This window comes from Streptomyces sp. NPDC008317 (assembly GCF_042955955.1).
Taxonomy (GTDB): Bacteria; Actinomycetota; Actinomycetes; order Streptomycetales; family Streptomycetaceae; genus Actinacidiphila.
Window position 1 is genome coordinate 1 of the sequence record NZ_JBIBFQ010000003.1, and the last position, 57671, is coordinate 57671.

The 57671-nt window shown below is 71.4% G+C and carries 38 protein-coding genes (1 of these 38 running past the window's edge); 23 read left to right on the forward strand and 15 right to left on the reverse strand.

All coding sequences use genetic code 11. The annotated features are described in order from the left end of the window. Positions 1–390: 390 nt before the first annotated feature. Positions 391–1110: a chaplin family protein gene (locus tag ACFY9V_RS10020; protein ID WP_391050741.1), complete on the forward strand. Its 720-nt coding sequence runs from the start codon at positions 391–393 to the stop codon at positions 1108–1110. Here the strand turns inward: ACFY9V_RS10020 and ACFY9V_RS10025 are convergent. Next, positions 1080–2078 (reverse strand): YihY/virulence factor BrkB family protein, encoded by a 999-nt coding sequence (locus ACFY9V_RS10025; RefSeq protein WP_355347663.1) that lies wholly within the window; start codon positions 2076–2078, stop codon positions 1080–1082. The genes ACFY9V_RS10020 and ACFY9V_RS10025 overlap by 31 nt on opposite strands. Before the next feature lie 176 nt (positions 2079–2254). On the opposite strand from ACFY9V_RS10025, the gene ACFY9V_RS10030 reads away from it, so the two are divergent. Together ACFY9V_RS10030 and ACFY9V_RS10035 are read left to right on the forward strand one after the other, a co-directional pair. Then, a complete protein-coding gene (locus ACFY9V_RS10030) occupies positions 2255–3340 on the forward strand; it encodes an S-(hydroxymethyl)mycothiol dehydrogenase (protein ID WP_355347666.1) in 1086 nt (361 codons plus the stop codon). A gap of 85 nt (positions 3341–3425) precedes the next feature. Beyond that, positions 3426–5192 carry an ATP-binding cassette domain-containing protein gene (locus ACFY9V_RS10035; RefSeq protein WP_391050739.1) on the forward strand — a complete coding sequence of 589 codons (1767 nt, stop codon included), beginning with the start codon at positions 3426–3428 and terminating at the stop codon, positions 5190–5192. A gap of 91 nt (positions 5193–5283) precedes the next feature. Here ACFY9V_RS10035 and pgm read toward each other — a convergent pair whose 3' ends face one another. Continuing rightward, positions 5284–6924, reverse strand: coding sequence for a phosphoglucomutase (alpha-D-glucose-1,6-bisphosphate-dependent) (pgm, locus tag ACFY9V_RS10040; protein ID WP_391160639.1), 1641 nt, complete (start codon positions 6922–6924; stop codon positions 5284–5286). Between the two features lie 245 nt (positions 6925–7169). Between pgm and ACFY9V_RS10045 the strand changes: the two genes are divergently transcribed. Then, positions 7170–8702: an MFS transporter gene (locus tag ACFY9V_RS10045; protein WP_355347675.1), complete on the forward strand. Its 1533-nt coding sequence runs from the start codon at positions 7170–7172 to the stop codon at positions 8700–8702. A gap of 56 nt (positions 8703–8758) precedes the next feature. On the opposite strand, the gene ACFY9V_RS10050 is transcribed toward ACFY9V_RS10045, so the two are convergent. The 7 genes from ACFY9V_RS10050 to ACFY9V_RS10080 form a co-directional block, all read right to left on the reverse strand. Further along, complete coding sequence (locus tag ACFY9V_RS10050; RefSeq protein WP_391160640.1) at positions 8759–9211, reverse strand: MarR family transcriptional regulator; 453 nt, start codon at positions 9209–9211, stop codon at positions 8759–8761. Between the two features lie 29 nt (positions 9212–9240). Then, positions 9241–10860 (reverse strand): MFS transporter, encoded by a 1620-nt coding sequence (locus tag ACFY9V_RS10055; RefSeq protein ID WP_391161365.1) that lies wholly within the window; start codon positions 10858–10860, stop codon positions 9241–9243. 202 nt (positions 10861–11062) lie between these two features. After that, positions 11063–11575, reverse strand: coding sequence for a DUF664 domain-containing protein (locus ACFY9V_RS10060; protein ID WP_355347681.1), 513 nt, complete (start codon positions 11573–11575; stop codon positions 11063–11065). Positions 11576–11828: 253 nt separating this feature from the next. Continuing rightward, the gene (locus ACFY9V_RS10065) at positions 11829–13262 is read right to left on the reverse strand and encodes a ricin-type beta-trefoil lectin domain protein (protein ID WP_355347684.1); all 1434 of its coding nucleotides are present in this window, start codon (positions 13260–13262) and stop codon (positions 11829–11831) included. A 267-nt stretch (positions 13263–13529) separates the two neighbouring features. Then, positions 13530–17813 (reverse strand): discoidin domain-containing protein, encoded by a 4284-nt coding sequence (locus ACFY9V_RS10070; protein WP_391160642.1) that lies wholly within the window; start codon positions 17811–17813, stop codon positions 13530–13532. A gap of 373 nt (positions 17814–18186) precedes the next feature. Continuing rightward, positions 18187–18558: an STAS domain-containing protein gene (locus ACFY9V_RS10075; RefSeq protein WP_355347690.1), complete on the reverse strand. Its 372-nt coding sequence runs from the start codon at positions 18556–18558 to the stop codon at positions 18187–18189. 235 nt (positions 18559–18793) lie between these two features. Continuing rightward, positions 18794–19300 carry a MarR family transcriptional regulator gene (locus ACFY9V_RS10080; RefSeq protein ID WP_355347693.1) on the reverse strand — a complete coding sequence of 169 codons (507 nt, stop codon included), beginning with the start codon at positions 19298–19300 and terminating at the stop codon, positions 18794–18796. 202 nt (positions 19301–19502) lie between these two features. Here ACFY9V_RS10080 and ACFY9V_RS10085 point away from each other — a divergent pair, with 202 nt between their 5' ends. After that, positions 19503–20681 carry a SpoIIE family protein phosphatase gene (locus ACFY9V_RS10085; RefSeq protein ID WP_391160644.1) on the forward strand — a complete coding sequence of 393 codons (1179 nt, stop codon included), beginning with the start codon at positions 19503–19505 and terminating at the stop codon, positions 20679–20681. Positions 20682–20748: 67 nt separating this feature from the next. Here the strand turns inward: ACFY9V_RS10085 and ACFY9V_RS10090 are convergent, their stop codons facing one another. Next, complete coding sequence (locus tag ACFY9V_RS10090; RefSeq protein ID WP_355347699.1) at positions 20749–21963, reverse strand: aromatic acid exporter family protein; 1215 nt, start codon at positions 21961–21963, stop codon at positions 20749–20751. Positions 21964–22194: 231 nt separating this feature from the next. Between ACFY9V_RS10090 and ACFY9V_RS10095 the strand changes: the two genes are divergently transcribed. The 3 genes from ACFY9V_RS10095 to ACFY9V_RS10105 all read left to right on the forward strand — a co-directional run bounded on the left by ACFY9V_RS10095 (position 22195) and on the right by ACFY9V_RS10105 (position 28669). Beyond that, positions 22195–24360: an NPCBM/NEW2 domain-containing protein gene (locus ACFY9V_RS10095; RefSeq protein ID WP_391160646.1), complete on the forward strand. Its 2166-nt coding sequence runs from the start codon at positions 22195–22197 to the stop codon at positions 24358–24360. Positions 24361–24692: 332 nt separating this feature from the next. Beyond that, positions 24693–26813 (forward strand): discoidin domain-containing protein, encoded by a 2121-nt coding sequence (locus ACFY9V_RS10100; RefSeq protein ID WP_391161366.1) that lies wholly within the window; start codon positions 24693–24695, stop codon positions 26811–26813. A gap of 359 nt (positions 26814–27172) precedes the next feature. Continuing rightward, positions 27173–28669 carry a hydrolase gene (locus ACFY9V_RS10105; protein ID WP_391160648.1) on the forward strand — a complete coding sequence of 499 codons (1497 nt, stop codon included), beginning with the start codon at positions 27173–27175 and terminating at the stop codon, positions 28667–28669. 42 nt (positions 28670–28711) lie between these two features. Here the strand turns inward: ACFY9V_RS10105 and ACFY9V_RS10110 are convergent, their stop codons facing one another. The 3 genes from ACFY9V_RS10110 to ACFY9V_RS10120 all read right to left on the reverse strand — a co-directional run bounded on the left by ACFY9V_RS10110 (position 28712) and on the right by ACFY9V_RS10120 (position 32610). Then, on the reverse strand, positions 28712–30853 hold the full coding sequence (locus ACFY9V_RS10110) for a SpoIIE family protein phosphatase (protein WP_391050727.1): 2142 nt from the start codon (positions 30851–30853) through the stop codon (positions 28712–28714). 261 nt (positions 30854–31114) lie between these two features. Beyond that, positions 31115–31648 (reverse strand): hypothetical protein, encoded by a 534-nt coding sequence (locus ACFY9V_RS10115; protein ID WP_391160650.1) that lies wholly within the window; start codon positions 31646–31648, stop codon positions 31115–31117. A 773-nt stretch (positions 31649–32421) separates the two neighbouring features. Next, the gene (locus ACFY9V_RS10120) at positions 32422–32610 is read right to left on the reverse strand and encodes a hypothetical protein (RefSeq protein ID WP_355347712.1); all 189 of its coding nucleotides are present in this window, start codon (positions 32608–32610) and stop codon (positions 32422–32424) included. An 838-nt stretch (positions 32611–33448) separates the two neighbouring features. On the opposite strand from ACFY9V_RS10120, the gene ACFY9V_RS10125 reads away from it, so the two are divergent. From ACFY9V_RS10125 to ACFY9V_RS10165, 9 genes are all read left to right on the forward strand, one after another. Then, positions 33449–34156, forward strand: a complete 708-nt coding sequence (locus ACFY9V_RS10125) for a peptidoglycan-binding protein (protein ID WP_391160652.1) — start codon at positions 33449–33451, stop codon at positions 34154–34156. 414 nt (positions 34157–34570) lie between these two features. After that, entirely contained in the window at positions 34571–36751 is a 2181-nt protein-coding gene (locus ACFY9V_RS10130; RefSeq protein ID WP_391160654.1) for a hypothetical protein, read from the forward strand. A gap of 159 nt (positions 36752–36910) precedes the next feature. Then, on the forward strand, positions 36911–38512 hold the full coding sequence (gene pelF, locus ACFY9V_RS10135) for a GT4 family glycosyltransferase PelF (protein WP_391160657.1): 1602 nt from the start codon (positions 36911–36913) through the stop codon (positions 38510–38512). Further along, positions 38509–40296 (forward strand): hypothetical protein, encoded by a 1788-nt coding sequence (locus ACFY9V_RS10140; RefSeq protein ID WP_391160659.1) that lies wholly within the window; start codon positions 38509–38511, stop codon positions 40294–40296. Before pelF ends, ACFY9V_RS10140 begins: the two co-directional genes overlap by 4 nt. Before the next feature lie 91 nt (positions 40297–40387). Next, positions 40388–41389 (forward strand): GDP-mannose 4,6-dehydratase, encoded by a 1002-nt coding sequence (locus ACFY9V_RS10145; RefSeq protein ID WP_391160661.1) that lies wholly within the window; start codon positions 40388–40390, stop codon positions 41387–41389. 89 nt (positions 41390–41478) lie between these two features. Beyond that, entirely contained in the window at positions 41479–42192 is a 714-nt protein-coding gene (locus ACFY9V_RS10150) for a sugar phosphate nucleotidyltransferase (protein ID WP_355347729.1), read from the forward strand. A gap of 6 nt (positions 42193–42198) precedes the next feature. Continuing rightward, positions 42199–43161: an NAD-dependent epimerase/dehydratase family protein gene (locus ACFY9V_RS10155; RefSeq protein ID WP_391160663.1), complete on the forward strand. Its 963-nt coding sequence runs from the start codon at positions 42199–42201 to the stop codon at positions 43159–43161. Then, positions 43158–43844 carry a spherulation-specific family 4 protein gene (locus ACFY9V_RS10160; protein ID WP_355347735.1) on the forward strand — a complete coding sequence of 229 codons (687 nt, stop codon included), beginning with the start codon at positions 43158–43160 and terminating at the stop codon, positions 43842–43844. Before ACFY9V_RS10155 ends, ACFY9V_RS10160 begins: the two co-directional genes overlap by 4 nt. Then, positions 43841–44809, forward strand: coding sequence for an endo alpha-1,4 polygalactosaminidase (locus ACFY9V_RS10165; protein WP_391160664.1), 969 nt, complete (start codon positions 43841–43843; stop codon positions 44807–44809). The genes ACFY9V_RS10160 and ACFY9V_RS10165 overlap by 4 nt, the downstream gene beginning before the upstream one ends. 18 nt (positions 44810–44827) lie before the next feature. Here the strand turns inward: ACFY9V_RS10165 and ACFY9V_RS10170 are convergent, their stop codons facing one another. Together ACFY9V_RS10170 and ACFY9V_RS10175 are read right to left on the reverse strand one after the other, a co-directional pair. Continuing rightward, positions 44828–47458, reverse strand: a complete 2631-nt coding sequence (locus tag ACFY9V_RS10170; protein ID WP_391160667.1) for a glutaminase domain-containing protein — start codon at positions 47456–47458, stop codon at positions 44828–44830. A gap of 62 nt (positions 47459–47520) precedes the next feature. Continuing rightward, entirely contained in the window at positions 47521–49965 is a 2445-nt protein-coding gene (locus ACFY9V_RS10175; RefSeq protein WP_391160669.1) for an RICIN domain-containing protein, read from the reverse strand. Positions 49966–50396: 431 nt separating this feature from the next. On the opposite strand from ACFY9V_RS10175, the gene ACFY9V_RS10180 reads away from it, so the two are divergent. The 6 genes from ACFY9V_RS10180 to ACFY9V_RS10205 form a co-directional block, all read left to right on the forward strand. Further along, positions 50397–51488, forward strand: coding sequence for an ABC transporter substrate-binding protein (locus tag ACFY9V_RS10180; RefSeq protein ID WP_355347747.1), 1092 nt, complete (start codon positions 50397–50399; stop codon positions 51486–51488). Positions 51489–51816: 328 nt separating this feature from the next. Further along, positions 51817–53535, forward strand: a complete 1719-nt coding sequence (locus tag ACFY9V_RS10185) for an ATP-binding cassette domain-containing protein (RefSeq protein WP_391160671.1) — start codon at positions 51817–51819, stop codon at positions 53533–53535. Then, complete coding sequence (locus ACFY9V_RS10190) at positions 53532–54500, forward strand: ABC transporter permease (RefSeq protein ID WP_391160674.1); 969 nt, start codon at positions 53532–53534, stop codon at positions 54498–54500. Before ACFY9V_RS10185 ends, ACFY9V_RS10190 begins: the two co-directional genes overlap by 4 nt. Next, the gene (locus ACFY9V_RS10195; protein WP_188285164.1) at positions 54497–55543 is read left to right on the forward strand and encodes an ABC transporter permease; all 1047 of its coding nucleotides are present in this window, start codon (positions 54497–54499) and stop codon (positions 55541–55543) included. The genes ACFY9V_RS10190 and ACFY9V_RS10195 overlap by 4 nt, the downstream gene beginning before the upstream one ends. Before the next feature lie 101 nt (positions 55544–55644). Then, positions 55645–56661, forward strand: coding sequence for a LacI family DNA-binding transcriptional regulator (locus tag ACFY9V_RS10200; RefSeq protein ID WP_355347756.1), 1017 nt, complete (start codon positions 55645–55647; stop codon positions 56659–56661). A gap of 226 nt (positions 56662–56887) precedes the next feature. Further along, positions 56888–57671: the 5' portion of a galactose-1-epimerase gene (locus ACFY9V_RS10205; protein WP_391160676.1), read on the forward strand. Its footprint extends 341 nt past the window's final position; only the first 784 of its 1125 coding nucleotides appear in the window; the start codon lies at positions 56888–56890; the stop codon falls past the right edge of the window.

The following is a 57671-nucleotide window of genomic DNA, read 5'->3' on the forward strand; positions in this document are numbered from 1 at the left end:
GCCCGGCCCCCCGCGTCCCCAGGCCCCCCAGCTTTTTCAGGCCCGGGCCCCCGCCCCCCCGGCGGGGGGGGGGGGGCGGCCCCCGCCCCCCCCCCCCCCCCCCCCCGGGCCGCCCCCCCCCCCGGGGGCCCCCGCCGCTGTCGTGTCGGGACAATCCGTTACCACGTTCCATCGGCCGCTCATGGGTAATTCATAGGAATAGCGGAACCGATAGCCGGAATACCGGGAAAAGTGCTGGCCGCACGTCCTGTCGGCCCGTCAGGGACGAGGCCGCGACACGGTCACTCGTTGGGGTGATTTATCCGTCGGCCATGACCTGATTGGCCCTGAGCGCGTTGTCTCCGGTGCGGGCATGCGGCCCGTGAGGATTTCCGGAAGGCAGGAAAGCGTATGAACAGGGTTGCCCAGAAGGGACTCGTCACCGCCATGGTCGCCGGCGGTCTGTTGGCGGGCGCCGGGTATGCCCAGGCCGATTCGGCCGCCCAGGGTGACACCACCGGATCGCCCGGTGTCCTGTCGGGCAATTCGGTGGAAGTGCCCGTCTCCATTCCGGTGAATGTATGCGGAAATACGATCAATGTGATCGGTTTGCTGAATCCGGTGACGGGCAACGCGTGCGCCAACACCTCGGCTCCGGCCGCCACGCACTCCTCCCCCGGTGCCAGGCCGGGTCGGCACGCGGGCGCACCGGCCGATGAGCGCGCCGTCCCCGCCGGGACGAACTCGGGCTCGGGCGGCGGCGCACACGCGGCGGGCGGCACCCGTAACTCGCCCGGCCTGCTGTCGGGCAACAGCATCCGGCTGCCGATCGACGTGCCCGTCAACATCACCGGCAACAGCGTCAATGTCGTCGGGATCGGCAACCCCTCCACCGGCAACACCTCGACGAACGGCTCGACTCCGCCGGTCGTCAAGCCCACTCCGGTGCCGACCACCCCGCCCGCCCCGGCCCACACTCCGGTTCCCGCGCCGCCGAACGTCGAGGACCCCGCGGCCCCGACGCTGGCGCACACCGGTGCGGACGGCCTGCCGTACACCGCCGGTGGCAGCGCCGCCCTGCTGCTCGGCGGCGTCGTGCTCTACCGCCGTTTCCGGCCCGGCCGCGGCTGAACCGGCAGCGGTGCGACGTCCGGGGCCGCTTCCGGCGTCTTGGACGCCGCCGGGGCCTCCGGCGGCGGCGCGGCCTTGCCGTCCAGTGCCCGCTGGGCGTTGAAGTGGGCGCCGACCAGCAGGGCCAGGTTGGAGAACCACAGCCACACCAGGAAGACCACGGTGCCGGCCAGCGGGCCGTAGAGCCGGTTGTACGTGCCCGCGCGGGCGGTGTACGCGGCGAATCCGACCGAGGTCAGCAGCCACAGCAGGACGGCGAGGGCGCCGCCGGGGGCCATCGCGCGCAGGCCGCGGGTGCCGCGGGGACCTGAGCGGAAGAGCACCAGGACCAGCGCGGCGGCCAGCACCAGCAGCAAGGGCCAGCGCAACACCCGCCAGGCGGTGATCACGGGGGTGTTCATGTGCGGCAGCTCCCCTATCCGGTGGGCGACCTCGCCGCTGACCACCAGGCTGCTGGCGCTGCACACCAGCAGGACGAGCAGCGCCACCGAGGTGATCACGATGCGCGGCGCGGTGCGCCAGGCGGGGCGGTGGTCGGTCACCCGGTACATCGAGTGCAGGGCGCGCCGGAAGACGCTGGAGTAGCTGCACGCCGACCAGACGGCGCCCGCGCTGCCGATGATCACCAGGGAGAGGGTCGCGGACCGGTCGTCGGCCATGTCCTGGAGCGCGGAGGCGACGATCGGCCGGGACGCGGTCGGGAGCAGGGAGGTGACCTCGGAGGCCAGCTGGTTCTCCGAGGCACCGCCCGCCAGGCCCAGCACCGACACGGTGACCAGCAGCGCGGGGAAGAGCGCGAGCACCGCGTAGTACGTGAGGGCCGCCGCCCGCTCCGTGGCGTCCTCCTCCCATGCCGCCCCTATGGCGCGGCCGAGGGCCCGGATGGCGCGGAAGGTCGCGACGGTCTTCGGCAGCCGTCTTCTGTCAGCCGGCCGCGTGCCGCGGACCGCGCTGTCCTCAGTGGTCAAAAGTGCCCCTCACAGCGTCGAGCGGTAGGCGACCTGTGGCCCGCAGTGACGTATGCCCGGTGCCGGTCCACCCATGTGCGCCTTTCCGGGTACTGCCCGCCGCGGGGTCGCGGCACCTATCGTCGGCAGCGAACAGTGGCCGAACGCTGGGCACACGACGAAGGGAAGGACCGGACATGGCACAGGAAGTCCGCGCAGTGATCGCACCGGGCAAGGGCGAGCCGGTACGGGTGGACACGGTGGTGGTGCCGGATCCGGGGCCGGGCGAGGCGGTGGTGCGGATCCAGGCGTGCGGGGTCTGCCACACCGACCTGCACTACCGGGAGGGCGCGATCAACGACGACTTCCCGTTCCTGCTCGGGCACGAGGCCGCCGGCGTGGTCGAGACCGTCGGCGACGGCGTCACCGAGGTCGCGCCGGGCGACTTCGTGATCCTCAACTGGCGGGCCGTGTGCGGCCGGTGCCGCGCGTGTCTGCGCGGGCGCCCCTGGTACTGCTTCGACACCCACAACGCGAAGCAGAAGATGACGCTCAAGGACGGCACCGAGCTGTCGCCCGCGCTGGGCATCGGCGCCTTCGCGGAGAAGACGCTGGTCGCGGCCGGGCAGTGCACGAAGGTCGACCCGGCGGTGTCGGCGTCGGTGGCCGGGCTGCTCGGCTGCGGGGTGATGGCCGGGATCGGCGCGGCGCTCAACACCGGGAACGTGGGCCGCGGCGACTCGGTCGCGGTCATCGGCTGCGGCGGCGTCGGCGACGCGGCCGTGGTGGGATCGCGGCTGGCCGGTGCGGCCAGGATCATCGCCGTCGACATCGACGACCGCAAGCTCGCCACGGCGTCCGCGATGGGCGCCACGCACACCGTCAACTCCCGCGACCGTGACGCCGTGGAGGCGATCCGCGAGCTGACCGGCGGGAACGGCGCCGACGTCGTGATCGACGCGGTCGGCCGCCCGGAGACGTACAAGCAGGCGTTCTACGCGCGCGATCTGGCCGGGACGGTGGTCCTGGTGGGGGTGCCGAGTCCGGAGATGACGCTGGAGCTGCCGCTGTTGGACGTGTTCGGCCGCGGCGGCGCGCTGAAGTCGTCGTGGTACGGCGACTGCCTGCCGTCGCGGGACTTCCCGATGCTGATCGACCTGCATCTCCAGGGGCGCCTGGACCTGGGCGCGTTCGTCACGGAGACCATCGCGCTGGACGAGGTGGAGGCGGCGTTCGCGCGGATGTCCGAGGGCGACGTATTGCGTTCGGTCGTGGTGCTGTAGCGGCTCTAAGGTGAAGGCGGGCGCATGCGCGATGAGGCGCATGCGCGCACCTGTACTGCGAAGACGTCATTTCGAGGAGCCTTCAATGGCGCTGCCGCAAGGCACGCTCAGCCACCGCTACCGCGGCGAACACCCCGTCCGTACCCTCCTCTACCTCTTCGAACCCGACCGTCGCCGGGTCGGGTTCGCCGTACTCGCCTTTTTCGCCAAGCACACCCCCGTCTGGCTGCTGCCGCTCATCACGGCCAACGTGGTCGACGTCGTCGTGCAGCACCGGCCGATATCGGTGCTGTGGTGGAACTCGGCCGTCCTGCTGGTGATCCTCAGCCTCAACCTCCCGCTGCACCTGGCGTACGTGCGCTGCATGCAGGGCTCGATCCGCAGGACCGGCACCCGGCTGCGCACCGCGATCTGCCAGCGGATGCAGCAGCTCTCCATCGGCTACCACTCCCGTGTCAGCGCCGGCGTGCTCCAGGCCAAGGTGATCAGGGATGTCGAGACCATCGAGACGGCGGCGCAGCAGACCGCCGACAACGGTCTGGCCGCGATCGCCACCCTGAGCGGCGGCCTGGTGGTGATCGGCATCCAGGCGCCCGCCTTCCTGCCGGTCTATCTGATCGTGGTGCCCGCCTCCGCGATGCTGGTGGTGCGGCTGCGCCGCCGGTTGCGGCACGACAACGAGTCCTTCCGCCAGCAGGTGGAGCAACTGTCCTCGCGGGTCAGCGAGATGACGACCCTGATCCCCATCACCCGTGCGCACGGCCTGGAGAACACCGCGCTGCACCGGGTGGACCGCACGCTGGGCGAGGTGCTGCACGCGGGGCTGCGGCTCGACCGGCTCAACGGCTGGTTCGGCTCGCTGGCCTGGATCCTGCTCAACGCGATCGGTGTGGCCTGCCTGGCGGGCTCGGCGCTGGTCGCCTACTACGGCTGGCTGAACGTTTCGGCGGGCACCGTGGTGATGCTCAGCGCGTACTTCTCCAGCCTCACCGGGTCGGTGACCACGCTGCTGACGCTGACCCCGCAGATCGGCAAGGGCCTGGAGTCGGTCCGCTCGATCGGCGAGGTGCTCCAGGCGCCCGACCTGGAGCAGAACGACGGCAAGGCCGAAGTGAAGGGCGTGGTGGGGCACTTCGAGTTCCGCGGGGTCGGCCACACCTATCCCGAGAGCGACCGGCCCTCGCTGGTCGACTTCGATCTGGACGTGCGGCCGGGCGAGACCGTCGCCCTGGTGGGCGGTTCCGGCGCGGGCAAGTCGACCGTGCTCAATCTGGTGATCGGCTTCCTGCGGCCGACGCATGGGCGGATTCTGCTCGACGGCGTCGACATGGAGGATCTGGACCTGCGCGACTACCGGACCTGGCTGTCGGTGGTGCCGCAGGACTCGATCCTGTTCGAGGGCACCGTCCGCGACAACGTCACCTACGGCATGACCGATGTGCCGGAGGAGAGAGTCAGGGCGGCGCTGCGGGACGCCAACGCGCTGGAGTTCATCGACCGGATGACGCACGGTCTCGACACCGTCGTCGGTGAGCGGGGCGCCCGGCTCTCCGGCGGGCAGAAGCAGCGGCTGGCCATCGCCCGCGCGCTGATCCGCGACCCGCGCGTGCTGGTCCTGGACGAGGCGACGTCCGCGCTCGACTCCCGCTCGGAGGCGCTGGTCCAGCAGGCGCTGACCCGGCTGGTGCGCGGCCGTACGGTCTTCGTGGTGGCCCACCGGCTGTCCACGATCCGCAACGCCGACCGTATCGTCGTCCTGGACGAGGGCCGTATCGCGGAAGTCGGACCGCACGCCGAGCTGGTGCGCGGCGGCGGCGCGTACGCGGGTCTCCAGGCCGCCCAACTGGCCTGAGCCGCCCGCGCGTCGAAGGGCCTGTCGTCCCTCACCCGACGGAGCGGAGCACGCGCTCCGGGGTCGCTCCGTCGGGTGGAGGGCTCGGCCGTCAGCCGTTCAGGGCACGGGCGACGATGGCCTGTGCCTCCTCCTGGACGGTGGCGAGGTGGTCGTCGCCGAGGAAGGACTCGGCGTAGACCTTGTAGACGTCCTCCGTCCCCGAAGGCCGCGCGGCGAACCAGGCGTTGTCGGTGCTGACCTTGATGCCGCCCAGGGCCGCGTTGTTGCCGGGGGCGTGGGTGAGCACGGAGGTGACGGGGTCTCCGGCGAGTTCGGCGGCGGGCACCTGCTTGGGCGAGAGCTCGGCGAGTACGGTCTTCTCCTCGCGGGTCGCGGGCGCGTCGATCCGCGCGTAGGAGGGGGCGCCGAAGCGCTCCGTGAGGTCCGCGTAGTGCTCGGACGGGGTGCGGCCGGTGACGGCGGTGATCTCGGCGGCCAGCAGTGCCAGCAGGATGCCGTCCTTGTCGGTGGTCCACACCGAGCCGTCGCGCCGCAGGAAGGACGCGCCCGCCGACTCCTCGCCGCCGAAGGCCAGGGTGCCGCCGAGCAGCCCGTCCACGAACCACTTGAAGCCGACCGGGACTTCGGTCAGCGGACGGCCGAGGTCGGCCACCACCTTGTCGATCATCGAGGACGACACCAGCGTCTTGCCGATCGCCAGGTCGGGCCGCCACTGCTCGCGGTGCCGCGACAGATAGGAGATGGCGACGGCCAGGTAGTGGTTGGGGTTCATCAGGCCGCCGTCGGGCGTGACGATGCCGTGCCGGTCGGCGTCCGCGTCGTTGCCGGTGGCGATGCGGTACTCGTCCTTGCGGGCGATCAGCGACGCCATCGCGTACGGCGACGAGCAGTCCATCCGGATCTTGCCGTCCCAGTCGAGCGTCATGAAGCGCCAGGTGGGGTCGGCGACCGGGTTCACCACGGTCAGGTCGAGGCCGTGCCATTCGGCGATCCGGCCCCAGTACTGGACCGACGCGCCGCCCAGCGGGTCCGCGCCGATCGTGACGCCCTCGCGCCGTACGGTCTCCAGGTCGAGCACCGACGGCAGGTCGTCCACGTAGCGGCCGAGGAAGTCGTAGCGCCCGGTGGTGTCGGCGGCGAGCGCCCGGGTGTACGGGACGCGGCGCACGCCCTTGAGGCCGTCGGCGATCAGCTCGTTGGCCCGGTCCTGGATCCAGCCGGTGGCGTCGGAGGCGGCGGGGCCGCCGCTCGGCGGGTTGTACTTGAAGCCGCCGTCCGCGGGCGGGTTGTGCGAGGGGGTGACGACCACGCCGTCGGCGAGGTGGGTGGTACGGCCCCTGTTGTACGACAGGATCGCGTGCGAAACGGCCGGGGTGGGCGTCCAGCCGTCGCTCTCGTCGATCAGCACCGAGACCTCGTTGGCGGCGAAGACCTCGAGCGCGGTGACCCGCGCGGGCTCGGACAGCGCGTGCGTGTCGGCGCCGAGGAAGAGCGGTCCCGTGGTGCCCTGCGCGGTGCGGTAGTCGCAGATCGCCTGGCTGGTGGCGGCGATGTGGTCCTCGTTGAACGCGGTGTTCAGCGACGAGCCGCGGTGCCCCGAGGTGCCGAACGCCACCCGCTGGCCGGTCTCGCCGGGGTCCGGGTGCAGCGCGTAGTAGGCCGTGATCAGGCGGGGTACGTCCACCAGGTCGTCCGGCCGTGCCGGTGTTCCGGCGCGCTCGTGCGGCATCCGCGTCTCCTTCGCTGCGTCATCGGTCGGGCCTGCCCTGACCATTCTTACCCCCGATGCGCGCCGGTGATCAGCGGGCGCGGTCGCGGTCGCGTGGCGGGCACGGTCGGGAATGCGCGGCGGGCGTGGTCGGGGTCGCTTGGCGGGCACGGTCGGGGGTGGGCGGCGGGCGTGGTTTTCACGGTTGCCGCGGCGCGGGGCCGCGACACTCACGCCTCGGCTCCCGGCGCTCTATGGTGACGGTCATGAGTAATCCGGAGCCGCCCGCCGAGGGTGTGCGGCTCTCCTCGGCGACCGGGCGCTGGGTGCTGGCCTGCTCGGTGCTCGGCTCGGGCATGGCGATGCTGGACGGCACCATCGTCAACATCGCGCTCCCCCGGATCGGGGAGGGCCTCGGCGCGACCCTGGCGGCGCTCCAGTGGACCGTCAACGGCTATCTGCTGACGCTCGCCGGGCTGATCCTGCTCGGCGGCGGCCTCGGTGACCGGTACGGGCGCAGGAAGGTCTTCGTCATCGGCGTCGTCTGGTTCGCGCTGGCGTCCGCGCTGTGCGGCGCGGCACCCGACAGCGGCGTGCTGATCGCGGCGCGGGCGCTCCAGGGCGTGGGCGGGGCGCTGCTGACGCCCGGTTCGCTCGCCCTGGTGCAGTCCACGTACCGCCCGCAGGACCGCGCGAAGGCGGTCGGCGCCTGGTCGGGCCTCGGCGGCGTGGCGGGCGCGATCGGCCCGTTCCTCGGCGGCTATCTGGTGGACGGTCCCGGCTGGCGGTGGATCTTCCTGATCAATCTGCCGCTGGCGGCGGTCGTGGTGGCCATCGCCGTCCGGCACGTGCCGGAGAGCCGCGACCGTACGGCGAGCGGGAGCTTCGACATCCTGGGCGCGGTACTGGCCGCGCTCTGCCTCGCGGGCGTCACCTACGCCCTGATCAGCGCGTCCGGTCACCCCTCCCCCGTCGCGGTCGCCGTGCCCGCGGCGGCGGGTCTGGCGTGCGGCTGGGCCTTCCTGCGCACCGAGCGGCGCCGCCCGTCCCCGATGCTGCCGCTGTCGGTCTTCGCCTCGAAGCTGTTCACCTCGATGAATCTGGTGACGCTCTGTCTGTACGCGGCCATCGGCGGGGTGTTCTTCGTGCTGCCGGTGCAGCTCCAGATCGCCGCCGGGTACAGCGCGCTGCGTGCCGGTCTCGCGACGCTGCCGGTGACCGTCCTGATGCTGCTGCTGTCCGCGCCCGCGGGCGCGCTCGCCCAGCGGATCGGGCCGCGCTGGCCGCTGACGGTCGGTCCGCTGGTCACCGCGTGCGGCCTGCTGCTGCTCACCCGCGTGTCGCCGGACACCTCCTCGTACGTCGTCGACGTGCTGCCCGCCGTCGTCGTCCAGGGGCTCGGCATGTGCCTGTTCGTGGCGCCGCTCACCGCGACCGTGCTGGCCTCGGTGGAGGTCGATCACGCGGGGGTGGCCAGCGGGGTGAACAACGCGGCGGCCCGCGTGGCGCAACTGCTGATCGTCGCGGCCCTCCCCCTGGCCGTCGGCCTGTCCGACCACGCCTACCGGTCGCCGCACGCGGTGAACTCGGCGTTCGGGAAGGCGATGCTGATCTGTGCGGGCCTGTGCGCCGTCGCCGCGGTGCTGGCCGCGGTGCTGGTGCCGTCGGGTGCGCTGCGCGAGGACGGGGCGAAGGGGCCGCTCGCGCAGCCGGAGTGCGCGCCGCACTGCGGTGTGCTGGCGCCCCCGGTCGAGCCGGGCCGGCCCGAGCGGCCCGGACAGCCGGAGCAGCCCGCCTGAGAGGCGAGGGCAGCCGAGGAGGCAGTCCGTAAGGGCCGGAGGCCAGTCCGCCGGGGTCAGTCCGGCAGGGTCCGTTCGGTGAGGAGCAGTTCCAGGACGGGGAGCGCCGCGTCCAGCGTCGCGCGCTGCTCGTCGGTGAGCCACGCCATCCTCCGGGCGAGCAGTGCCGCCCGCTCGCGGCGGATGCGCTCCAGCAGGGCGCGCCCTTCCGGGGTGATGCTGACGAGCCAGGAGCGGCCGTCGGAGGGGTCGGCCTCCTTGCCGATCAGCCCGGCCTCCGACAGCGGCCTGACCGTACGGGTCAGGGAGGGGGCGGCGACCTGTTCGCGGGCGGCGAGTTCACCGAGCCGGATGGGGCCGAACTGCCCGATCCTGGCGAGCGCGGAGAGCTGCGCGTACGTCAGGTTGAGGTCGTCGGCGGACGCCTGGGCGAGCTGGCGGTAGAGCCGGGCCACGATCAGCGCGACCGCGGCCGGAGTGGCGCCCCCGCGCCCGTCGGTGTGGTCCATGGCGGGGGGCGCCTCCTCGGTCGGTTCGGTTACTCCTGCGGGGCGTGGGCCGCGCGGACGGCGCGGCTGCGGATCAGTGACGCGCCCGCCGCGACCAAGGACATCACGATGGCCAGGGCGAACACCACCACGAGGCCGTCGTGGAACGGCCCGGAAATCAGGTGCGGGAAGAATTCACGGCCGGTGAGCGTGTGCTGGTTGGCCGCCGGGAGCTTGCCGAGCAGGTCGGGGCCGAGCAGGTGCTGGATCGGGTTGTAGCCGAGGAAGGCCGCGAAGAGCGTGCCGACCGGCGGCAGATTGGCGATCTCGTGCGCGTTGGCCCCCGGCACGCCCTGGGCGACCAGGCCGCTGCTGAGGGTGCCGGGCAGCGAGCGGGCGAGTCCGGCGACCATGAGCGAGAAGAACACGCCGATGGAGAGCACCATGCCCGCGTTCTGGAAGGTGGCGCGCATGCCGGAGGCGGCGCCGCGGGCCTCGGCGGGCACGCTCGCCATGATGATCGAGGTGTTCGGCGCCGCGAACAGACCGCCGCCGACCCCGTTGAGGAAGATCAGGAACGCGAAGGCCAGATAGTTGAAGTCGGTGGGGAGCAGCAGCAGTCCCGCGAAGGACGCGGCCATCACCACGAATCCGGCGGCGGCGAAGAGCCTGGCGCCGTACCGGTCGGAGAAGTAGCCCGCGATGGGCCCGGAGACCAGGAAGCCGACGGTGAGCGGCAGCAGGAAGATACCGGCCCACAGCGGGGTGTCGACGTAGTCGTAGCCGTGCAGGGGCAGCCAGATGCCCTGGAGCCAGATGATCAGCATGAACTGGAGGCCGCCGCGGGCGATGGAGCCGAGCAGGGTGGCCGCGTTGCCGCCCGCGAAGGCCACGTTGCGGAACAGGCCGAGCGGGAACATCGGCTCGCGCACCTTGGCCTCGACGAGGCAGAAGACGGCGAGCATCGCGACGCCGCCGATCAGGCCCGCGAGTACCCAGGGGTTGGTCCAGCCCATGGTGTGGCCGCCGTAGGGCTGGATGCCGTAGGTGATGCCCGCGAGCAGCGCGGTCAGGCCGACGGCGAAGGTGACGTTGCCCCACCAGTCGACTCTGGCCTTGCGGCGGACGCCGGTCTCGTGGAGCGAGCGGTAGGCCCAGACGGTGCCGATCAGGCCGATCGGGACGTTGACCCAGAAGATCGAGCGCCAGTCCCACTCGGAGAGCAGGCCGCCGAGGACCAGGCCGATGAAGGATCCGGCGATTCCCGCGACCATGTTCACGCCGAGCGCCATGCCGCGCTGGCGGGCCGGGAAGGCGTCGGTGATGATCGCGGCCGAGTTGGCCATCAGCATCGAGCCGCCGACGGCCTGGGCGACGCGCCAGCCGATCAGCCAGAGCGCGCCGCCGCCGCCCTGCATCGGGTCCAGGGAGAGGATCACCGAGGTGACGGTGAAGATCAGGAAGCCGGAGTTGTAGATCTTGACCCGGCCGAGGATGTCCCCGAGCCGGCCGAGGGTGACCACGAGGACCGCCGTGACCAGCATGTATCCCATCAGCATCCAGAGCAGATAGCTGACGTTGCCGGGCTGGAGGGGGTCGAGGTGGATACCGGTGAAGATCGCGGGGAGCGAGATCAGCACGATCGAGGAGTTGATCGTGGCGATCAGCATGCCGAGCGTGGTGTTCGACAGTGCCACCCATTTGTAGCGCGGATGGTCGGCCGCTATGCGCGGTGGCCTCCGTTGTATTCGTGCCGCTGGCTCTTCGGCCGTCTTCTCGCTCGCCAACCCTCACACCCCACAGGTCGCGCAGGTACTTAACTTAGGTTAAGTAACTCTAACACCGAAGGGTGAACGGCCGACGCCGACGCCGTCACCGCCTGCGCATCAGCAGCCCCCGCAGATACGCCGCCTGCCCGGCGTGCTGCAGGTCGTCGGAGACGACGCTGATCAGGCGTACGCCCAGGGTCACCGGCGGATTCCAGCGCTTGTCCACGACGCGGTCGAGGTCGTCGTCGGTCAGCTCCCGCACATGGCGGACGGTGTTCTCGTATACGGCGTCGTGGTAGCCGGTGAGCAGGTCGGCGGAGCTCACCCGGACGGCGGCGACGTCGTCCGGACCGTCGCCGTAGCCGATCGCCCCGGCGGGGAAGGGCAGGTCGAAGCGGGCGTCCCAGCCCTGCGCGGTCCAGGCCTGCTCGGTGCCCGCGACCTCGGCGACATGGTCGTCCTGGACGCGGGTCAGGTGCCAGATCAGCCAGCCGACGCTGTTGGCGCCCTCGTCCACGCGGAAGGCCAGCTCTTCGGGGGTGAGGCCGTCCACGGCGTCGTGGACCACTTCCTGGATCCGGCCGAAGGCGTCGGCCAGCAGTTCCGTGCTGTTCATCGGGGCTCCTCGTTAAGGATCGACAGCGGGCCACCGATGACAAGCGGCGGCGCCCCCTACTCCTTCCCGCCCCGCGCACATACTCCGCAATATCTCCGTACCGCAGATTTTTTACGTATCCACGTCGATTGTTTGCGAGGAGCCCGTAAGATCACTGCGGTACAGCGCACCGGTCCCGGGCGGGTGACATCGTCCCCGCCCGGGACCGGTCGATTCGCCTGTCCGCTCAGCTAGCGCTCAGCGGACGCGCGGGTCACGAAGGCAGCGTCCACTGCTGGTTCGCACCGCCCGCGCAGGTCCAGATCTGGAGCCGGGTGCCGTTGGCGGAGCTGGGCCCGGTCGCGTCCAGGCACTTGCCCGAGCCGGTGTTGACCAGGGTGCTGCCGCTGCGGGTCCACTTCTGGGCGGCCGTGCCGTTGCAGTCGTAGAGCTGCACCTGGCTGCCGTTGGCGGTGCCCGCCGCGGCCACGTCCATGCACTTGCCGAGCGCCTGGAGCGAGTTGTCGCTGCCGACCGTCCAGTTCTGCGCGGTGGTGCCGTTGCAGTCGTAGAGCTGGACCGCCGCGCCGTTGGCGCTGCTCGCGGAGGCCACGTCCACGCACTTGTTGGCGTAACCGGACCGGATCGGCCCGGTGGCGCCGCCGGTGGGCGGCGGAGTGGTGCCGCCGCCGGTGATGGCGTTGAAGATGCTGGAGAACTGGTACTGCGACTGGGGTGTGCCGCTGCACGAGTCCGACAACTGGCCGTTGGTGGCGCATGCCTTGTCACGGCCGAGCGACCAGAAGGACAGCTCCTGGATGCCGTTGTTCTTCGCGAAGGTCTCCAACGACTGCGCGTTGGCGGTCGAGAAGACCTCGTTGGTCGAGTCGTTCACCCCGATCATGGGGGTGTTGCCCTCCATCGCCCAGAGCTGCGCGGAGGTCTTGGTGTTCCAGATGGCGCCGAGCTGGCTGTGCAGCGCGGTGGCCGCGCTGATGGCCGCCTGGCCCATGTCCATCGACGGCCCGTAGTCCATCGTCATGATGTTGACGAGGTTGACGTTGAGGCCGTTGCTCTTGGCGTTGTTCAGCAGGCTGAGCGAGTTGGACTCCAGGCCCGTGGGGTTGACCGGGAGCGTGTAGTCGATGTCGAGCTTCTTGCCGGCCGCCGCGTACTCCTGCTGGAGCTGCGCGAGGGCCTGGTTGCGCCGGTCGTTGGCGGTGGTGTTGTTGAGCGCGCCGCCCTCGATGTCGAAGTCGAGGCGGGTCAGGTTGAGTCCGTCGATCACGCGCTTGTACTGGGTCTTGAGCGCGGCGACCGACGTACAGGAGATGCCGATCTCGGTGCCGCCCGCGCCGCCGAAGGAGGCGATGACATCGCCGCCGCCGGACCGCAGGGTGTTGATGGCCGACGTCCAGCTCGCGTCGGTGACCGAGGTACTGCCGTTGAAGGTGGCGTTGCAGCCGCCGCCGTCGATGACGAACGCGAGGGTGAAGTACTTCAGCCCGGTGGCGTTCTTCACCGCCGCCAGCGCCGACGGGGAGTTCCAGACCTCGGCGTAGGGCGCCGCGTACTGCGCGGGGAAGCCGGGGCCCGGATTGGCCGCGGCCTGCGCCGGAGCGCCCGCGGCCAGCAGCAGTCCCGCCGCGAGTGCGGGGACGGCGGCGAGTGCGGTCAGCGCCTTGAGCCGAATGCGCGGTCTGTTCATGGGGGGAGACCTTCCGGTAGCGGACAGCCGGACCCGCGCACCCGGATCGGTTCTGATCCGTGAACGGCGGACTCCGACATGACTGAGGGCGCATCGGCGAAGGTAGGACTAGACCAATGCCACGTCAAGCCCTCACGTTCACCAACTGAAGACAACCGCACGCCTTTTGCTCTCCAACCCCGCCCGCGAACGCATGCGGGAGGTGCCCGCGTTCGAGAGCCGAACGCGGACACCTCCCAGCTGACGGCCGCTCCTCAGCGGCTGCCCTTAGTTGTTGACCTTGATGGTGAAGGTCGAGGTGGTGTTCTTGATGTCCTGGAAGTTGTCGCTCAGGTGCAGACCGTTGAAGGTGACGGAACCAACGGCCGGTCCCTGGCCGGCCTCCGGCAGCTCATTGGCCCACAGACCGAATCCCGACTTCGCGTCGTACGCGTCACCGCTCTTGTGGGCACCGGTGATCGAGATGTTGGTCAAGATGGTGTCCGTGATCGGGAACTGCGGCTGACCGCCCACGTAGTTGGTCTGGAACATGATGCCGCTGTACGTCGGATCGGTGATGTCCACATCGCTGATGCGGATTCCCTGGAACACCTTCGAGGCCGAGAACAGCCAGATGGCGGGGAAGGTCTGGCCGTTCCAGAAGTGACCGCCCGTTCTGGCGAGCGACACGTTCTGGATGTTGGTCGGCACGGTTCCGAAGCCGTTCATCGCGTAACCGAAGTCCAGCGAGCTGACGGTGATTCCGGAGTAGACCAGGGTGTCCGCGATGTAGATGTTCCGGAAGGTGTTGTTGTACCCGCCGTACACCGCGACGCCCGCCGCGCGCCAGGTCAGCAGCGACGTCAGGTTCTCGAACACGTTGTTCTTCTCGTCCGCGCCGCCGGCGTCGATGGCGGAGAACAGCGCGAAGCTGTCGTCACCGGTCGCCCGCGACTCGTTGTTGAAGACGTGGTTGTCCGTGGAGCCGTTCGTCATGTTGACGCCGTCGGCGAACGTGTCACGGATACGGGAGTTGCTGATCACCATGTTGTCGGTGTTGGCACCCCAGTACATGCAGACCGTGTGCTCGACCCAGATGTTGTCGATGGTCATGTTGGCCACGTTGGAGAGGTCGAAGACCTTTCCGGGACCGTCGATGCGCGAGGTGTAGTTGCCGAAGAACGCGAATCCGGAGAACGTCGTCCCGTTGGCGGTGGCGTCCGCGCGGAATCCGGCGTCGGTGTTCGACTGGTCGGCCGGAGTGCGGAAGCGGGTGAACCACGGACCGGCGCCGATCACCTTGATCGACCGGCCGTAGACCTGGAACTTCTGGGCGGTCGAGTAGTCACCGGTCGGCAGGTAGACGCCGAGCTTGGTGGTGTCCTGTCGCGCCGCGTCCAGGGCGTTCTGCACGTCCTGCTGGGTGAAGCCGGCCGGCACGACGTACTTCGTCGGGTCCGGGTTCGGGATCACCGTGGCCTGCTCGGTGTTGATGAAGTCGATCGCGTACGTGCTGGTGTTCGCGGCGTCCTTCTGGAGCTTGATCGTGCTGCCCGCCGGGACGGTCGTCCCGAGCAGCAGGTTGGCCTCGTCGTAGATGTGACGGGGGCCGCCCGCACCCGGGCTGTTGCCGGGGCCGGTCTCGTTGCCGTACAGCCAGGCGTACTTGGACGTCAGGTCGATGGCCTTGAGGAACGTGCCGTTGACGTAGACGTTCAGGTTGGAGTTGATGCCGTCGCCGCCCGCGGCGTCCGGGATGGAGTAGCGGACCACCAGCGTGTTGGTGCTGGCGCGGGTGGTGAAGGACACCGACTGCCCGGTGGAGTTGAGCGTCACCGCCTTGCGGCCGGACGCCTCGCCCGCGATGTCGCCGACGGTCCGGTTGGGACCGACGACCTGGGCGCCGCCGCCGAGCACGCCGTCCTCGGCCTCGTACGAGTCGTACGGCATGTTGGCGCCGCGACCGACGAAGAAGGACAGGGTGCTGGTGTTGTTGGCCTGCTTGGTCGCCACCTCGTTGGCGTCGACGGCGATCACCGTCTTCACGGTGTACTTGCCGTTGACCGCGGTCCAGCTACCCAGGTTGATCGGGCTGGTGGTCGCTCCGGCCGCGATGGCGCCGCTGTAGGAGCCGGTCAGCGTCTTGATGACACTGCCGGTGGTGGCGTCGGCCAGGGTGAGCGTGACGTTGTGCGCGCCGCTCGCCGAGGCCACGGTGCCCTGGTTCTTGATGGCCACCGAGAAGTTGACGTTGTTGCCCGCCGACGGGTTGCCCGGCGACCAGGCGACCGGCGAGGCCACCAGGTCGGAGGTGTCGACCGGCTTGACCACCAGGGCGGTGGGGTTGGTGTAGCTGTTGTTGGTCTCGTTCTGCTCGACGACCTTGTTGGACTCGTCGACCTTGGCGGTGAGCTGGTAGCTGCCCGCGTCCTTCGCGCCGATGTTGGCGGTCACGACGCTGCTCGCGCCCGCGGCCAGCGCGCCGACGGTGCCGGTGCCGACCTTGGTGGTGCCGAGGTAGAAGTTGACGTCGGTGGAGGCCGCCGCGTCGGTGCCGATGTTCTTCACCGTCGCGCTGAGCGTGATCGGGTCGGTCTCGATCGGCGAGGCGGGCGAGGCCGTCAGGGAGCTGACGGTCAGATCGGGGTTGGGCCCCGGTACGCCGATGACCTGGAACTCGGCCGCCTGGCCGCCGCCCGCACCGGTGTTGGAGCTGAAGGTGAGGCGCACGTCAGCGACCCGGCCGGAGACCGGGATCGTCACCGAGTTGCCGGTGGACGGGCTGAAGTTGTACGCGGTCGCGGGCGAGAGCTGGGTGAACGTGCTCGCGCTCTGCTCCCGGCCGGAGACCGCGATGGTCTGGGTCCGGTTGCCCCACGAGGCGTCGGGGTTGAGCTTGACCACCACGGAGCTGGTGTCCACGTTGGAGCCCAACGAGACGGTCAGGGTGCTGGTGCCGCTGCCTTCCCAGTACGTCGACAGGCTGTCGTCGTTGGCGTTGGCGGCGACGAAGTTCTGCACGGTGGCGGACGCGACGATCGGCTTGCCGACCGCCAGGTTCGTACCGCCGACACTGGTGCCGTTGCGGGTCACCGTGTTGCTGTTCGCCGACTCGTTCCCGGCCGCGTCCTTGGCCCGTACGAAGTACGAGACGGTCGCGGTGTCGGGCTGGCTGTCGGTGTAGGTCAGCACGTTGGCCGCGGTGGTGGCGATCTGGCTGCCGTTGCGGAAGACCTCGTAGCCGGTGACACCGACGTTGTCGCTCGACGCCGTCCAGGTCAGCTTGATCTGGCCGGAGGCGGGCTGGGTGTACGCCAGGCTGCCCGGTGCGGTCGGCGCCTGCGTGTCACCCGAGGTGCCGGTGCGCGTCACGGTGTTGCTGTGCGCCGACTGGTTGCCCGCCGCGTCCTTGGCGACCACGTAGTACGCCACGGTCGCGGTGTCGGGCTGGCTGTCGGTGTACGTCAGCACGTTCCCGGCCACCGAAGTACGCAGCGCGCCGTTGGCGTACACGTCGTAGCCGGTGACGCCCGTGTCGTCGGTGGAGGCGCTCCAGGTCAGCTTGACCTGGCCGGACGCGGGCTGGGTGTACGCCAGGTTGGCGGGCGCGGTCGGCGCGGTGGTGTCACCGGTCGTCGGCCCGTACACCTCGAACTCGGATATCTGGCCCGCGGGCCAGCCGGTGTTGCCGGTGATGTTCAGCCGGACGTACCGGGTCGTCGTCGAGTTGAAGTTGATGGTCACCGTGTTGGCCGACGACGGGTTGAAGGAGTAACCCGCCGAGGCGACGATGTCGGTGAACGTGGTGCCGTTGGTGCTGCCCTGGACGGCCAGGGTCTGCGTGCGCGTCGACCAGCTCGTGGCCGGCGGCAGCTTCAGCACGACCTGGTTGACCGCCACCGCGGAGCCGAGGTCGACCCGGAGCCACTGCGGGAAGGCGTTGTTGGAGCTCTCCCAGTACGAATTCGCGTCACCGTCAACGGCGTTGCCCGAGCCGTAGACGTCCGCGTGGCTGGACTCCGCGGTCGGCTTGCCCTTGGCGAGGTTGACCGTCGAGGCCGCGGCGGCCTGCGCGGTGATCTCGGAGAGCTGGGCGGAGGACCCGGCGGAGTTCCCGGTCACCTCGGCGCGCACGTAGTGCGCCATGGAGGCCGGGAAGGAGATCTTGACGGTGTTGCCGGTCGACGGGCTGAAGGTGTACTTCGCCGAGCCGACCAGGGTGTTGAAGGTCTCGCCGTCCTCGCTCGCCTGGATCGAGAGCGTCTCCGACCTGGACTTCCACCCCGAGGGGACCTTCAGCCGCACCTGGTCGATGCGGGTGGTGCGGCCCAGGTCGATCTGCGCCCACTGCGGCAGGGACTTGCCCGAACTCTGCCAATAGGTGTTCTGGTCGCCGTCGTTGAGGTGGGCGGCGCTGTTCTTGCCGCTGGTGCTACTGACCGAGACCGCGCTGTCGGTCGCCGGACTTGGCTCTCCCGATGCCATGGCGGGAAGAGCGGACCCGCCCAGGAGCAGCAGGCTCGTCGCGGTCACCCCCGCCATCAGCCGTGGGATGGAGCGCTTCGTTCTCATAGCGTCCCTCTATGTCGTGTCCGGCGCTTCGTCGCGACCGGAGCGGTGGGAGGTTCAGGAGACGGACTATCCGAAACGTGCGGGTTGAGCATATGAAGTTGCGCTCTTCCCATGCAGATCCATCGTTGTTCTGCGAGAAATTTGCGTTTGTGTTGGCAGAGTGTTACAGACGCGCTACGGCGGCGTCTACGCCTCGGAAGGCAACGATTCATGCCATGGCAAAGCCAGTTGGCGGACCTGCCGGTTTCCGGACATGCCTGAGCGCCCGCGCGTGGGCGGGTCGGGTGACAGTGGGTACGCGTGAGAGCGGTCTCACGTCACAGCGGGTTCGCCCCCGTGCTTCAGGGGAAGGCGCGCAGTGTGGCGCCGAGCGTTACGCGCGGTCGTCGGAGCCGGCCAGCGCCTCTTCGACGGAGTCACGGACGGCCAGCACCATCGGCAGTCCGACCAGGCCGAAGAGCCGGGCGACGAAGGGAGAGGGAGCGGCGAGCCACAGGCGACCGGGGCCAAGATCGACATCGGCCCGCAGCAACTCGTTCACCGTGGAGGAGTCACAGAAAGTGACCTGCGACAGATCGAGCACCACGCGGGGCGCGTCGTCGCGCCTGGCCGCGGCCAGCGCCGCCCGCAGCGGCTCCAGGGTTTCCAGGTCGAGCTCGCCGCGCAAGGCGAGGACCAGCGCGGTCCCGGCCCGGCGGACGGCCACCTCGACCGGTCTCCCGGCACCCTCTCCGCCACCGCTCACAGCGCTTCCTTCACTCTCTGCCGCACCGGCGGCCGTACGAGGCGTTCTGTCGCCCCCGCGCTGCCCGACATGCGCAGTCACGCGAGCCACCCTAGTAAGATCGTTGCCACTTGACAACAATATCCATCGGACAAGAGTCTGTGCCGACGCACACGTGTTCGTGTCACGGCATGGGTGCGGGTCGGGATGCGAGTGCGCGGGCGACAGCGCCCGGGGCGGGGAGCGGTGCGTGATGCTAGGCGGAGTCCGCCGCACGGCGTGCGGGGTCGGCGGTGGTCGCACCGGGTACGGCCGCACCGGCGGCGGCACGGCGGAAGGCCGTCAGTCCCTCGGCGAGCGCCGCCAGCTCGTCCGGCGCCATCCGGCCGAGCACGGCCTTCACCTCGCGGGCCCTGAAGTCGCGGAATTCGGCGAGTGCCGCGTGCCCGCGCCGGGTCAGCCGCAGTTCCACCTCGCGGCGGCTGGTCGGGCTCGTCTGCCGGTCCACCAGACCGACCGCCTCCAGCCGGTCGCAGAGCCTGCTCACCGAGGACGGCCGCGATCCCAGCGCGTCGCCCAGTGTCCGCAGATTGGCGCCCTCGTACTGTTCGATCGCGAACAGCGCCCGCACCTGCGACGGTGACAGGGGGCCGGACGGTGCGGCCTCCTGGCCTCTCCCCCACAGAACCTCCAGCAGTTCCGACACAGCACTGGCTTCATGAGCGACCTGCTCATGGCGGTGAGGCGGAACGATGTGGGGCACCTGGCCACTGTGCCACTGACGACGGCGGTTTGTCAGCCCGCGCCTCCCCGCACGGGCCCGCTGCCACCCGCCGCGCCCCACCTCGTCACCCCGCCCTCACCTCGGCCGCCGTCCCCGACCCCCTTCACCGCCGCCGTCCGTCAGCACCGCTTCAGCCCCCCACCCGCCGTCTCTCCCACCGATAGCAAAGGCTGTCCCGCCCGTGACGAACTTCCTGGCCGTAGAACGCGCTCTGCGCTCCGCGGCTCCCTACGCTCTGCTGGACACCGCGCGCACCGCGCTGGCCGAGCACTACGGCACGGTCTCGGCCGACCTGCTGCTGGCCGACTACAGCACCACGGTGCTCCAGTCGGTCGACGTCTCGGCGCCCGCCAGGCTCTCGCTGCCGGTGCACAACACCCCGCAGGGCAGGGCGTTCGGCAGCCAGCAGCCGGTGGAGCAGCGCGCGGGGCGGGACGGCGAGGTCACCGTGCATCTGCCGGTCACCGTGCGCGGCGACCGGCTGGGCATCCTCACGGTCGTGCTGCCCGCCGACCGGCACGCCGTGCAGGGCGTCGGCGAGCTGGCCGACGTGGCCGAGCTGCTCGGACGCGAACTGGTGGTCGCCGAGCGGGACACCGACCACTATCTGATCGCGCGCAGGGCCACGCGGCTCACCCTGGCGGCCGAGATGCAGTGGGAGCTGCTGCCGGGCCGCGCCTTCGCCCGGCCCGAGTACGCGCTCGGCGCCCAACTGGAGCCCGCCTACGCCATCCACGGCGACAACTTCGACTGGTCGGCCAGCCCGGACACCCTGACCCTGGCCATCACCAACGGCATGGGCGCGGGCATCGAGGCGTCCCTGCTGACCAGCCTGGCCGTCAACGCGCTGCGCAACGCGCGCCGGGCGGGCATCGGCATCGCCGACCAGGCCGCGCTCGCCGACCAGGCGCTGTGGTCGCGCTACCGCGGCGCCGCCCACGTCGCCACGCTGCTGCTCTCCTTCGACGTGCCCAGCGGTGTCGTGCAGGTGGTGGACGCCGGGTCGCCGCGGCTGTGGCGGCAGCGCGGCAAGACCGTCGAGCGGGTGGCATTCGACGAGCAGCTGCCGCTCGGGATGTTCGAGGAGACCCTCTACGTGGCCGAGGAGTTCCAGGTGCTGCCCGGCGACCGGCTGCTGTTCGCCAGCGACGGCGTCTACGCCACGTACTCCCCCGAGGGCGACGCGTACGGCGACCGGGCGCTGATCCGCGGCCTGTCGGCGACGAGTCTGCTGCCCGCCGCCGACGTGCCGGGCGCGGTGCTGCGCGAGCTGCCCGACTACCGGGGGCACGAAGCGGACGACGACGCGCTGGTGGTCTGCCTCGACTGGTTCGGCCCGCAGGAGGAGACCGGGGCCTGAGCCGTACGGTCGTATACGGTCGCCGCGCCCGTCAGCCGTACGTTGACGCGAGCTCGCGCGCCGGCCGTCAGCGCAGGACCGCACGGGCGGCGCCCAGCCGCTTCTTGATCATGTGCAGCCAGGGGTGCCGGTCGCTCTGCTCACGCGAGTAGCGGTCCAGCTCCTCCACCAAACGCTCCGACCGCTTCTCGACGGCCAGCTCGTCCAGGATGCGGTCGACCTCGGCCAGCAGCGCGCCGTGCAGCTGCCACTGCCGGGGGTGCTCGCGCACCTTGGCGAGCAGCAGCTGGGCGGTCCTGTCACGGCTGGCCGTGCTGTCGGTGAGGGCCTGCGCCAGCTGCTCCTCCGCCGACTGCGCGTTGGCCGCGACCTGGGTGGTGATCAGTACGGCGAAGCTCTCGATCGCGTGCGCCACGTGGTCGAACAGCTCCTCCAGTTCGACGGCGACGTCGTCGGGGAACAGCGACTCCTCGGTGCGGTGCTTGGCGAGGTCGGTGAGCGTCCTGGACAGCACGCGCAGCACCACCGCGCAGATCTCCAGGGTGTCGAGCCCCGTCCGCAGCACGATCCGGGAGAGCACGCCCTCGCGGACCCGCGGATTCCACCGCAGGCTGTCCTCCGCCTGCCGCAGCGAGGCGTCGACCTCGACGATGTCGTGGTCGACGCGGCGCGCCTCGTGCAGCCGGGCGGCGGCGCGCTCGACGGGGAGGTGTCCGGCCAGCTCGCCGCCCATGTCGCGGAAGAGGGCGCCCATCCGGCGGGACAGCGACTCGATGGAGCCGCCCGCGGACTGCACCCAGACCGGCGGCGCGAACAGCAGGTTGAACAGCAGGCCGACGCCCGCGCCGATCAGCGTCTCCAGCACCCGGTCCCACGCGGTGTCCGCGACCCGGGTCACGCCGAGGACGAGCATCGCGCTGATCGCGACCTCGGGCACGAACTCGCCGACCCGTACGACGCGGCCGATCAGCAGCGCGCTGAAGATCGTCAGACCCAGGCTCCACCAGCTCAGCCCGACCAGCGCGCTGAAGCCGATGGCGATCAGGACGCCGACCACCACCGAGTTCACCCGCCGGATGCCGGTGGTCAGCGTGGAGTAGAGGGTGACCTGGACGACCAGCAGAGCCGTCAGTGGCGCGGTCAGCGGGGCGGGCTGCGGGGTGAGCTGGACGGCGGCGACATAGGCGATGACGGCCGCGGCGGTGGACCTGAGGGTCTGGGCCGCGGCCGGTTCCGTGGTCCACCGGACCAGCTTGACCATGGGTTCTGGTACGTCGGGCATCCCGTGCACGTTCCCGCTCTCGGCGATCTCAGTGGTCCGGGCCCACCCTAAAGTCGATCTCCTCCGGAACGGCCGGTGGCGCGCCTCGTACGGTCATTCGGGATTGGCGCACGGCACTTCGGGGTTCACCGCACCGCGCTTATTGACATGCTCACGCTGCACCGCTGAAATGTGGTTGCTTTCGTTCGACCCCGTTGGATTGTGCGCCATTGAAATGACTCGGAGCCGCACATGCCGCACGAACGACACACCAAAACACACCACCTCCGGCAGCGCCTCGCGGCCTCGGCCGCGTCGCTCACCCTCGTCGCCGGGGCGGGAGCCGGACTCACCGCACTGGCCGCGACCGCCGCCGTGACCGCTCAGATCGCCGCCGCGCCACCGGCCGCGGCCCTCGACAACGGCCTGGCCCTGACCCCGCAGATGGGTTTCAACAACTGGAACTCCACCGGCTGCGGGTCCCAGTTCAACGAGGCGATGGTCAAGGGCATCGCCGACCTCTTCGTCTCCCAGGGCCTCAAGGCCGCCGGATACACCTACGTCAACCTGGACGACTGCTGGGCGCTGCCCAGCCGCGACGCCTCGGGCAACCTCGTCGCCGACCCCGTGCGCTTCCCCGACGGCATCAAGAACGTCGCCGACTACGTCCACTCCAAGGGGCTGAAATTCGGCCTCTACTCCTCCGCGGGCACCAAGACCTGCAACAGCGCGGGCTTCCCCGGCGGCCTCGGCCACGAGCAGCAGGACGCCAACCTGTGGGCGTCCTGGGGCGTGGACTACCTCAAGTACGACAACTGCAACAACAACAACGTCGACGCGCAGCAGCGCTACAAGGCGATGGGCGACGCACTGAAGGCCACCGGCCGGCCGATCCTCTACAGCATCTGCGAATGGGGCTCCAACCAGCCGTGGAACTGGGCGCCCGCGGTCGGCAACTCCTGGCGTACGACCGGGGACATCAGCGACTCGTGGTCCAGCATGATCAACATCGCGCACCAGAACCAGCAGCTCGCGCCGTACGCCAAGCCCGGCGCGTGGAACGACCCGGACATGCTGGAGGTCGGCAACGGCGGCATGACCGACACCGAGTACCGCACCCACTTCAGCCTCTGGTCGGAGATGGCCTCGCCGCTGCTGATCGGCAGCGACATCAGGACCGCGTCCGCCGCCACGCTGACGATCCTGAAGAACGCCGACGTGATCGCGGTGGACCAGGACCCGTTGGGCAAGCAGGGCTCGGTGGTCTCCTCCTCCGGCGGGCTCGTGGTGATGTCGAAGCCGCTGGCCAATGGCGACCGCGCGGTGACGCTCACCAATGAGAACGCCTCCGCCCAGACCGTCAGCACCACCGCGCAGGCCGTCGGCGTCGGCGGCGCGTCCTCGTACGCGCTCAAGGACCTGTGGTCCAAGGCGACATCGAGCACCGGCGGCACGATCAGCGCGTCGGTGCCCGCGCACGGCACGGTGATGTTCCGGGTCACCCCGGGCAGCCCGGTGCCGCCGCCGACCGGGCTCAACGAGCTGAGCGACCTGTCGTGGACCTCGGCGGTGAACGCCTGGGGCCCGGTCGAGCGCGACCACAGCAACGGCGAACAGGCCGCGGGCGACGGCAGGACGCTCACCATCGGCGGGACCACGTACGCGAAGGGACTCGGGGTGCACGCGCCCAGTGACCTCTCCTACTACGTCGGCGGTCTGTGCGGAAAGCTGACCGTGGACGTCGGGGTGGACGACGAGGTGGGGAGCAACGGCTCGGTGGACTTCCAGATCTACCGCGACTCCACCCTGGTCGCCGACAGCGGGACCCGTACGGGCAACGACGCGGCGGCGCACCTGACCGCCGATCTGACCGGAGGGACGACGCTGCGGCTGGTGGCCACCGACGCGGGCGACGGCATGAACTACGACCACGCCGACTGGGCCGACGCCAAGATGGCCTGCGGCAAAGGCCCTTCGGCCGGCACGCACGCCCTCAGCGACCTCAACTGGTCGTCGGCGGTGAGCGGTTGGGGCCCGGTCGAGCGCGACCGCAGCAACGGCGAACAGGCCGCTGGCGACGGCAGGACGATCACCGTCGGCGGCACCACGTACAGCAAGGGGCTGGGCGTGCACGCGGCCAGCACGGTCGTCTACTACCTGGGCGGCGGGTGCTCCTCGGTCACCGCCGACGTGGGGGTGGACGACGAGGTCGGCAGCAAGGGCTCGGTGGACTTCCAGATCTACCGCGACTCGACGCTGGTGGCCGACAGCGGGGTGGTGACCGGCAGTGACACGGCCCGGCATCTGACGGCCGCTCTGGGCGGCGGTACGGAGCTGCGGTTGGTGGTCACCGACGGCGGCAACGGCAACGACTCCGACCACGCCGACTGGGCGGGGCCGGTACTGACCTGCGGCTGACGCGCAGGACTGGACCAATCATGGCGGCGGAGATTTTTCTCCGCCGCCATCGTCATGTTCACCGTCTCAAGCTCTTGCACACAGCGACAAGCCGCTTAACTCCCTTATCGGGACGAGTGGTTCGTTGACCCTTCGAGTGTCGACATCAAGGCGGGTCCGAGTGAATTCGCGGGGCGAATCTCGTTCACTTTCTTGACGTGTCAGCAACAGCGCCGTAATCATCGCAGCATTCAGAGAGCGCTCTCTCGCTCGGCGACCAATCAGGAGACGCCGTGATCGGCAACCCCCCACAGACCCTTCCGTCCCCCACGACACGATTCCCCAGATCGCTGATCTTCGCCTTCGTCGCGGCCCTCGTCGCGACGCTCGCGCTGGCGGTCTCACAGACTCCGGCCAAGGCCGCGGGCACCCTGCTCTCGCAGGCGAAACCGGCCACCGCCTCCTCCACGGAGAACGCGGGCACTCCCGCGTCGGCCGCGGTCGACGGCGACCTCGGCACCCGCTGGTCCAGCGCGGCGGCCGACCCGCAGTGGCTCCAGGTCGACCTCGGCGCCACGTCCACCCTCTCCCAGGTGGTGCTCAACTGGGAGACGGCGTACGCGAAGGCGTACCAGATCCAGGTCTCGGCCAACGGCACGACCTGGACGAACATCTACAGCACCACGACCGGCGCCGGTGGCACCGAAACCCTCGACGTCACCGGCTCCGGACGCTACGTCCGGATCAACACCACGGCGCGCGCCACCCAATACGGCGTCTCGCTCTGGGAGTTCAAGGTCTACGGCTCCACCGGCACGGGCAACGCGGCCTGCGGTACGGCCAACTCCGCGCTGAACAAGCCCGCGACGGCCTCGTCCACGGAGAACGCGGGCACTCCCGCGTCGGCCGCGGTCGACGGCAACATGGGCACCCGCTGGTCCAGCGCGGCGGCCGACCCGCAGTGGCTCCAGGTCGACCTGGGCAGTTCGCAGAACGTGTGCGGTGTGCAGTTGAGCTGGGAGACGGCGTACGCGAAGGCGTACCAGATCCAGGTCTCGGCCAACGGCACGACCTGGACGAACGCCTACTCCACCACCACGAGCCCCGGCGCGACCGAGCTGATCACCCTGACCGGCACCGGCCGCTACGTCCGGGTCTACACCACCGCGCGCGCCACCCAATACGGCGTCTCACTCTGGGAGTTCCAGATCTTCACCGGTGGCGGCGGCAGCACGACCCCGCCGACCACTCCCCCCACCACACCCCCGACCACCCCGCCCACCACGCCGCCGGGCGGCGCGGTCCTGCTGTCGTACAACAAGCCGGCCTCCGCCTCGACCTACCAGAACGCCAATAGCTGCGTCGGCTGCACGCCGGCCAAGGCGTTCGACGAGGACCCGGCCACCCGGTGGGCGACCAGCGACACCAACGGCTGGGTCGACCCCGGCTGGATCAGCGTCGACCTGGGCGCGACCGCGCACATCACGCAGGTCGTCCTCCAGTGGGACCCGGCCTACGCGACCGCGTACCAGATCCAGGTCTCGCCGGACAACACCAACTGGACGAGCATCTACTCCACCACCACCGGCAAGGGCTTCAAGGAGACCCTGAACGTGGACGGCACCGGCCGCTACGTGCGGATGTACGGCACCGCGCGCAGCAACGGCTACGGGTACTCGCTGTGGACCTTCGACGTCTACGGCACCGGCGGCAACCCCACCGCGCCGCCCGCCCTGCCGCCCGACCCGGGCAACCCCACGCACCTGGTGTGGAGCGACGAGTTCAACGGCGCCGCGGGCACCAAGCCGGACACCGGCAAGTGGACCCAGGACATCGGCGGCGGGCAGAACGGCGAGCTGGAGTACTACACCAACGGCGACAACACCTCGATGGACGGCAACGGCAACCTCGTCATCGAGGCCAGGAAGGAGAACGTCCAGGGCCACCAGTACACCTCGGGCCGGATCAACACCTCGGACCACTTCAACTTCACCTACGGCCACGTCGAGGCGCGGATCAAGGTGAGCGGCACGCAGGGTCTGTGGCCCGCGTTCTGGATGCTGGGGTCCAACTTCAAGACGGGCACGCCGTGGCCCAACTCCGGTGAGATCGACATCATGGAGCACGTCGGCAAGGTCGCCGACTCCGTCTACTCCACGCTGCACGCCCCCGCCTACAACGGCGGAAACGGTTACGGGTCCCCGTACACCCTCGCGGGCAGCGACTTCGCCTCGGACTTCCACACCTACGCCGTGGACTGGGACTCCCACCACATGACGTTCTCGGTGGACGGCCATGCCTTCTTCACCGCCGACAAGGCGACGGTGGAGGCGACCAGGGGTCCGTGGGTGTACGACCACCCGTTCTACATCATCCTCAACAACGCGGTGGGCGGTGACTGGCCCGGAGCTCCCGACGCCACCACGGTCTTCCCGCAGCGCATGCTGATCGACTACGTGCGCGTGTCGCAGTAACCGCGACGCCGCGCCCGCCGCGGTAGGCGCGTCCGCCTCCCCGTATGTGATGACGGTTCACACGGGGAGGCGGACGTATGTCCGGGGCAGGGGGTTGCCGGACCGGGGGGGTCGGGGGCCATGGGGTTCGGGGACCGGGATACGCGCTCCAGCGCACCGGGCGGCAATGTTGTCAGGGTCGCGTCATGAGCCTAGAGTGACGCGCGGAGTTTCCGGCCCCCACCCACCGGACGCGCGCGGCGAGAGCCGACCGGCAGCATTCACCCGCTCGTAACGCACGGCACATCAGTCACAGGTTCTACGCGCGCAGAATCATCTCCCGCACCCCCACTGACCGCCCCCCACCTGGAGGTTGACGGATGCTTGGAACCCGTGTGCCCCGCAGCCGTGTGCTGATCGGCGCGGCAGCCGCACTGGGCGCGATCGCGCTCGGCGCGGCCGGTCTCAGCGGCGGCTCCGCTCAGGCCGCCCCCGGCGCCCCGGTCGTGCCGGCCGCGGCGACGACGCACCGCGTGCTCTTCGACAACACCAAGGCCGAGACGGCCGGGAACGCCGACTGGATCATCAGCACGAGCCAGCCCGACCCGCTCGGCCAGAACGCCAACCCCACCAAGGAGACGGACTGGACCGGCGCCTTCTCCGCCTGGGGCGTCGCGCTCCAGAAGGCGGGCGGGTACACCCTCAACACGCTGCCGTCCGGTCGCACGATCACCTACGGCAACAGCTCCAACGCCCAGGACCTCAGCAACTTCGACACCTTCGTGCTGCCCGAGCCGAACGTGAAGCTGAGCGCGGCCGAGAAGACCGCCGTGATGAAATTCGTGCAGAACGGCGGCGGGCTCTTCCTGATCTCCGACCACAACAACAGCGACCGCAACAACGACGGCTGCGACTCCCCCTGCGTCATCACCGACCTGCTGACCAGCAACGGGGTCGACAACACCGACCCGTTCGGCTTCTCCGTCGACCTGCTGGACATCAGCACCGACAATCCGCGGGCGATCAGTGACGCGTCCAACCCGGTGCTGCACGGCCCGTTCGGCAATGTGACGGGCAGCATCCTGCGCGACGGCACCACCTTCACCCTCAAGCCCGCCGACAATCCGAACGTCAAGGGGCTGCTGTACAAGACGGGTTCGTCCGGCAACACCGGCGCGTTCTTCGTCACCAGCACCTTCGGCAGCGGCCGGGTGGCGATCTGGGGTGACAGCTCACCCGCCGACGACGGCACCGGCCAGTCGGGCAACACCCTCTACAACGGCTGGGACGACCCGGCGGGCACCGACGCCGCGCTCGCGCTCAACGCGACGGCCTGGCTGGCGGGTTCGGGATCGGGCGGCACGACGCCGCCCACCACTCCCCCGACCACCCCGCCGACCGGCGGCACCTGCACCGCACGCCAGCTCCTGGCCAACCCCGGCTTCGAGTCCGGCACTTCGTCGTGGACGGCGACCAGCGGCGTCATCAACAACAACGCGTCGCAGGCGGCGCACAGCGGCTCGTACAAGGCGTGGCTCGACGGTTACGGGACCGCCACCACGGACACCGTCGCGCAGTCGGTGACCATCCCGGCGGGCTGCGCCGCGAGTCTGAGCTTCTGGCTGCACATCGACACCGCGGAGACCGGCACCACCGCCTACGACACGCTCAAGGCGCAGGTCCTGAACTCCTCCGGCACCGTACTGAGCACCCTGGCCACGTACTCCAACGTCAACGCGGCCTCCGGCTTCCAGCAGCGCACCTTCAACCTGGGCGCGTACGCGGGGCAGACGGTCACCGTCAAGTTCACCGGGACCGAGGGCTCCAAGCTCCAGACCTCGTTCGTCATCGACGAGACGGCGCTGAACGTGAGCTGAGCGCGGCCGCGGTACGGGCGGCCGGGTCCCGGGAGCGGGGGCTCAGCCGTCCGTACCGGTCTCGTCCGGGTCGAATTCGCACCAGACGGCCTTGCCGTCGCCGCGCGGCTCCACGCCCCAGCAGGCGGCGAGCGCGTCGATCATCAGCAGGCCGCGGCCCGAGGTGGCCGCCTCGCCGGGCGATCTGCGGCGCGGCCAGACGCTCGACCGGTCCTGGACCGACAGCCGCACCCGGCGTACCGGTTCCGGCAGCACCTCAAGGGTGAGGACGGCGCCGCCCTCGGTGTGCAGCAGCACATTGACCAGCAGCTCGCCCGCGGCGAGCTCCACGTCGTCGGCGAGGTCGGCCAGGCCCCAGTCGGTGAGCGCCTGCCGCAGGGCGGACCGGGCGTCGGCCAGGCCCTCGGGGTCGGCCTGGTGGACGTAGCTGTGCATCCGCGGGGCGCGCGGGGTGCCGGTGTCGGGGGCGCGGCGCAGGATCAGCAGCGCGACGTCGTCGCCCGAGCCCCAGCGCTCCCAGAGGTTCTCCGCGAGGTGGTCGGCGAGCGCCTCGGCGGGCTGCGGGCCGAAGTGCACCGCCTCGGCCAGCGCCTCCATACCGATGGTGATGTCCAGACCGCGCTCCTCGACCAGGCCGTCGGTGCAGAACACCAGCGTCTCGCCGGGCACCAGGTCGATCCGGGTCTCGGGGAACTCGTGCAGTTCCAGGGTGGTGGCCAGGCCCAGCGGCAGGCCGCCGCGCACATTCGGCCAGCCCGTACGCCCGTCGGTGTGCCGGATCAGCGGCCCGAGGTGGCCCGCGCGGGCGGCGGAGACGGAGCCGGTGGCGAGGTCGATCTGCGCGTAGGCGCAGGTGGCGAAGCGCTCGGTGTCCAGTTCCGCCAGGAAGCGGGAGGCGCGGGCGAGCACGGTGGACGGCGGGTGGCCCTCGGCCGCGTACGCGCGCAGGGCGATCCTGAGCTGGCCCATCACGGCGGCGGCGTGCGTGTCGTGGCCCTGCACGTCACCGACGACCAGGCCGACCCGGTTCTGCGGCAGCGCGACCACGTCGTACCAGTCGCCGCCGACCTCCCGCCCGCTGCGCGCCGCGTGGTAGCGGACGGCGATCTCGGCGCCGTCGACGCGCGGGATGTGCCGGGGCAGCATCGCGGCCTGGAGGCCGGTGGCGAACTCCCGCTCCTGGTCGAAGAGGATCGCGCGCTGGAGGGACTGGGCCAGGATGCCCGCGAGCGTCATGTACAGCTCGCGGTCCTCGGGCCGGAATTCGGTGCGGTCGTGGTAGAAGAGCGCGAGGCCGCCGATGGAGCGGGCCTGGGCGACCAACGGCAGGAAGGCCGCCGCGAAGTTGCTGTCGGAGTCGACACCCGCGCCGGGCTTCATCTGGGCGCGCAGCAGCGGAAACTTCTCGGCCAGCGCCGGGAAGTCCGTGGCGAACCGCGGCTGCTGCGTGATGACGGCCTGGGTGAGCGGCAGCGAGTCGTCGAGCCGCCGCAGCCGCAGCCCCTCGTAGAAGGACATCTCCCGGCCGCTGAAGGCGACCACCTTGAGATTGCCGGTCTCTATCAGGCCGAGCGTCAGTCCGTCGGCGCCGAAGCGCTCCAGGCCGCCCGCGCCGGTGAGTACCGCGATGACGTCGTCGACCGTGACGGCCGTGGACAGCGCCTCGATCGTACGGCGGACGATCGAGGGCAGGCTGCGGCGCTCGTGCCGCGGCGGCGGGGTGCTGGGCGCGGGGGTCTGGGTCAGCTCGGCGGTCGCGTCCCTGACGATGCCCAGGACGCGGTACGCGTTGCCGAGGTCGTCGCGCAGGATGGCGCCCTGGGTGTGCGTCCACTGCTTGGCGCCGTCCCTGCGGGTGACCTGGAAGTATCCGCCGTAGCTGCGGCGGCCCGCTTGCAGGGCCCTGCGCAGCGCGATGTCGAGGCGGGCGCTCTCCTCCGGGGTCACCCGCAGCACCAGCGAGTCGATCCGGCCGTCGAATTCCTCCGGGCGCAGGTCGAAGACGTCGAGTCCCGCCTGGTCGAGGTCGAAGGTGCCGAGGTCGAGGTCCCAGTCGAAGGTGCCCATGCCGTTCATGGCAAGCCGCTCCCCGGGGCCGATCTCCGGGGCCGTCGGCAGACCCGTCGGGAAAGGCCCCACGCGGGGGTCGTAGCCGCCACCTGGTGGCCGCTTGCGTGCCGTCATGCACCTGCTCCGGGGTCGGGCGGCGGTCATCTGACCACATCCGCGAGGCGGGCCACACGGACCACCAGGATAGCTTTGGCATGATTTATCGCCATGAGGGACATTATCCAGCGTCCCACATTCCGCCACGGGGCCGCGCTTCCGGCTTCTAGGCGGCTCGGGCAGGCCGCTCGGGCAGGACTCAGTCGGGGCTCCGTGGGGATGCGCGTCAGGTGCGCGTGGACGACCGCGCGAGGGAGCCTCGCGGGCGGCGGTACGCCGTCAGCCGCGGGCGGCGCGTCTGCGGCGGACGACGAGCACGCCCGCGGCGGCGACCAGGACGCCGCCCGCGAGGATTTCCCGCGCGTTCGGGGCGGACACATCGCCGCCGAGGCCGGTCCGCACCGCGCCGGTCCGCACCGCGGCGGTCGGCTTCGTACCGGTGGACGTCGTACCGGCCGCGACGGTCAGCGCTGCGGTGCCCCGCTGGCTTCCGCAGGTGAAGGTCACGACGTACCGCGCGCCGGGCTTGGCCTCGCCGTCCACCGTGGCGGTGGCGACCTGCCCGGGCCCGTCGCCCTTGCCGGGGGTCACGTCGCCGAAGAGCGCCGGGGCCGAGGCGGTCGCCTGGCCGGCGCAGTCGGTGGCCGTGAGGGTGACCTTCCCGCCGGGCACGACGGTGGTCGGCGAGACGCCGAAGCCGAAGGACGTGAGGTCGGAGTCGGCCCGCGCGGCGGGTGCGGCCAGGGCCAGCGCGAGCGCCGTTCCCGCGACGAGGGCGGCCGTTGTCCGTCCGGGGGCACGTCCAGAGCGCATGTGGTCTCTCCACGCACCGGGGCGGTCTGGCGACCGCTCATGGGGGGACCGGCACGCTCCCCACCCAACCCGGCGGCGTCGCTGTCCGCCTTCCCTGCCGCCGCCTCCGGCCGCCCGATTCCTACCAACCCCCGTACCGCCGCGCCTCCTTGCCCTCGCCCGCCCCGTCCCCGGCCTCCGACCCATCCGGGTGACACCTCATCCCGTGGCCGGACGCGCACCCCCAAACACCCGATGGGCCATTCGGCCGCCGTCCCCGCACCGCGCGGAACGCGGTTCCCCCAAGCCGCCGCGAGGTGCCCTGGCCCTGCGCAAGGCCATGCCGTGAGGTGCGCGGGGCCGTGTTCGATGTGCGGCTGCCGCCACGGGGGCGCGACCAGCCACGACGGTCCCGCACGTCACCACCCGCCCCGGAGGGGCATTCCGGTCGTCCCCGGACCACCCGCCGGTGGGGGCCGGCCGCGCAGTTCCCCGCGCCCCTACGGGGCACGTCCCGGCCCGGATCGGTGAGCCGATCCCTCCAGGGGCCCGGCGCCGCGTTCGATGTGCGGCGCCGCCGCGCGGGCGCGACCAGCCACCACGCTCCCGCACGTCACCACCCGCCTCGAAGGGGCATTCCGGTCGTCCCCGGACCACCCGCCGGTGGGGGCCGGCCGCGCAGTTCCCCGCGCCCCTACGGGGCACGTCCTGCCCCGGAGCGGCTGCCGCCGCGTAGGCGCGACCAGGCACGACGCCCCCGTAGGTCACCGCCCGCGCCCCTGAGACGGGAGGCGTCAGGCGGTGGGGGCGAGGACGGACAGGACGACGAGGCCGGGCCGGGAGCGGGCCGGGGCAGGGGGACCGACCGCGGGAAAGCGGTCGACCAGGGCGTCGAAGACGCGATACGCGCTGGCCTCGTCGCGCGCGGTGATCAGGACGTGCACCACACCAGGTTCCCGCAGGTCTTCCCAGTCCTCTGCCATCACCGGCTCCTTCCGCCGTGGATCGGTCCCCCGGACAGACAACGCGCCGTGGGCGCGCAGTTGCGGGCGCCGGAGCGGTTCACTCCCACGGGAGCGCGCGCGGGGGCGCGCGGCATAGGCGCGCGATGACCGGGTACGTGTCGTGTCCAGTCGGCGAGGATCACGAAGAGGCCCTCGCCAGGACCTTCGGAGGCAGCGATGACCAACCCCGTGCCCGAGCCCTTCCCGACGCCGGGGCCCGATCCGTTCCCGTCGCCGGTGCCCGGTCCCACCCCCGGCCCGGGCCCGGTCCCGGTGCCGGATCCGACGCCGACACCTCCGGGACCCGAGCCGGTGCCTCCCGGCCCGGCGCCCGACCCGGTGCCGCCGACGCCTGAGCCGAGTCCCGCGCCGCCCCCGCCGCCGCCGTCGATGTACTGAGCAGCGCCGCCGCACCGCCGGTCGCCGGGCCGGACGCGCAGCAGAAACGATAATTCTGCCGCGTCGGGCCCGGCCGCGGGCGACAACCGTGGATCACGCACGGTGCCGCTGCGCCTGTTGATACGAAAGAGGGGACGCCGAGGAACCGGTTCGGCCCGTCGGCTCCCCGATGGCTCACCCTTGTCCGCGGATGTCAAGGCCCCCTTGGCGGGGCCACCTTGTTACCGCACCCTGGGGTGCGGGAGGTTTCGCGGGTGGGGATGATCCGGCAGTGGCGTGAGTGAAACCGGTGATGGACATGGAAGACGACAGGGCGGGGCAGCGGGCAGCGGACGGGGAGCGTCGGTACCGGCCGGACCGCGCGGCGACGTCGGTCGCGGCACCCGAGTCGCGAGGCTGCGGACAGGAGCCGCCGGATGTGATCGACGTGGTGTTTCCTGTGCCGGGGCCCGAGGACACCGGCCGCGCGGCGGCCGCAGGACCCGGTGACGGGCACGCCCGACGTGACCGGCTGCGCGAGCGCCCGCTGTTGCTCGGCGCGGTGTCCATCGCCGCGGTCGCGGTGGCGGCGGTGATCGCCTGGCAGGTGTGGCCGCAGTCGCCCGGCGCGACGGCGCCCGACCGGCCGGCTCCCCCGCCCTCCAGCACCCGGCCGCTGACCAGCGGCGGGATATCCGGCCACGCGGCCGGACCGCTGCCCTCGACCGGCGGCCACACGGGCCGGGCCCCGGCGCCCGACGGCGATCCGACCCGTCGGGCCACGCCACCGGCGGGGCCGTCAGCGATGCCCGGAAGCGGCACGGAAACCGGGACCGGGCACGGGAACGGCTCCCCCGCGCCGGGGCCGAGCGTGACCGGCGCACCGCCCACCACCGCCCCCAGCGACTCCCCCGCGCCGAGCGCCACGGCCCCAACTCCCCGCACGCTCCTGGCGGGTGACACCGGATCGGATGTGACCGATCTTCAGCGGCTGCTGTTCGCGCAGGGATTCACCTATGTGTCGCCCACCGGGGTGTACGACGACGCCACCGTGCGCGGTGTGACGCAGATTCAGCGGGACCGCGGAATCACCTGTGACCCCACGGGTGTCTATGGCCCCTGTACTCGCGCCGCATTGGCCCCGTAACCGCTTTCCGCACGGTCTCGCCCCGGTACGCCCCCGCTGTGCGCCTTATACGCCCCGCGTATTCCCCTCGTTCTCCGGGAATTCGATTCGATCATTTTCCGGTCATTTTCCACCACGCGGACGATCGATCCTCACCACGGTCGAGAAAATCGTAAATCCGAGCGATGATTCATCATTCAGGTCGATAATCCTTTCGCGCCGTGCTCATGTCATTCAGTAAACTCGCAGGTGGGAAGGGTCGGGCAGGCGCGTCACGCCGTTCGGTGTCCCCTGCCTTCCGGCCACCTCCGCAGAATGGTCACAAGTCCTCCGCACCGTGCCCCACGATGGTCCCCGTAATTGCGGCCGGGATTCGGCCGCTGCCAGTTGGAAGACGCTGAGCCGATTCATGCCGTCTTCCGGGGGAGGAAAACTATGGGCAGAGCATTGCGTGCTGCCGCTCTGAGTTCAGCGGCGGTTCTCGTGGCCCTGGGGGTGGCACCGAGCGGGGCGCAGGCCGCGACACCGCCCCGTATCGATCTGAGGGTGCTGGTCGTCGACGACGGCGGACCAGCGACACAGGCCATCACCGCGGAACTCGACGGGGCGGGGACCCCGTACACGAGGATCGATCTCAACCAGGCGGGCCGGCCGACCATCAACGCCGCCTACCTCAGCGACACCGTGAGCGGCCGGGCACGCGCCAAGTTCCAGTCGGTGGTGCTGCCCAACGACAACCCGTTCGGGGCTGGTTCAGCCGAGATGGCCGCACTGGCGGCGTACGAGACGGACTTCGGCATCCGCCAGGTGGACGCGTACACCTACGCCCAGCCCGGCGTCGGGCTGAACTACGCGCAGGATCCGGGGTACATCGGCCAACTCGACGGCATTCAGGGCCAGGTGACGGCGCAGGGCACCGCGGGCGACTTCGGTTACCTCAAGGGCGCGGTGCCCTTCGAGGACAACGACCCGAACGTGGCCGAGAGTTACGGCTTCCTCGCGACGCCGCTGGCGACCCAGGCCGCCGGGGCGGCCTTCACCACGCTGGTCGACGCGCCGATTCCGGACAGTTCGGCGCGCGGTGTGCTGGTCGGGCAGTACAACCACGACGGGCGCAGCGAGTTGGTGCTGCCATTCGTCTACAACCAGTACCAGCAGCAGTTCCGGCTGCTGGCGCGCGGGATCGTGGAGTGGATGACCCAGGGCATCCACCTCGGCGCCGACCGCAACTACTTCGAGGTGCAGGTCGACGACATCTTCCTGGCCGACGACCGGTGGAACACCACCCTCAACTGCACGCCCGGCGACGTGGACTGCCCGATCGGCACCGGTGAGGACACCGATCCGATCCGGATGACCGCGGCGGACGCGCAGTACGCCAAGCAGTGGTCGCAGGCGCACGGCCTCACCCTCGACTTCGTCTTCAACGGCGGCGGCAGCGAGGACTGGAAGGCCGACCACGACACCACCGTCGACCCGCTGGCCACCCAGCTCCTGGCCGACAAGAGCGCCTACCGCTGGGTCAACCACACGTATCTGCACCCCTTCCTCGGCTGTGTCCAGGACGTCAGCGTGGTGCCGTGGGTCTGCGGGACGGACGCCTCGGGGAATGTCCAGTGGGTCAGCAAGGCCGACATCACGGCCTCGGTGCAGGACAACCGCGACTGGGCCGCCTCGCACGGGCTGTCGCTGAACAACCAGGAGCTGGTGACCGGTGAGCACTCCGGGCTCAAGGTGCTGCCGCAGCAGCCGGTCGACAATCCGAACCTCGCGCCCGCGCTGACCCAGCTCGGCGTGAAGTACCTGGCCAGCGACAACTCCCGCGACCCGGGCCAGCGTCAGGTCGGTCCCGCGGTCACCGTGCCGCGCTTCCCGATGAACGTCTTCTACAACGCCGGTACGGCGCAGGAGGAGACCGACGAGTACAACTGGATCTACACCAGCTCCGCCCAGGGCGGCAGCGGCGCCTGCGCGACCTCGGGCAACTCCACCTGTCTGACCGCGCCGTTGGACACCGACACCGGCTACGCGTCGTACATCGTGCCGCTCGAGGCCAAGATCGACCTCGGGCACGTGCTGGGCAACAACCCGCGCCCGCACTTCATGCACCAGTCCAACCTCGCGGAGGGCCGCATCGCCTACCCGGTGCTGGAGCGCATCCTCAGCGACTACGCGTCGCTGTTCGCCGCCAGCACCCCGACCGTCAACCTGCGGACCTCGGACATCGCCACCGAGTTGCAGCGCAGGGCGGCGTGGGACACGGCGTGGAAGGGCGGCCAGGTGACCGCCTACCGGATCGGTGACGCGGTGACGGTCAACGCGCCGAGCGGTACGCAGATCACCGCGACGATGCCCGCCGGTACGCGCCAGTCCCAACTGCTCGGCACGACCGCCTTCGGCACCTCCTACGCGGGCAAGGTGTCCGGCTGGACCACGCCCGGCGTGCTCCAGAGCAATGTGTCGCTGACGCTGCCGTCCGGCGCGGTGCCCGCGCTGGTCAACCTGAACGTCTCGCTCGGGCCGATCACGATCAAGGCTTCCGTCGGCCATCTGCCGGTGCCCAAGGGCGTCGCCAAGGCCGTGCCCGTGGGACCGGGCGACCACACCAGGAAGTAGCACCGGAAAGTGAACCACCCGCGGGCGGGGCGTACTCGGCCCCGCCCGCGGTACCGGGGCGCCGCACGGTCACCGGCGCCCCGTGACACGAGAACGTCCAGGGGGGACACCATTTCCACGCACAGAATCTTCGGCGCACCGCCCTCACGCACCGCGCGGGTGACATTGCTGACCGAGGGCACGTATCCGCACAGCCCCGGCGGGGTCAGCGTGTGGTGCGACCAGTTGGTCCAGGGGATGCCGGACGTCGAATTCTCGGTGATCGCGGTGACGGGCACCGGCCGCGAGACCCCGGTCTGGCCGCTCCCGGCGCAGGTCACCGGGCTCGACGTGGTCCCGCTGTGGGGGCAGGCGCCGGAGGGCAGGGCGCCGCGCGGCCGGGACCGCCGCGCGTTCCTCGCGGTGTGGGAACGCTTTCTGCGGGCGCTGCTGCACGAGGACGGCGCGGACGAGCCGCCGGCCCGCGGCGGCCGGTCCGCGGCGCCCGACGAGGACTTCGGACCCGCGCTGTACGCGCTCGCCGGGTGGGCGGGCATGGGCGCGCTGTCGGCCGGGCTGCGCTCGGAGGAGGCGGTGCGGACGCTGATCCGGCTGTGGCGCCGCCCCGGTACGACCGTGTCGGCCGCGGTGCCGACCCAGGCCGACGCGCTCAGCGCCGTCGATCTGCTGGAGCACGCGCTGCGCCCGCTGGCCGTGGTACCGCCGCCGGGTCAGGTCGCGCACGCCGTCAGCGGCGGGCTGGCCACGCTGCCGGGACTGGTGGCGCACGAGCGGTACGACACTCCGCTGCTGCTCACCGAGCACGGCGTCTACCAGCGCGAACGCTATCTCGGCTACCGCACGGGCCCGTACCGCTGGCCGGTCAAGGCGCTGCTGCTCACCTTCTTCCGGCTGCTGTCGCGCGAGACGTACCGCAACAGCGCGCTGATCACGCCGGGCAACCGCTACAACCGGCGGTGGGAGGAGCACGGCGGGGCGGCGCCTGACCGGATCCGTACCGTCTACAACGGAGTCGATCCCGGGGCGTTCCCGATGGCCGGTCCCGAGCCGGAGGTGCCAACGCTCACCTGGGCGGGGCGGATCGACCCGATCAAGGACCTGGAGACGCTGATCCGCGCCTTCGCGCTGGTCAGGGCAGAGATACCCGCCGCGCGGCTGCGGATCTTCGGCGGCACTCCGCGCGGCGGCGAGGCGTACCGCGAGCGGTGCGAGGCACTGGCTGCGACGGTCGGCGCGGCCGACGCGGTCACCTTCGAGGGCCGGGTGGACGACATCCGCACCGCGTACGCGGCCGGGCAGGTCGTGATGCTCTCCAGCATCAGCGAGGGCTTCCCCTTCACCCTCATCGAGGCGATGTCCTGCGGGCGGTGCACCGTGTCGACCGATGTCGGCGGGGTACGGGAGGCCGTGGGCGACACCGGTCTCGTCGTGCCGCCGCGCGATCCGAAGGCGATGGCGCGGGCCGCGGTCGAGCTGCTGCGCGATCCGGCGCGGCGCGCCTCGATGGGCTGGGAGGCGCGGCTGCGGGTCATCGACCAGTTCACGCTCCGTCAGACGATCGACGCCTTCCGGGGGATCTACACGGGACTGAGCCGGGTCGAGGACCGCGGCGCGCAGATCTACGGCGGTGTCACCTGGATGTCCCGTGTCTGGCGCGGGGGTTCAGCGGACGCCGAAGCTGATGGACTGTCAACAGCCGTCGCTGAGAACGCCGATGACGCGACAGTCGTCGGTGTGCGGGCTGTCGGGGACGGCCGGTGAGCGGGCCGATGTCCCTGCTCAGCAGGGTCGCGGGCGGCGGTATGGCCGCGCTGCCCGAGCTGCCGCGCCCGCGCCGGGTGCCGTCCTGGGCGGTCGGCGACCCGGTCGCGGAGCTGGCGGAGCGGCTGTCGGCGGCGTGCTCGGCGGCCGTGCACCCCGACGAGATCGCGGCGGTGCTGGAGTCCGAGGGGCTGACCGACGAGCAGATCACCGGCCGCTACGGGCACCCGGACCTGTTCTCGCTCGCGCGGGAGCTGTTCGAGACGGTGCCGCGGCGCTTCCCCGAGCCCGAACCCGCCGACGACCCGTGGCAGGTCGACGTGTGGCGCTGCGTACTGCGTGGCCTGACCTTCGCGCTGCCCGGCGTCGCCTATGTGCTCGGCGGGCGCTGGGCGGGCGGCGACGACGGGCCGTTCGGGGTGTCCCGCGCGGTCGCCGCGTGGGGCGCGGCGGCGCTGTGCGGGTGGGGCTGGAACCAGGCGCTCGCGCACCGCGCGCACCTGCACCTGCTCGCCCAGCGACCGCGGGCCGCCGCGCGCTGCCTGGTCACCGGCGCGGCGGTCGGGGACTGCCTGGCCGGGGCCGCCGCCGCGGCCGTCGCGGGCCCCGGCCATCTCTCCGCCCTCGCCTTCGCGGCCGGCCAGTCGGTGTACGTCGCGTCCGCGACCGTCCTGCTCGTGCTCGGCCGCGAGCGCTCCCTCCTCTACGTCCTGACGCCGCTCGCCGTCGCGGTCGCCTGCGGCGCCGGCGGCCTGCCGTCGCCCGCGGTCGCCGCCGTCCTGGTCGCCACCGCGGCGGCGGCCGGCGGGGCGGCCCTCGCCACCGCGCTGCGCACCGCCCTGACCGGTGAGCCGCCCGAGCGCGGGCCCGCCAAGCCGCCGCGCGCGCCCTGGCGCGAGCGTGTGCGCGCCGACCGCGGCGCCCAACTGCGCGCTCGCGCAAGCCGGTTCGGCCGCAGGGCAGCCGGACCCGGCACGGGCACCCGCACCACACCCGGCCGATTCGGCCGCAGGGCAGCCGGACCCGGCACGGGCACCCCCACCGCACCCGGCCGATTCGGCCGCAGGGCAGCCGGACCCGGCACGGACACCCGCACCACACCCGGCCGGTTCGGCCGCAGGGCAGCCGGACCCGGTACGGGCACCCGCACCGGGCTCGTCTCCTCGCTCCGGACCCTGCCGGAGGCGGCCCGGCTGCTGTGGCGGGCCGACGACGGCGTCACCGACGCCAAGGGCCTGTCGCCGTATCTGTCGCTGCCGCACGGGATGGCGGGGCTCGCGGGCGGCGCGCTGGTGGTCGCGGCGGCGCTCACCGGGGAGTTCGTGGCCGCGCTCACGGTGAGCATGGGCGTCGCCGAATGGCTGCTCTTCCGCTTCCGCAGCCGGTGTCTGACCGCACTGCGCGGGACGACCGTGCACGAGCGGCTGCTCGCCAGGTCGTGGCGCGTGCTGGCGGGCTGTCTCGCGCTCTACGCCGTCGCGCTGGCCGCGCTCGCGGCCGTCGAGGCGGCGGTCGTGCCCGGCGCCGCCGCCTGGAACCCGGCGCACCTGTCGGTGCTGCTGGCCCTCGGCGGCACGCTGTGGCTGTCGCTGCTCCTCCAGTCCTGCGGCCGGGCGTGGACGGGGAGTTACGTGCTCGCCGCCGCCGTCCTGACGGCGGTCGTGCTGCTGGCGGCGCACACCGCGACGGCCGGGACCGTACTCGGCCTGGTCTGCGCGGGAGCCGCCGCCGTCCTGCTCACGGCGGCCTTCACGATGACCGGCCGCGTGACCACCCACCGCTGACCCCGCGTCCGCGGCGCGCACACCCGCGCCGCACACCACCGACCTCCGACCTCACCACTCCAACCGACCCTCCGCAGAAGGAGATTCATCCGTGTCCACCGAGACACCCGTCGCCGTCACCGGCGCGGAAGGCTTCATCGGCTCGCACCTGGTGGAGGCGCTGGTCGCCTCCGGGCGCCGCGTCCGCGCGATGGTGCAGTACAACTCGTTCTCGTCCCACGGCTGGCTCGAAGTGCTCGCGCCCGACGTGCTGGACCGGGTCGAGGTGGTCCTCGGCGACGTCCGCGACTCAGGTTCCGTACGGGATCTGGTCGCCGACAGCGACACCGTCTACCACCTGGCCGCGCTGATCGCGATCCCGTACTCGTACCGCGCGCCGCGCAGCTATGTGGACACCAATGTGTCCGGCACCCTCAACGTTCTCGAAGCCGTGCGGGAGTTCGGCGTCCCGCGGCTGGTGCACACCTCCACCAGCGAGACGTACGGCACCGCGCGGACCGTGCCGATCACCGAGGACCACCCGATCGTCACTCAGTCGCCGTACGCCGCGTCGAAGGCGGGCGGGGACCGGCTGGCGGACAGCTACCACGCCAGCTTCGAGACGCCGGTGGTGACGCTGCGGCCGTTCAACACCTTCGGGCCGCGGCAGTCGATGCGCGCGGTGATCCCGACGGTGATCGGCCAGGTCGCGGCGGGCGAGCGGGAGGTGACGCTGGGGGACCTGCGGCCGACCAGGGACTTCAGCTACGTCAAGGACACCGCCGCGGCCTTCGTCGCGGTCGGCACCGCGCCCGCCGAGAAGGTGGTCGGCCGGACCTTCAACGCCGGTACGGGCGGCGAGATCTCGGTCGGCGACCTGGTGCGGCTGATCGGCAAGCTGATGGACACCGAGCTGCTGGTGCGCGAGGACGCGCAGCGGCTGCGGCCCGCCGGTTCCGAGGTCATGCGGCTGGTCTGCGACGCGACCCGGCTGCGCGAGGCCACCGGCTGGCGACCGGCCCACAGCCTGGAGGACGGGCTGGCGCACACCATCGACTTCTTCCGCGACCCGGCCCACCTGGCCCGTTACAAGACCACCGCGTACAACGTCTGACGCCGCCTCATCAGCGCCGCGCCGGGCACCTGTTGACCACTTTCATCGCAGCAGAGAACCGCTGACATCCAACCGCAGGGGGGACCACCATGCACGCAGTCATTCTCGCCGGGGGCAAAGGCGTGAGGCTCCGGCCGTACACCACCGCACTGCCCAAGCCACTGGTGCCGATCGGCGACAGCCACGCGATCCTGGAGATCGTGATGCGCCAGCTCGCGGGCTTCGGCTTCCGCCGCTGCACCATCGCCATCGGCCACCTCGGCAACATCATCCGCGCGTACGTCGGGGACGGCTCCCAGTGGGGCATCGAGGTCGACTACGTGACCGAGGACAGTCCGCTGGGCACGATGGGCCCGCTGCTCACGATGATCGACCAACTCCCCGAACACTTCCTGGTGATGAACGGCGACGTGCTCACCGACCTCGACTTCTCCGCTGTCCTCGACCAGCACCGGGGCACGGGCGCGCCGCTCACCATCGCCACCTACGCCCGTACCGTGAACATCGACTTCGGGGTGCTCAGCACCGACGACGGGCGGGTGGTCGCCTTCACCGAGAAGCCGAGCATGGACTACCGGGTGTCGATGGGGGTGTACGGGGTCTCCCGGAGCACGCTCCTGCGCTACACCCCCGGTCTGCCGCTGGGCTTCGACGAGGTGGTGCTCGATCTGCTGGCCGCGGGTGCGCAGCCGCGGGCCTTCGACTTCGACGGCTACTGGCTCGACATCGGCCGCCCCGACGACTACGACCGGGCGAACGCCGAATTCAGCAGCCGTCGCGGCCTGTTGCTCAAGGGGGCGTGAGGGGACATGACGCGGACGCGGATTCTCGTACTGGGCTGTGGCGGTTTCCTGGGCTCCCGGGTGACCGCGCGGCTCCAGCGGACGCCCGGTGCGCGGATCCTGCGCGGCGGGCGGGGCGCGGGGGACGGTGCCAAGGGCGGTACGCGGGGCGGTCCGAAGGGCGGCGCCGGACTCGATCTGGCGGCCGACCTGGCGACCGTGCCGGTCGACGTCCTGGCCCGGCGGCTCGCCGCGCTGGCCCCCGACGCGGTGGTCGACTGCGCGGGCGTGGTGGCGGGCCGCGCCAGCGCGCTGTGCGCGACCAACGCGCGGGGGCCGGCCGCGCTGTGCGAGGCGATGGCGCTCGCCACGCCGTCGGCGCGGCTGGTGCACTTGGGCTCGGCGGCCGAGTACGGACCGGCGGAGCCCGGCGCCGCGCTGGCGGAGTCGGCGCCCGCCCGGCCGGAGGGCGTCTACGGGGCGGCCAAGCTCGCGGGCACCCTCGCCGTGACCGGCTCGGGCCTCGACGCGGTGGTGCTGCGGGTCTTCAACCCGGTCGGCGCGGGCTCGCCGACCTCCGGGCTGCCCGGCAGGCTGGCCGCCGCCTTCCGCGAGGCGCCGCGCGAAGGGGTGGTGCGCACCGGCAGTCTGGCCGCGTACCGCGACTTCGTCGCCGCGGACGACGTGGCGGACGCGGTGGCCCTCGCGGTGGCCGCGCCCGGCTCGGTGCCGCCCGTGGTCAACATCGGTTCGGGCGAGGCGACCCAAGTGCGCACGCTGGCGGCGGAGTTGGCCTCGGTCAGCGGCTTCGCCGGCCGGCTGGAGGAGTCGGGGCGGGGCTCGGAGCGCTCGGCCGGAGTGTCCTGGCACCAGGCGGACATCACGCTCGCGGCGTACGCGCTGGGCTGGCAGCCCACGCGGACGCTGCGGGACGCGCTCACCGCCCTGTGGGCGGCGGTGCCGGGCGAGCCGGTCAGGATCTCACCGTGAGCCATGGCTCCCCCGCGCCCTCCGCGGGCTCGCTGCTCGTGCCGCTGTACGTCCACCCGGCGGTGGACCCGGCCGCGTGGCGGGCCCTGGAGGACGCGGCACCGGCCCTGTACGGGGTGGTGCTCAACGCCGCGGACGGTCCCGGCGACCGGCCGGACCCGGTGTACACGCTCGCCGCGCGGCGGCTGCGGGAGGCCGGGGCGCCGGTGCTCGGCTATGTCGACACCGACTACGCGGCCCGCCCGGCGCACACGGTCTACCGCGATCTGCGCAGGCACCGGGCCTGGTACGCCACCGACGGCGTGTTCTTCGACCGGGTGGCGTCCGACGCGCGGCGGATCCCGTACTACCGGTGGCTGGCCAGGACGGCCCGGCTCTGCGGGGCGCGGACGGTGGTGTTCAATCCAGGGGTGCACCCCGATCCCGGCTACGCCCGTCTCTGCGACCTGCTCGTGACCTTCGAGGGGACCTGGGACGACTACCAGGGCGCGGGCGTGCCGCGCTGGACGGCCGGGCATCCGGCCGAACGGTTCTGCCATCTGGTGTACGGGGTGCCCGACGGTCTCGCGGGGCGGGCGGCCCGGCTGGCGGCGCTGCGCGGTGCGGCCGTGCGCTGCGCGGTCCCCGGTCTGCCGCCCAATCCGTGGCGGACCGCGCCCGTCCCGATCGGAGGAAACGTATGACCGCCCGCCGTAAGGCGCTGAATCTCACCGTGCGCACGGTGACCGCCGCCCTGCTGCTCGTGCTGGCGGCCTGCTCGTCGTCGGGTGACGGGGACGGTGGCGGAGGTGGACGTGGAGGTACGGACGGCGGGGGCACGGCGGGCGGCAGTCCCTCGGTGACCGCGTCCGGCCCCGCGAAGGGCGCCGCGTCGAGCCCCGCCACGACCGGCCCGGCGAGCGCCCCGGAAGGTACGCCCACGCACGCGGCGACCGGGCGGGGCGCGCCCGCGTACTGGCATCCGCGCGCCCGCACTCCCTGGCAGTGGCAGCTCAGCGGCACGGTCGACACCTCGGTGGACGTACCGGTCTACGACATCGACGGCTTCGAGAACGGCGCCGAGGTGGTCAGGACGCTGCACGCGGCCGGGCGCAAGGTGATCTGCTACATCAACGTCGGGGCGTGGGAGTCCTTCCGCCCCGACAGCGGGAAATTCCCCGCGTCGGTGCGCGGCGAGGGCGACGGCTGGGACGGCGAACGCTGGCTGGACATCCGCCGGGTGGACGTCCTGCGCCCGCTGATGGCCGCCCGCTTCGACATGTGCCGCGAGAAGGGCTTCGACGCGGTGGAGCCCGACCTGATGGACGGCTACGCGAACACCACCGGCTTTCCGCTGACGGCCGCTCAGCAGATCACGTACAACCGGATGATCGCCGACCTGGCGCACGAGCGTGGGCTGGCCGTCGGTCTGAAGAACGACGTCGGCCAGGTGGCCACGCTCGTGCGGTACTTCGACTTCGCGGTCAACGAGGAGTGCGCGCAGTACGACGAGTGTGCGCAAATGGCGCCGTTCATCGCGGCGGACAAGCCGGTATTCCACGTCGAGTACAAGCTGAAGACCGGTCAGTTCTGCTCTCAGGCGAGGAAGTTGGGGCTCAGTTCGATGGTGAAGCACCTTTCGCTGGACGCGTGGCGCGATCCCTGCTGAGCGGTCGGGCGACGGCGCTCAGATCATCCGCCACAGGTGGTCGGCGCTGCCGTTGTCGGTCCACTGGGTGACCTGGGCGGCGTCGGCCTGCGACATGCCGTCGACCGCGAGGACCTTGCCCGAGCGGACGTTGACGATCTTCTTCCAGCCGTCGCCGTTGTCGACGATCCGCCACAGGTGGTCGGGCGTTCCGTTGTCCTGGTACTGCTGGACGTGGGCGCCGTCGTCGAGGCTCTGGTCGTGGACGGCGAGCGCTTTGCCGCTGTTGCGGTTGATGATGCGTACGGTGCCGTCGCCGTTGTCGAGCACGGTCCAGACGTGGTCGGCGGTGCCGTTGTCGGCGTACTGGGTGACCTCGGCGGTGTCGGCGCGGGACATGCCGGAGACGGCGAGCACCTTGCCGGAGTTGCGGTTCTGGATCCGGCACCACACCACGGTGGACACGGCGGGTTTCAGGAGCAGGGCCAGCGCGCCGCCCACCACCGGGCGGGCCTGGAAGCCGCGTTGGGCGGCGCTGGCCACGGTGTACCAGTCGCTGAACGGGACGCGCATCCGGGTGGTGTCGGCGTAGGCGTAGACGCCGTTGACGAGCAGGTCGCGGACGCCGGGCCGGTCGGCGAGCCAGGCCGCCGTCCACAGTTCCCAGTCGGCCTTGGTGTAGTCGTTGCGCGGGTCGAGTTCGATGCCGTAAGTGCCGGCGTGGGAGGCGTACCAGTTGGCCTCCTGTTCGGCGAAGCCGACCGGGACCAGGTCGAGGCCGAGCAGCCGGTCGGGGAAGCCGTTGTACTTCAGGCTCCAGGTGCCGTCCTGGTCGTAGGCCAGTTTGAGGTGGGTGCCGGAGGAGTCCTGGGCGAGGGTGGTCCACTGGCTGAGGTAGCCGCGGGAGACCGAGCGGTAGCGGGCGGCGTCCGCGGTGTTGCCGGTGGCGGCGGCGATGACGCCCATCGCGCCGATGCCGACCATGCCCTTGAGCGCGAGGTTGGCGCTGTGCGCGATGAAGCCGGTGAAGTCGTCGGTCTGGTTCTGGTAGCCGGGGTCGAGGGTGTTGGCGACCAGGTACTCGGCCCAGCGGCGCAGCACCGCGTAGTGGGCGGCGGCGTATGACGCGCCGTCAGCGGTGGGCAGCCGCTGGACGATCGCCGCGACCATGATGAGCATGTTCGCGGACTCCTCGACCGGCATGCTCTCCTCGTTGCCGTCGGCGCGGCCGAAGGCGTTGGGGTAGGTGCCGAGGTCGTGCGGTGCGAAGTCCTGTGACCAGCCGCCGTGTTCGACGTAGTGGAAGAGCGGTTCGAGCACCAGTCGCAGGTAGGCCGGGGAGAGGTAGAGGTAGGCGGGGAAGGCGGGGTAGATCACGTCGACGGTGGACATGTCGCCGTTGGAGGAGATCTCCTTCAAGAACGCCCAGGGGCCGCCGTCGCGGTCGACCAGTTCGGTGCCCGCGACGGCCTGGCGCAGCGCGAGGGCGCAGACGGCGGCGTAGTGGTCGCCGGTGCTTCCGCCGCCGGCCGCGGTGACCGCGTCGTCGTGGATCTTCTGGTCGAGGGCGGTCGCGGCGGTCAGCGCGGCGCCGCGGTCGGCGTCGAACCAGTCCACCATGGCGGTCCAGGAGCTCCAGTAGTGCGTCCACCAGGGCTGGAGTTGTGCGCCGAGGTGGGTGACGGCGGGGGTGCGGACATGGCCGAGGACGACGGTGAACTCCGCCGACGGTGTACCGGAGTCGACGGTGCCGAAGTCCCGGTTGAGGCCGAGCACCGGCCATCGGTCGTTGATCGCGCGCGGCTTGGCGGTGTCCACCGAGCCGTCGAGCCGCCCGGTGGCCGCCGAGGCCGCGCGCACCACGGTGTCCTGGCCGATCTGATGGGTCACCGCGCCGCCGGTGGCGGTGGCCAGCACGAGCCGTCCCCAGGACGCCTGGTCGCCGCTCTCCTGAAGGACACCCGGGGTGGCGGGTTCCGCGCTGAGCACGGTCATCCGGCCGGTGGTCGTACGGTCCCACGTGATGGGCGTGGCGACGTTGTTGTGCACCCACTCGCCGGAGGCGTCGAGATGGACGTCCACGGTGTGGGAGCGGCCGTCGTTGCTCGCGGCCCGCACGGTGACGTAGCTGAGCGGTACGCACTGGCGCTGGAGATCGCCGACGTCGACGGGTGAGAAGAAGGTGACGGTGAGCGTCACGCCGCCGCCGCTGAGCTGGTAGATCGAGCGGGTGGCGGTGAGTTGCAGCGACACCTGCTGCATGGTCGTGAGCGCGGGGCCGCCGGGCAGCGCGGGGTTGCCGAGGAAGACGTACGCGGCGCCGTCGATCCGGGCGAGACCGCACAGCGCGGTGACGTGGCCGGTCCAGAAGGCGGGCCAGGTCCCCGCGAGGTTGTCGGCGGGCAGCCAGGTCGACAGGTACGGCGAGCGGACGGCCAGCGGTACGGCGGGCGGGCGCAGCGGGCTGAAGGTGGAGGCCGCCGCCTGGGCGGCGTGCGGGGCCGCGCCCGGAACGGCCGTCGCGGTGACGGCGTTCGCTGTGGCGGCCTGCGCGGGCACGGCGGCGAGCCAGCCGCCGGTGGCCGCGGCGGCGGTCAACGCGCCGCTCCAACGCAGGAGTTCGCGGCGTCCGGGGCGGGCGTGCGGGGTCGCGGAGTCGTCGGGGGTCACGGGGGTCCGTCCTCAGAGGTGGGGGGAAGGAGAGCGGAGCGGGGGTGGGGGGAGCCGGGGGCTCAGCGCAGTTGCCACAGGTGGTCGGCGGTGCCGTTGTCGTCGTACTGCACGACCGGCGCGCTGTTGGCCGTCGACATCAGGTCGACGCCGAGCACCTTTCCCGAGTTCTTGTTGCGGATGCGGTACCAGCCGTCGCCGTTGGCCACGAGCTGCCACAGGTGGTCGGCGGTCCCGTTGTCGTCGAACTGCACCACCTGGGCGCTGTTCGCGGTCGACATCAGGTCCACGCCCAGCATCTTCTGCGAGTTGAGGTTGCGGATGCGGTACCAGCCGTCGCCGTTGTCGACGAGCTGCCACAGGTGGTCGGCGGTGCCGTTGTCGTCGAACTGCACGACGTGGGCGCTGTTCGCGGTCGACATCAGGTCGACGCCCATGACCTTGTTGGAGTTCTTGTTCCAGATCCTCAGGTAGTCACCTGCCGGTGCCCACGGGGTGCCGTTGGGGGTGGCGGTGGGGAAGGCGGAGATCCGCAGCCGGGCGGCGCCCATCGGGATCAGCGTGACGGTCTCGACGGCCGCGGTGCTGCGGGCCGGGCTGGTCTGGAGCGGGTTGACGACCTGCTGTCCGTCCGCCTTCCACTCGGCGATACGGCGGGCGGGCACGGTGATCCGTACCGGCGTGCCGTCGTGCGTGAAGGGGTTGGCGGCCAGCGAGCCGCCCGACTTGGTGAAGGCCGGGGACCCGGAGTCGAGCGCGAGCCCGTAGTTCCAGGGTGTGGTGGCGTGCACCTCGTACTCGGGGAACTCGGCGTCGCCCGCGTACCGCACGTAGTTCTCACCGATGTTCAGCGCGTACGTGAGCGGTCCGTGGTCGACGGAGACGGCGCCGTGGTTGGCGGACCAGGTGCGGACGGTGGTCTGCTGCGGGAGCTGGACGGTGACGGTGTCCCCGCTGTTCCAGGTGCGGCTGATCTTGGTGAAGGCGGGTCCCGAAGGGGCGCTGACCGCTTGGCCGTTGACGGTGACGCGCGGGGCGGAGCACCAGCCGGGGACCCGCAGGTACAGCGGGAAGACCAGGGCGCGCGGTGCGGTGATCTTGAGCGTGACCGTGTCCGCGAAGGGGTAGTCGGTGGTCTCGGTGATGGTGACCGAGGTGCCGTCGGCGACCTTGGCCGTGACGCTGCTCGGTGCGTACATCGCGGCGGCCAGGCCGTTGTCGGGGGTGGCGAGCCACAGCTCCTCGGTGAAGTACGGCCAGCCCATGCCGTAGTTGTGCGGGCAGCAGCGGTACTGGTCGACGCCCGGCTGGAAGGACTGCATGGCGAAGCCGTTCTGGAACTGCCCCTGCGTCTTCGGGGTGTTGTTCAGATCGACGCTGTTGGCGCTGGTGATGTAGTGCACGCCCTTGCCCGCCGGGTCGAGGGCCGCGGGCAGTGAGTTGAAGGCCAGGTCCTCGCAGCGGTCGGCCCACAGCGGGTCGCCGGTGATCCGGGCCAGCAACTGGTGGCTGGCCATGAACTCCACGATGCCGCAGGTCTCGAAGCCCTGCCGGGGGTCGCCGAAGCCGGGCCTGGCGTTCTCGTCGCCCGCGAAACCGCCGCCGGGGAACTGGCCGTAGGCGGACATCACCGCGGTGTAGTTCTGGTAGGCGGCCTGGGTGAGGGCGTTGGACGGCGAGCGGAGCGCGTACTGCGCCGGTTCCCTGAAGCCCTGGGCGATGTTGACGTTGTGCAGCGACGGAAGGTTGTTGACCCAGTTGGCGCCGCCCGCGTGGATCTTGTCGGCGAGGTCGAGCAGATAGCTCTCGCCGGTGCGGTTGTAGAGCCAGAAGACGCTGTCCAGGCCGTCGCCCCAACGCACCGACACCCAGCTCTGGTTGAAGGCACCGGGGCCCTGGGCGTTCATGTAGCGGAAGAAGGCGGACAGCAGCGGGATGATCCTGGTGTCCCCGCTGTACTCCTGCCAGTTGCGCAGTGCCCAGGTCAGCGGGAGGAACGGCCAGAAGTCGGGGCCGCCGCCGAGCGAGGTGCGCAGGGCCGTCGGGCCGAAGAAGCCGTCGGACTGCCGGGTGGCCACGATGGCGTCGATCCAGCGGCGTACGGCGGCCAGCGCGGTGGCGTCCTGGGTGAGCACGGCGAGGTCGACATAGCCGCGCAGCCAGTACGGCACTTCCTCCCAGCCGGCGCGGTCGGGGTGCGCCCAGCCGCTGTTGTCCATGGCGAGGAAGTGCGAGATGTCGGCATACCGGCCGCACAGACCGGCGAGTTGGAGGCGCAGTTGGCCGTCGAGCCAGCCGCGCGCGGTGACGGCGCCGGGCGGCAGCCGCAGGAAGGCGGTGGGGGCCAGCGGTGCGGCGTTCGGCGCGTAGAGGCCGCCGCGGGCGGGGGCGACGCGGGCCGCGGCGGGGGTGGGGGCGGCCTGGGCGCCGCCCGCGAACCGCAGTTGGAGCCCTGCGGTGCCGGCGGCGAGTGCGGTGAGTGCGAACTGACGACGGTTCAGGGGCATGGGGGGTGGCTCCTGGTGGCTTCGGGTGGGGCGCTGCGGGGGCGCGAACCCTGGCGGCGACGGTCCTTCCAACGTTGGAAACGGCGGTGCCACCCGGAATGACAGCACGCAGGGATGGGCATGTCCAGAGCAGCGACAGAAGTCGTACGGGCCTGTCGGGGTTGTTGCCTGAGCACGGATCACAGCGGTGGGAAGCATTTTGGAAACATCGGGAACGACGGGTTGTCGAGGTGCCGCCGCGCGTATATAACGTTGTAAAGCCGAGGGAGGGAACGGGCGTTCCCACCCCCGGAGCGCCGCCATCTCCGCACGTCATACCGCCTCCTCGGGGAGCCCGGACCGGGCCCCGGAAGCGCACCCGCCCCGGCACGGAGCCGGACCCACGTACGACTCGACGGCCGCTGCCGTCGCGACCAAGGAGTGTCGTGAGCATGACGAACCACAGAACCCGCGCACTGGCCGCCACCTGTCTGCTGCTGGCCACCGCAGGGCTGGCCGCCACCGGCTGCTCCAAGTCGGAGTCCAGCGACAAGGGCGCCTCCCCCTCCGGCTCGGACCAGGCGGCGCAGCAGCAGGTCACCACGGACCCGACGGCGTCCGGCGCGGGCTGCACCCTGACGGCGTACGGCGCCCCCAAGCTCGACCTGAAGAACGCGGTGGTGGGCTTCTCCCAGTCGGAGAAGGAGGACAACCCGTTCCGTATCGCCGAGACCCAGTCCATCAAGGACGAGGCCGCCAAGCTCGGCGTGAAGAAGCTGCTGACCACCGACGCGCAGTCCCAACTCCCCAAGCAGATCAGCGACATCCAGGACATGCTCGCGCAGGGCGCGCAGCTCCTGATCGTCGCGCCGCTCAACTCCGACGGCCTGGACCCGGCGCTGAAGGCCGCCGCCGCCAAGCACGTGCCGGTGATCACCATCGACCGGAAGATCAACGCCACGTCCTGCAAGGACTACGTCACCTTCCTCGGCTCGGACTTCGTCGAGCAGGGCAAGCGCGCGGCGGACGCCATGATCAAGGCCACCGGCGGCAAGGGCCAGGTCGCGATCCTGCTCGGCTCCTCGGGCAACAACGTGACCACCGACCGCACCAAGGGCTTCGTGGACGAGATCGCCGCCAAGGCGCCCGGCCTGAAGGTCGTCGCTCAGCAGACCGGTGACTTCACCCGTGACAAGGGCCAGCAGGTCATGGAGCAGCTCATCCAGTCCAAGCCGGGCATCACCGCGGTCTACGCGGAGAACGACGAGATGGGCCTCGGCGCGGTCACCGCGCTCAAGAGCGCGGGCAAGAACCCGGGCAAGGACGTCAAGGTCGTCTCGGTCGACGGCACCCGCAACGCCGTGCAGGCGATCGTCAACGGCACGTACAACGCGGTGATCGAGTCCAACCCGCGCTTCGGCCCGCTGGCCTTCGCCACCGCGCAGAAGTTCTACAGCGGCGAGGCGATCCCGGAGAACGTCATCATCTCGGACCGCGCCTACGACGAGTCCAACGCCAAGGCGTCGGTCGGCGGGGCGTTCTGACCCTCGGTCAGGAGGAATCGGTGGCGCGGCTCCCCCCGCGCCACCCCTCGGACAGGCGTACGGCGGGATGCCTCCCCGCCGTACGCCGCACCATCGGCGGGTCGGCCCGCCGGGCTGTCGAGCCGGTGGGGGCGCCTGTAGCCCGTACGACCACAGGGCCGCCGCCTGCCGGCCAGCTCCACCCGTAAGAGCGCGCCCCACCCGTAGAGCCCGCCCAGCCCGTAGAGCCTGCCCCACCCGTAAGAGCCCGCCCCACCAGTAGAGCCCGTACAGCCCGTCAGCCCGTAGAAGAGTTCCCGCTTCCCCGCGACCCCGGAAGGCCACGACCATGGCACCACCCGAAGCCGCCGCGGCCCAGTCCGCGCCGCCCGGTCCGCCGAGCCCGCCACCGGCGGCCGGAGCCGTACTGGAGGCCGTCCGCGTCAGCAAACGCTTCCCCGGCGTGGTGGCGCTCGACGACGTCTCCTTCACCCTGCGCGAGGGCGAGATCCACGCGCTGGTCGGGGAGAACGGCGCGGGCAAGTCGACGCTGATCAAGCTGCTCACCGGGGTCTACCGGCCCGACGACGGCGAACTGCGGCTGGCGGGCGAGCCGATCGCCTTCCACCACCCGCACGAGGCGCAGCGCGCCGGGATCTCGACCATCTACCAGGAGGTGAACCTGGTCCCGCTGATGAGCGTGGCCCGCAACATCTTCCTGGGCCGGGAGCCGAAGAACCGCTTCGGCCTGATCGACTTCCCCCGGATGCACCGCGAGACCGCGGAACTCCTCGGCGGCTTCGGCATCACCGCCGACCCGCGCCGCCCGCTGCACACCCTGGGCATCGGCACCCAGCAGATGGTCGCGCTCGCCCGCGCCGTCTCCGTGCGGGCCCGGGTGGTCGTCATGGACGAGCCCACCTCGTCGCTCGAACCGCGCGAGGTCGAGACGCTGTTCCGGGTGATCCGTGAGCTGCACGAGCGCGGCATCTCGATCCTGTACGTCAGCCACCGGATGGACGAGCTGTACCGGATCTGCGACCGCGTCACCGTCCTGCGCGACGGCCGCCTCGTGCACAGCGGCGACCTGGCCGACACCGACCGGGTGCGGCTGGTCTCGCTGATGCTCGGCCGGGAGGTCGCCGAGGTCCGCAGGCACGGTGCCACCAGCTTCGGCGAGGGCCACACCGCCGAGCGCCAACCGGTGCTCACAGCGAGGAGACTGACCCGCCGTCACCTGCTGCACGACATCGGCCTCGACCTGCGGCCCGGCGAAGTGCTGGGCCTCGGCGGCCTGTTGGGCTCGGGGCGCAGCGAGACCGCCAAGGCGCTGTCCGGGGCGCTGTCACTGGACAGCGGCGAGGTCACCGTCGGCGGGCACACCGTGCGCCGCCTCACCCCGTCCGCCGCGATCAGGGCCGGGATCAGCCTGCTGCCCGAGGACCGCAAGGCCGAGGGCATCGTGCCCGGCCTCTCGGTCCGGGAGAACATCGTGCTGGCCGCGATGCCCCGGCTGTCCCGCGCCGGGATCGTGTCCCGGCAGCGGCAGGACCGGATCGTCGACATCTTCATGAAGCGGCTGCGGATCAAGGCCGCGGGCCCCGAGCAGAAGGTCGGCGAGCTGTCCGGCGGCAATCAGCAGAAGGTGCTGCTGGCCCGCTGGCTCTGCCTGGAGCCGAAGGTGCTGCTGCTGGACGAGCCCACCCGCGGCATCGACGTCGGCGCCAAGGCCGAGGTGCAGTCGCTGATCGACGACCTCGCGGGAGAGGGCCTGGCCGTCCTGCTGATCTCCTCCGACATCGAGGAGCTGGTCGAGGGCGCCGACCGCATCGTGGTGCTGCGCGCCGGAGCGGTGGCCGGTGAGCTGACCGGCGACGACGTCGAGGAGAGCGCGTTGCTCGCCGTACTGGCGGAGACCGGGGACGACGACAGCGCCGCCGCGCCGGACACCGACCCGGAACCCGCAGCCGCCGACGCGGAGCCCGTACCCGCCGACGCGGAGCCCCTACCCGCACCCGCTCCCGCGGCGGACTCCGGCTCCGCCACCGCGAAGGAGGACCCGCGATGACCTCGGCCCCGTACTCACTCCCGCGCGGCCTGGACCGGTCGCGGATCGCGGACTGGCTCCAGCGGTACGGCGTGTACGCCGCGGTCGCCGCGCTGCTGGTCTTCAACGGCGTCTTCACCGACCACTTCATGACGACGGACAATCTGCGCACGCAGCTCGTCCAGGTCTCCCCCGTCGTCATCGTGGCGCTGGGCATGGCGCTGGTGATCGGCACCGAGGGCGTCGACCTGTCGGTGGGCTCCACGATGGCGCTGGCCAGTTCCGTGCTGCCGCTCTACCTCGGATACGGCCTGCTGCCCGCGCTGTCGGTGGCGCTGCTCGCCGGTGTGCTCGTCGGCCTGATCAACGGCTCGCTGGTGTCGCTGGTCGGGCTGCAACCCATCGTGGCCACCCTGGCGCTCTTCGTCGGCGGCCGGGGCCTGGCCCTAGTCATCGCCGACGGGAAGCTCAAGCAGATCGAGAACCAGAGTCTGCTGGACCTCGGCACGAACAGCGTGCTCGGCGTCCCGATCGTCGTCCTGATCGCGGGCGTGCTCGCGCTGTTGGTCGCCTTCCTGGTGCAACGCACCACCTTCGGACGCCAGTTGGTGGCCATCGGCGGCAACCGCGCCGCGGCCAGGCTCGCCGGACTCCCCGTCAAACGGGTGCTGATCGGCGTGTACGTGCTGTGCGGGGTGCTGGCCTCGCTCGCGGGTGTGCTCGCCACCGCGCGGCTGACCGCCAGCGACCCGTCCTCGCTGGGCAATCTGATGGAGCTGTCGGCCATCACCGCGGTCGTGGTCGGCGGCACCCCGCTGACCGGCGGCTCGGTACGCGTCCTCGGCACGGTGTTCGGCGCGCTGCTGATGCAGCTCCTGCACGCCACGCTCGTCACCCACAATCTGCACGACTCCACCGCCCAGATGGTCCAGGCGGGCATCATCCTCGTCGCCGTCTACGTCGCCCGGGAGCGTCGATCCCGATGAAAGCCCTCGTGAAAACAGCCGCCCCCGCTCCCGCGCTCGCCGTGGCCGGTGACGCGCCGCTGCCGGTGAGCGCGGAGTCCCGCCCCTCCGGGCGGCAGCGCGCCGCCGAACTCCTCCAGCGCCAGGGCGTCCTGGCCGTCCTCGTCCTGCTCTGCCTGATCTCGTCCTTCGTCTTCGACTCCTTCGCCACCCTCGACAACACGCGCGGCATCACCATCCAGGCGTCGTTCCTGTCGATCGTCGCGCTCGGCATGACGATGGTGATCGTCACCGGCGGCATCGACCTGTCGGTCGGCTCGGTCTTCGCGCTCGGCGGTGTACTGGCCGCGTGGGCCTCGCAGTACGGATTCCTGCCCGCGCTGCTGGTGCCGCTCGTGGTGTGCGGCGCGATCGGCACCTTCAACGGACTGCTGGTCGCGCGGGCCGGGATGGCCCCGTTCATCGTGACGCTGGCCTCGCTGCTCGGCGCGCGCGGGCTGCTGCTCGCGCTCACCCACGAGGGCGCCACCACGTATCTCGTGCCGCGCGGCTCGGCCTTCCAGGAGCTGGGCGGCGGCGCGGTGTGGGGCTTCGGCTACCCGGTGCTGATCGCGCTGGCCCTGTTCGGGGTCGGCGGCCTCGTGCTCCAGCGCACCTCGTTCGGCCAGGCGCTGTTCGCCGTCGGCGGCAGCGGTGACGCGGCGCTGCTGATGGGGCTGCCGGTGGCCCGTACGAAGGTGCTGGTCTATACGCTCAGCGGGCTGCTCGCGGGGCTGGCGGGCGCGTTGAACGCGGCCCGGCTGTCCTCGGGTGTGACCATCATCGGTGTCGGCATGGAGCTGGACGCGATCTCCGCGGTGGTGATCGGCGGCACGCTGCTGGTCGGTGGCGCGGGTTCGGTGTCGGGCACGCTGTGGGGCGTGCTGCTGCTCGGTGTGATCCAGAATCTGATCAATCAGATCGGTTCGCTCAACTCCTCCTACCAGTCGGTGGTCAGCGGCGGCTTCCTGATCGTGGTCGTCGTCGCCCAGCGCTATCTGTCGGCCGCCCGCCGGGGCACCTGACCGGGCCGGGAGGGGCCGTCCGCGATCCGCGGGACCGGCTCCAGCACACTGAGGCCGGAACCGCCGCGCCTCGCACGAGGTCGGCCGAGGGAAGGAACTCCGTGGGCGCCAGCCTGAAGGATGTCGCGCGACTGGCGGGCGTGTCCGTCAAGACCGTGTCGAATGTGGTGAACAACTATCCGCATGTCACGCCGGGGATGCGGGAGCGCGTGCAGCGGGCCATCGACGAGCTGGGCTACCGGCCGAATCTGACGGCCCGCCATCTCCGGAAGGGCCGCACCGGCATCATCGCGCTGGCCGTCCCCGAACTCGGCAACCCGTACTTCGCGGAGCTGGCCGGGGCCGTCATCGACGCCGCCGCCCGGCACGACTACACGGTGCTGCTCGACCACACCGCGGGCCAGCGCGAGAAGGAGGTGCTGGTCTCGCAGGGCTTCCGGGCCCATGTCATCGACGGCCTGATCCTCAGCCCGATCGAATTGGAGGCCGCGGACCTGCTGGGCCGCATGGACGACGCGCCGCTGGTGCTGCTCGGCGAGCGGGAGTACGACGCCCCGTACGACCAGATCGCCATCGACAACGTGGCGGCGGCCCGTACCGCCGTACGGCACCTGACCGGCCTCGGGCACCGGCGGATCGCGTTCCTCGGCGCCCGCAGGGAGAGCGCCAGGCAACCGGCGCACCTGCGACTGCGCGGCTGGCGCGAGGAGTTGGCGGCGGCCGGGCTGCCGGACGACGACTCGCTGGTGGCCGCCACCGACGGCTACGGCCGCTGGGACGGCGCCGCCGCGATGAACGCGCTGCTCGACCGCGGCACCCGCCCCGACGCCGTGTTCGCGTACAACGACCTGATGGCGCTCGGCGCGATGCGGGCCCTGGTCGAGCGCGGGCTGCGGGTGCCGCAGGACGTGTCCGTGGTCGGCTTCGACGACGTCGAGGAGGGCCGCTTCTCGACGATCGCGCTCACCACGGTGTCCCCGGACAAACAGGCCATCGCACGGCTCGCCGTGGAGCGGGTCGTGGCGCGGCTGACCGGTACGCCGCAGATCAGGCCGGAGCGGATCACGCCCGGATACACGCTGGTCACCAGGGAGTCGACCGCGCCCAGAGCGGGGTGAGCGCGCCGCGTAGCGTTGTCCCCGGGGGGTCGGCCACCGGTGCCCGCCCGTGGTCGCCCGTGGTCGCGCCTCCGGCCGATTTCCCCGCCCGGTCTTCCCGTCGCCTTCTCGCCGCCTTGCCGCCGTCTTCCCGTCGCCTTCCCGCCGCCTTCCCGCCGCCTTCCCGCCGTCGGACGCCCGCCGCGTCCGGCATCCGTCGCCCCGACCCCCTTTACGAGGACTGCCGATGCCCCGTCCCACCCCGCTCAGCGAACCCTTCGGCACCACTCCCGACGGGTGGCGAGTGGAACGCTGGCGGCTCAGCTCGGCCTCCGGGGTGAGCGCCGAGATCCTCACCTACGGCGGCGTCCTGCACGCGCTGCACGTGCCCGACCCGACGGGCCGCCCCGCCAACGTGGTGCTGTCCCTGCCCGACCTGGCGGCGTACGCCTCCGACACCCCGTACTTCGGCGCGCTCGTCGGCCGTTACGCCAACCGGATCAGTGAGGCCCGCTTCACGCTCAACGGCCGCCACTACCGGCTCCCGGACAACGACGGCGGCCACAATCTGCACGGCGGCCCCGAGGGCTTCGACAGCCGCGTCTGGCGGGCGGAGCCGCTGCCCGGCGCGCTGCGGCTGACGCTGCACAGCCCGGACGGCGACATGGGCTTCCCCGGCGCGATGGACGTCACGGTGACGTACGCGCTCGACGACGACGGGACGCTGTCGCTGGACTTCGAGGCGCGCAGCGACCGGCCGACGGTGGTCAACCTCACCAACCACGCGTACTTCAACCTGGGCGGGTCGGAGGCGAGGGACGGCGCCGAAGCGGCGTCGCGGATCGCGGGAGGCGACGTGCTGCGCCACACCCTGTACGTCGACGCCGACCGCTTCCTGCCCGCCACGCCCGAGTCCATCCCGTGGGGGCCGGAACAGGCCGTGGAGGGGACGCCGTTCGACCTCAACGAGCCGCGCCCCCTCGGCGACGGCGTGCGGGACGCCGACCCGCAGATCAAGACGGCCGGAGGGT

What these genes read in the sequence shown, in the direction of transcription:
- ACFY9V_RS10095 (WP_391160646.1), top strand. Translation starts at nt 22,195, where the DNA reads ATGCCGCACGAACGACACACCAAAACACACCACCTCCGGCAGCGCCTC.
- ACFY9V_RS10030 (WP_355347666.1), top strand. Translation starts at nt 2,255, where the DNA reads ATGGCACAGGAAGTCCGCGCAGTGATCGCACCGGGCAAGGGCGAGCCG.
- ACFY9V_RS10060 (WP_355347681.1), bottom strand. Translation starts at nt 11,575, where the DNA reads ATGAACAGCACGGAACTGCTGGCCGACGCCTTCGGCCGGATCCAGGAA.
- ACFY9V_RS10070 (WP_391160642.1), bottom strand. Translation starts at nt 17,813, where the DNA reads ATGAGAACGAAGCGCTCCATCCCACGGCTGATGGCGGGGGTGACCGCG.
- ACFY9V_RS10195 (WP_188285164.1), top strand. Translation starts at nt 54,497, where the DNA reads ATGAAAGCCCTCGTGAAAACAGCCGCCCCCGCTCCCGCGCTCGCCGTG.
- ACFY9V_RS10175 (WP_391160669.1), bottom strand. Translation starts at nt 49,965, where the DNA reads ATGCCCCTGAACCGTCGTCAGTTCGCACTCACCGCACTCGCCGCCGGC.
- ACFY9V_RS10035 (WP_391050739.1), top strand. Translation starts at nt 3,426, where the DNA reads ATGGCGCTGCCGCAAGGCACGCTCAGCCACCGCTACCGCGGCGAACAC.
- ACFY9V_RS10020 (WP_391050741.1), top strand. Translation starts at nt 391, where the DNA reads ATGAACAGGGTTGCCCAGAAGGGACTCGTCACCGCCATGGTCGCCGGC.
- ACFY9V_RS10190 (WP_391160674.1), top strand. Translation starts at nt 53,532, where the DNA reads ATGACCTCGGCCCCGTACTCACTCCCGCGCGGCCTGGACCGGTCGCGG.
- ACFY9V_RS10165 (WP_391160664.1), top strand. Translation starts at nt 43,841, where the DNA reads ATGACCGCCCGCCGTAAGGCGCTGAATCTCACCGTGCGCACGGTGACC.
- ACFY9V_RS10110 (WP_391050727.1), bottom strand. Translation starts at nt 30,853, where the DNA reads ATGACGGCACGCAAGCGGCCACCAGGTGGCGGCTACGACCCCCGCGTG.
- ACFY9V_RS10180 (WP_355347747.1), top strand. Translation starts at nt 50,397, where the DNA reads ATGACGAACCACAGAACCCGCGCACTGGCCGCCACCTGTCTGCTGCTG.
- ACFY9V_RS10050 (WP_391160640.1), bottom strand. Translation starts at nt 9,211, where the DNA reads ATGGACCACACCGACGGGCGCGGGGGCGCCACTCCGGCCGCGGTCGCG.
- ACFY9V_RS10105 (WP_391160648.1), top strand. Translation starts at nt 27,173, where the DNA reads ATGCTTGGAACCCGTGTGCCCCGCAGCCGTGTGCTGATCGGCGCGGCA.
- ACFY9V_RS10130 (WP_391160654.1), top strand. Translation starts at nt 34,571, where the DNA reads ATGGGCAGAGCATTGCGTGCTGCCGCTCTGAGTTCAGCGGCGGTTCTC.
- ACFY9V_RS10185 (WP_391160671.1), top strand. Translation starts at nt 51,817, where the DNA reads ATGGCACCACCCGAAGCCGCCGCGGCCCAGTCCGCGCCGCCCGGTCCG.
- ACFY9V_RS10115 (WP_391160650.1), bottom strand. Translation starts at nt 31,648, where the DNA reads ATGCGCTCTGGACGTGCCCCCGGACGGACAACGGCCGCCCTCGTCGCG.
- ACFY9V_RS10150 (WP_355347729.1), top strand. Translation starts at nt 41,479, where the DNA reads ATGCACGCAGTCATTCTCGCCGGGGGCAAAGGCGTGAGGCTCCGGCCG.
- ACFY9V_RS10065 (WP_355347684.1), bottom strand. Translation starts at nt 13,262, where the DNA reads ATGAACAGACCGCGCATTCGGCTCAAGGCGCTGACCGCACTCGCCGCC.
- pgm (WP_391160639.1), bottom strand. Translation starts at nt 6,924, where the DNA reads ATGCCGCACGAGCGCGCCGGAACACCGGCACGGCCGGACGACCTGGTG.
- ACFY9V_RS10055 (WP_391161365.1), bottom strand. Translation starts at nt 10,860, where the DNA reads ATGCTGATCGCCACGATCAACTCCTCGATCGTGCTGATCTCGCTCCCC.
- ACFY9V_RS10090 (WP_355347699.1), bottom strand. Translation starts at nt 21,963, where the DNA reads ATGCCCGACGTACCAGAACCCATGGTCAAGCTGGTCCGGTGGACCACG.
- ACFY9V_RS10045 (WP_355347675.1), top strand. Translation starts at nt 7,170, where the DNA reads ATGAGTAATCCGGAGCCGCCCGCCGAGGGTGTGCGGCTCTCCTCGGCG.
- ACFY9V_RS10120 (WP_355347712.1), bottom strand. Translation starts at nt 32,610, where the DNA reads ATGGCAGAGGACTGGGAAGACCTGCGGGAACCTGGTGTGGTGCACGTC.
- ACFY9V_RS10155 (WP_391160663.1), top strand. Translation starts at nt 42,199, where the DNA reads ATGACGCGGACGCGGATTCTCGTACTGGGCTGTGGCGGTTTCCTGGGC.